The 56,629-nt window shown below is 63.9% G+C and carries 53 protein-coding genes, 3 tRNA genes and 1 riboswitch (2 of these 57 cut by a window edge); of the genes, 34 read left to right on the forward strand and 22 right to left on the reverse strand.

All coding sequences use genetic code 11. From position 1 onward, the window contains the following. The 5 genes from lon to LOY33_RS16850 all read right to left on the reverse strand — a co-directional run. Positions 1-2,128: the 5' portion of an endopeptidase La gene (lon, locus tag LOY33_RS16830; protein WP_043864491.1), read on the reverse strand. Its footprint begins 269 nt before the window's first position; 2,128 of the gene's 2,397 nt are visible here — the first part of the coding sequence; its start codon is at positions 2,126-2,128; its stop codon lies beyond the left edge, outside the window. A 152-nt stretch (positions 2,129-2,280) separates the two neighbouring features. Next, on the reverse strand, positions 2,281-3,564 hold the full coding sequence (clpX, locus tag LOY33_RS16835) for an ATP-dependent Clp protease ATP-binding subunit ClpX (protein WP_043864492.1): 1,284 nt from the start codon (positions 3,562-3,564) through the stop codon (positions 2,281-2,283). A 105-nt stretch (positions 3,565-3,669) separates the two neighbouring features. Next, complete coding sequence (gene clpP, locus LOY33_RS16840; RefSeq protein ID WP_043864493.1) at positions 3,670-4,305, reverse strand: ATP-dependent Clp endopeptidase proteolytic subunit ClpP; 636 nt, start codon at positions 4,303-4,305, stop codon at positions 3,670-3,672. 91 nt (positions 4,306-4,396) lie between these two features. Continuing rightward, entirely contained in the window at positions 4,397-5,707 is a 1,311-nt protein-coding gene (gene tig / locus LOY33_RS16845; protein ID WP_043864494.1) for a trigger factor, read from the reverse strand. Between the two features lie 263 nt (positions 5,708-5,970). Next, on the reverse strand, positions 5,971-6,276 hold the full coding sequence (locus tag LOY33_RS16850) for a DUF6388 family protein (protein WP_043864495.1): 306 nt from the start codon (positions 6,274-6,276) through the stop codon (positions 5,971-5,973). Between the two features lie 226 nt (positions 6,277-6,502). On the opposite strand from LOY33_RS16850, the gene LOY33_RS16855 reads away from it, so the two are divergent. From LOY33_RS16855 to LOY33_RS16865, 3 genes are all read left to right on the forward strand, one after another. Further along, a complete protein-coding gene (locus tag LOY33_RS16855; RefSeq protein WP_058541306.1) occupies positions 6,503-8,332 on the forward strand; it encodes an SLC13 family permease in 1,830 nt (609 codons plus the stop codon). Positions 8,333-8,475: 143 nt separating this feature from the next. Further along, positions 8,476-8,994, forward strand: a complete 519-nt coding sequence (locus LOY33_RS16860; RefSeq protein ID WP_043864497.1) for a sigma-70 family RNA polymerase sigma factor — start codon at positions 8,476-8,478, stop codon at positions 8,992-8,994. Continuing rightward, positions 8,991-9,938: a FecR domain-containing protein gene (locus tag LOY33_RS16865; protein WP_258659427.1), complete on the forward strand. Its 948-nt coding sequence runs from the start codon at positions 8,991-8,993 to the stop codon at positions 9,936-9,938. Before LOY33_RS16860 ends, LOY33_RS16865 begins: the two co-directional genes overlap by 4 nt. Positions 9,939-9,951: 13 nt before the next feature. On the opposite strand, the gene LOY33_RS16870 is transcribed toward LOY33_RS16865, so the two are convergent. From LOY33_RS16870 to LOY33_RS16895, 6 genes are read right to left on the reverse strand one after another with little or no spacing between them, the layout of a single operon-like run. Further along, on the reverse strand, positions 9,952-10,716 hold the full coding sequence (locus tag LOY33_RS16870) for an ATP-binding cassette domain-containing protein (RefSeq protein WP_258659428.1): 765 nt from the start codon (positions 10,714-10,716) through the stop codon (positions 9,952-9,954). Further along, on the reverse strand, positions 10,717-11,727 hold the full coding sequence (locus LOY33_RS16875) for an iron ABC transporter permease (protein WP_054915286.1): 1,011 nt from the start codon (positions 11,725-11,727) through the stop codon (positions 10,717-10,719). It lies immediately after the preceding gene. Continuing rightward, positions 11,724-12,506 (reverse strand): hemin ABC transporter substrate-binding protein, encoded by a 783-nt coding sequence (locus LOY33_RS16880; protein WP_052504327.1) that lies wholly within the window; start codon positions 12,504-12,506, stop codon positions 11,724-11,726. The genes LOY33_RS16875 and LOY33_RS16880 overlap by 4 nt, the downstream gene beginning before the upstream one ends. A 50-nt stretch (positions 12,507-12,556) precedes the next feature. After that, positions 12,557-13,501 (reverse strand): ChuX/HutX family heme-like substrate-binding protein, encoded by a 945-nt coding sequence (locus LOY33_RS16885; protein ID WP_213605994.1) that lies wholly within the window; start codon positions 13,499-13,501, stop codon positions 12,557-12,559. 28 nt (positions 13,502-13,529) lie between these two features. Beyond that, a complete protein-coding gene (locus LOY33_RS16890) occupies positions 13,530-14,462 on the reverse strand; it encodes a ChaN family lipoprotein (RefSeq protein ID WP_258659429.1) in 933 nt (310 codons plus the stop codon). A 17-nt stretch (positions 14,463-14,479) separates the two neighbouring features. Beyond that, the gene (locus LOY33_RS16895) at positions 14,480-16,888 is read right to left on the reverse strand and encodes a TonB-dependent receptor (protein WP_258659430.1); all 2,409 of its coding nucleotides are present in this window, start codon (positions 16,886-16,888) and stop codon (positions 14,480-14,482) included. Positions 16,889-17,157: 269 nt separating this feature from the next. On the opposite strand from LOY33_RS16895, the gene LOY33_RS16900 reads away from it, so the two are divergent. Beyond that, on the forward strand, positions 17,158-17,343 hold the full coding sequence (locus tag LOY33_RS16900) for a hypothetical protein (RefSeq protein ID WP_054915290.1): 186 nt from the start codon (positions 17,158-17,160) through the stop codon (positions 17,341-17,343). Positions 17,344-17,443: 100 nt separating this feature from the next. After that, a complete protein-coding gene (locus LOY33_RS16905) occupies positions 17,444-17,836 on the forward strand; it encodes a RidA family protein (RefSeq protein WP_258659431.1) in 393 nt (130 codons plus the stop codon). 99 nt (positions 17,837-17,935) lie between these two features. Here LOY33_RS16905 and LOY33_RS16910 read toward each other — a convergent pair. The 3 genes from LOY33_RS16910 to LOY33_RS16920 all read right to left on the reverse strand — a co-directional run bounded on the left by LOY33_RS16910 (position 17,936) and on the right by LOY33_RS16920 (position 18,267). Further along, positions 17,936-18,020 (reverse strand) — tRNA-Leu (locus LOY33_RS16910). Positions 18,021-18,073: 53 nt separating this feature from the next. Beyond that, positions 18,074-18,149, reverse strand: a tRNA-His gene (locus tag LOY33_RS16915). Between the two features lie 41 nt (positions 18,150-18,190). Further along, a tRNA-Arg gene (locus LOY33_RS16920) sits at positions 18,191-18,267 on the reverse strand. A gap of 285 nt (positions 18,268-18,552) precedes the next feature. On the opposite strand from LOY33_RS16920, the gene folD reads away from it, so the two are divergent. From folD to LOY33_RS16975, 11 genes are all read left to right on the forward strand, one after another. Beyond that, a complete protein-coding gene (folD, locus tag LOY33_RS16925) occupies positions 18,553-19,407 on the forward strand; it encodes a bifunctional methylenetetrahydrofolate dehydrogenase/methenyltetrahydrofolate cyclohydrolase FolD (protein WP_054915292.1) in 855 nt (284 codons plus the stop codon). A gap of 137 nt (positions 19,408-19,544) precedes the next feature. After that, positions 19,545-19,748: riboswitch (cobalamin riboswitch) on the forward strand. Between the two features lie 120 nt (positions 19,749-19,868). Beyond that, complete coding sequence (locus LOY33_RS16930; RefSeq protein WP_258659432.1) at positions 19,869-21,803, forward strand: TonB-dependent siderophore receptor; 1,935 nt, start codon at positions 19,869-19,871, stop codon at positions 21,801-21,803. A 98-nt stretch (positions 21,804-21,901) separates the two neighbouring features. Continuing rightward, on the forward strand, positions 21,902-22,243 hold the full coding sequence (locus tag LOY33_RS16935) for a ferredoxin (RefSeq protein ID WP_043864507.1): 342 nt from the start codon (positions 21,902-21,904) through the stop codon (positions 22,241-22,243). Further along, the gene (locus LOY33_RS16940; RefSeq protein ID WP_258659433.1) at positions 22,240-23,166 is read left to right on the forward strand and encodes an ABC transporter substrate-binding protein; all 927 of its coding nucleotides are present in this window, start codon (positions 22,240-22,242) and stop codon (positions 23,164-23,166) included. Before LOY33_RS16935 ends, LOY33_RS16940 begins: the two co-directional genes overlap by 4 nt. Positions 23,167-23,299: 133 nt before the next feature. Beyond that, complete coding sequence (gene ctlX, locus LOY33_RS16945) at positions 23,300-24,217, forward strand: citrulline utilization hydrolase CtlX (protein WP_043864655.1); 918 nt, start codon at positions 23,300-23,302, stop codon at positions 24,215-24,217. A 23-nt stretch (positions 24,218-24,240) separates the two neighbouring features. Beyond that, positions 24,241-25,287 carry an ornithine cyclodeaminase gene (locus tag LOY33_RS16950; protein ID WP_213605998.1) on the forward strand — a complete coding sequence of 349 codons (1,047 nt, stop codon included), beginning with the start codon at positions 24,241-24,243 and terminating at the stop codon, positions 25,285-25,287. A 274-nt stretch (positions 25,288-25,561) separates the two neighbouring features. Beyond that, on the forward strand, positions 25,562-26,341 hold the full coding sequence (locus LOY33_RS16955; RefSeq protein WP_054915295.1) for an ABC transporter substrate-binding protein: 780 nt from the start codon (positions 25,562-25,564) through the stop codon (positions 26,339-26,341). A 74-nt stretch (positions 26,342-26,415) separates the two neighbouring features. Next, on the forward strand, positions 26,416-27,141 hold the full coding sequence (locus tag LOY33_RS16960) for an ABC transporter permease (protein ID WP_043864511.1): 726 nt from the start codon (positions 26,416-26,418) through the stop codon (positions 27,139-27,141). After that, positions 27,138-27,851: an ABC transporter permease gene (locus tag LOY33_RS16965; protein ID WP_043864512.1), complete on the forward strand. Its 714-nt coding sequence runs from the start codon at positions 27,138-27,140 to the stop codon at positions 27,849-27,851. Before LOY33_RS16960 ends, LOY33_RS16965 begins: the two co-directional genes overlap by 4 nt. A 3-nt stretch (positions 27,852-27,854) precedes the next feature. After that, a complete protein-coding gene (locus tag LOY33_RS16970; protein WP_229589384.1) occupies positions 27,855-28,697 on the forward strand; it encodes an ABC transporter ATP-binding protein in 843 nt (280 codons plus the stop codon). A gap of 12 nt (positions 28,698-28,709) precedes the next feature. Then, positions 28,710-29,204, forward strand: a complete 495-nt coding sequence (locus LOY33_RS16975; protein ID WP_043864513.1) for an Lrp/AsnC family transcriptional regulator — start codon at positions 28,710-28,712, stop codon at positions 29,202-29,204. Positions 29,205-29,253: 49 nt separating this feature from the next. On the opposite strand, the gene LOY33_RS16980 is transcribed toward LOY33_RS16975, so the two are convergent. Together LOY33_RS16980 and LOY33_RS16985 are read right to left on the reverse strand one after the other, a co-directional pair. Next, complete coding sequence (locus LOY33_RS16980; protein ID WP_043864514.1) at positions 29,254-30,951, reverse strand: bifunctional diguanylate cyclase/phosphodiesterase; 1,698 nt, start codon at positions 30,949-30,951, stop codon at positions 29,254-29,256. Between the two features lie 21 nt (positions 30,952-30,972). Beyond that, positions 30,973-32,538, reverse strand: a complete 1,566-nt coding sequence (locus LOY33_RS16985) for a PAS domain-containing methyl-accepting chemotaxis protein (RefSeq protein ID WP_043864515.1) — start codon at positions 32,536-32,538, stop codon at positions 30,973-30,975. Between the two features lie 186 nt (positions 32,539-32,724). On the opposite strand from LOY33_RS16985, the gene LOY33_RS16990 reads away from it, so the two are divergent. The 5 genes from LOY33_RS16990 (at position 32,725) to LOY33_RS17010 (ending at position 36,558) form a co-directional block, all read left to right on the forward strand. Next, the gene (locus tag LOY33_RS16990) at positions 32,725-33,039 is read left to right on the forward strand and encodes a helix-turn-helix domain-containing protein (RefSeq protein ID WP_043864657.1); all 315 of its coding nucleotides are present in this window, start codon (positions 32,725-32,727) and stop codon (positions 33,037-33,039) included. A 251-nt stretch (positions 33,040-33,290) separates the two neighbouring features. Continuing rightward, entirely contained in the window at positions 33,291-34,604 is a 1,314-nt protein-coding gene (locus tag LOY33_RS16995) for a C4-dicarboxylate transporter DctA (protein WP_043864516.1), read from the forward strand. Positions 34,605-34,640: 36 nt separating this feature from the next. Next, positions 34,641-35,345, forward strand: a complete 705-nt coding sequence (locus tag LOY33_RS17000) for a FadR/GntR family transcriptional regulator (RefSeq protein WP_054915296.1) — start codon at positions 34,641-34,643, stop codon at positions 35,343-35,345. Positions 35,346-35,359: 14 nt separating this feature from the next. Next, entirely contained in the window at positions 35,360-36,046 is a 687-nt protein-coding gene (locus LOY33_RS17005) for a GntR family transcriptional regulator (protein ID WP_043864518.1), read from the forward strand. Positions 36,047-36,192: 146 nt separating this feature from the next. After that, a complete protein-coding gene (locus LOY33_RS17010) occupies positions 36,193-36,558 on the forward strand; it encodes a hypothetical protein (RefSeq protein WP_063612014.1) in 366 nt (121 codons plus the stop codon). A gap of 18 nt (positions 36,559-36,576) precedes the next feature. On the opposite strand, the gene LOY33_RS17015 is transcribed toward LOY33_RS17010, so the two are convergent. The 4 genes from LOY33_RS17015 to LOY33_RS17030 all read right to left on the reverse strand — a co-directional run bounded on the left by LOY33_RS17015 (position 36,577) and on the right by LOY33_RS17030 (position 41,136). Next, entirely contained in the window at positions 36,577-39,003 is a 2,427-nt protein-coding gene (locus tag LOY33_RS17015) for a TonB-dependent siderophore receptor (RefSeq protein WP_210015003.1), read from the reverse strand. A 98-nt stretch (positions 39,004-39,101) separates the two neighbouring features. Next, positions 39,102-40,076 carry a FecR domain-containing protein gene (locus LOY33_RS17020; protein WP_078479615.1) on the reverse strand — a complete coding sequence of 325 codons (975 nt, stop codon included), beginning with the start codon at positions 40,074-40,076 and terminating at the stop codon, positions 39,102-39,104. 4 nt (positions 40,077-40,080) lie between these two features. Beyond that, a complete protein-coding gene (locus LOY33_RS17025) occupies positions 40,081-40,611 on the reverse strand; it encodes a sigma-70 family RNA polymerase sigma factor (protein ID WP_043864521.1) in 531 nt (176 codons plus the stop codon). 84 nt (positions 40,612-40,695) lie between these two features. Beyond that, complete coding sequence (locus LOY33_RS17030; RefSeq protein WP_043864659.1) at positions 40,696-41,136, reverse strand: PACE efflux transporter; 441 nt, start codon at positions 41,134-41,136, stop codon at positions 40,696-40,698. A 99-nt stretch (positions 41,137-41,235) separates the two neighbouring features. On the opposite strand from LOY33_RS17030, the gene LOY33_RS17035 reads away from it, so the two are divergent. The 11 genes from LOY33_RS17035 to LOY33_RS17085 all read left to right on the forward strand — a co-directional run bounded on the left by LOY33_RS17035 (position 41,236) and on the right by LOY33_RS17085 (position 53,101). Continuing rightward, on the forward strand, positions 41,236-42,126 hold the full coding sequence (locus LOY33_RS17035) for a LysR family transcriptional regulator (RefSeq protein WP_258659434.1): 891 nt from the start codon (positions 41,236-41,238) through the stop codon (positions 42,124-42,126). A 144-nt stretch (positions 42,127-42,270) separates the two neighbouring features. Beyond that, positions 42,271-44,151 (forward strand): methyl-accepting chemotaxis protein, encoded by a 1,881-nt coding sequence (locus tag LOY33_RS17040; RefSeq protein ID WP_058541318.1) that lies wholly within the window; start codon positions 42,271-42,273, stop codon positions 44,149-44,151. Positions 44,152-44,306: 155 nt separating this feature from the next. Then, entirely contained in the window at positions 44,307-45,092 is a 786-nt protein-coding gene (locus LOY33_RS17045; protein ID WP_043864524.1) for a sulfite exporter TauE/SafE family protein, read from the forward strand. Positions 45,093-45,570: 478 nt separating this feature from the next. Continuing rightward, on the forward strand, positions 45,571-45,897 hold the full coding sequence (locus LOY33_RS17050; RefSeq protein ID WP_258659435.1) for a DUF485 domain-containing protein: 327 nt from the start codon (positions 45,571-45,573) through the stop codon (positions 45,895-45,897). Then, entirely contained in the window at positions 45,894-47,552 is a 1,659-nt protein-coding gene (locus LOY33_RS17055; protein WP_058541320.1) for a cation acetate symporter, read from the forward strand. The genes LOY33_RS17050 and LOY33_RS17055 overlap by 4 nt, the downstream gene beginning before the upstream one ends. A gap of 84 nt (positions 47,553-47,636) precedes the next feature. Beyond that, positions 47,637-48,905 (forward strand): OprD family porin, encoded by a 1,269-nt coding sequence (locus tag LOY33_RS17060; RefSeq protein ID WP_043864527.1) that lies wholly within the window; start codon positions 47,637-47,639, stop codon positions 48,903-48,905. A 134-nt stretch (positions 48,906-49,039) separates the two neighbouring features. Continuing rightward, on the forward strand, positions 49,040-49,342 hold the full coding sequence (locus tag LOY33_RS17065; RefSeq protein WP_054915303.1) for a type II toxin-antitoxin system HigB family toxin: 303 nt from the start codon (positions 49,040-49,042) through the stop codon (positions 49,340-49,342). A 4-nt stretch (positions 49,343-49,346) separates the two neighbouring features. Further along, positions 49,347-49,736, forward strand: coding sequence for a type II toxin-antitoxin system HigA family antitoxin (locus LOY33_RS17070; RefSeq protein WP_043864529.1), 390 nt, complete (start codon positions 49,347-49,349; stop codon positions 49,734-49,736). A 37-nt stretch (positions 49,737-49,773) separates the two neighbouring features. Next, a complete protein-coding gene (locus LOY33_RS17075) occupies positions 49,774-50,478 on the forward strand; it encodes a hypothetical protein (RefSeq protein WP_043864530.1) in 705 nt (234 codons plus the stop codon). A 38-nt stretch (positions 50,479-50,516) separates the two neighbouring features. Beyond that, on the forward strand, positions 50,517-52,394 hold the full coding sequence (locus tag LOY33_RS17080; protein WP_104572751.1) for a DUF294 nucleotidyltransferase-like domain-containing protein: 1,878 nt from the start codon (positions 50,517-50,519) through the stop codon (positions 52,392-52,394). Next, positions 52,391-53,101 carry a 3'-5' exonuclease gene (locus LOY33_RS17085; RefSeq protein WP_043864532.1) on the forward strand — a complete coding sequence of 237 codons (711 nt, stop codon included), beginning with the start codon at positions 52,391-52,393 and terminating at the stop codon, positions 53,099-53,101. Before LOY33_RS17080 ends, LOY33_RS17085 begins: the two co-directional genes overlap by 4 nt. Before the next feature lie 139 nt (positions 53,102-53,240). Here the strand turns inward: LOY33_RS17085 and LOY33_RS17090 are convergent, their stop codons facing one another. After that, on the reverse strand, positions 53,241-54,911 hold the full coding sequence (locus LOY33_RS17090; protein ID WP_054915306.1) for a BCCT family transporter: 1,671 nt from the start codon (positions 54,909-54,911) through the stop codon (positions 53,241-53,243). Between the two features lie 203 nt (positions 54,912-55,114). Here LOY33_RS17090 and LOY33_RS17095 point away from each other — a divergent pair, with 203 nt between their 5' ends. Further along, positions 55,115-55,462 (forward strand): hypothetical protein, encoded by a 348-nt coding sequence (locus LOY33_RS17095; RefSeq protein ID WP_058541323.1) that lies wholly within the window; start codon positions 55,115-55,117, stop codon positions 55,460-55,462. Positions 55,463-55,468: 6 nt separating this feature from the next. Here the strand turns inward: LOY33_RS17095 and LOY33_RS17100 are convergent, their stop codons facing one another. Continuing rightward, positions 55,469-56,434, reverse strand: a complete 966-nt coding sequence (locus tag LOY33_RS17100; protein WP_054915308.1) for a GlxA family transcriptional regulator — start codon at positions 56,432-56,434, stop codon at positions 55,469-55,471. A gap of 127 nt (positions 56,435-56,561) precedes the next feature. Here LOY33_RS17100 and LOY33_RS17105 point away from each other — a divergent pair, with 127 nt between their 5' ends. Then, positions 56,562-56,629: the beginning of an HD domain-containing protein gene (locus tag LOY33_RS17105; RefSeq protein WP_258659436.1), read on the forward strand. Its footprint extends 574 nt past the window's final position; the window shows 68 of its 642 coding nt (coding positions 1-68); it begins with the start codon at positions 56,562-56,564; its stop codon lies beyond the right edge, outside the window.

Genomic DNA, 56,629 nt, shown 5'->3' on the forward strand with positions numbered 1-56,629 from the left:
CCAGCACCTGACCACGCAGGGTGATTTCCCCGGTCATGGCCACATCGGCGCGCACCGGAATCCCGGTCAGGGCCGACACCAGTGCAGTGCACATGCCGATGCCAGCGCTTGGGCCGTCCTTGGGGGTAGCCCCTTCCGGCATGTGAATGTGGGTGTCGCGCTTCTCGTGGAAGTCGGCAGGGATCCCCAGGCTGCGTGCACGGCTGCGCACCACGGTCTGCGCGGCAGTGATCGACTCGACCATCACATCGCCCAGCGAACCGGTCTTGATCAGTTGACCCTTGCCCGGAATCACCGCGGCCTCGATGGTCAGCAGCTCGCCGCCCACCTGGGTCCACGCCAGGCCGGTTACCTGCCCTACCTGGTCCTGCTGCTCGGCCAGGCCGTAGCGGAACTTGCGAACGCCCAGGTAATGCTCCAGGTTGTCACCATCGACCTTGACGGCCACCTGCTTGAGCCCGGCATGTTCCTTGACGACCTTGCGGCAGATCTTGGCGATCTGGCGCTCCAGGCCCCGCACACCGGCTTCGCGGGTGTAGTAGCGGATGATGTCGCGGATGGCGGCAGTGTCGATCTCCAGCTCGCCCTTCTTCAGGCCGTTGGCCTTGATCTGCTTGGGCGAGAGGTACTTGACCGCAATGTTGATCTTCTCGTCTTCGGTGTACCCCGGCAGACGAATCACTTCCATCCGGTCGAGCAGCGCCGGCGGGATATTCATCGAGTTGGAGGTGCACAGGAACATCACGTCCGACAGGTCGTAATCGACCTCCAGATAGTGATCGTTGAAGTTGTGGTTCTGCTCGGGGTCGAGCACTTCGAGCAGTGCCGAGGCCGGGTCGCCACGCATGTCGCTGCCCATCTTGTCGATTTCATCGAGCAGGAACAGCGGGTTGCGCACACCCACCTTGGTCATCTTCTGGATCAGGCGACCTGGCATCGAACCGATGTAGGTACGGCGGTGACCGCGGATTTCTGCCTCGTCACGCACGCCACCCAGGGCCATGCGCACGAACTTGCGATTGGTGGCGCTGGCAATGGATTCGGCCAGGGAGGTCTTGCCCACCCCCGGCGGGCCGACCAGGCACAGTACCGGGCCGCGGATCTTCTTCACGCGCTTTTGCACGGCGAGGTATTCGAGGATGCGTTCCTTGACCTCGTCCAGGCCATAGTGGTCGGCATCCAGGATCTCTTCGGCCTTGGCCAGGTCAAGGCGCACCTTGCTCTGCGCCTTCCACGGCACCTGCACCAGCCAGTCGAGGTACGAGCGCACCACGGTGGCTTCAGCCGACATCGGCGACATCTGCTTGAGCTTGTTCAGCTCGGCCTGGGCCTTGGCGTAGGCATCCTTGGGCAGGCCGGCAGCGTCGAGGCGTTTTTTCAGCTCTTCGACTTCGTTGTGGCCTTCGTCGCTGTCGCCGAGCTCTTTCTGAATGGCCTTCATCTGCTCATTCAGGTAGTACTCGCGCTGGCTGCGCTCCATCTGCTTCTTGACCCGACCACGGATGCGCTTCTCGACCTGCAACAGGTCGATTTCGGCATCCAGCAAGGCCAGGACGTGCTCGACCCGGGCGCCCAGGTCGATGATTTCGAGAATTTCCTGCTTCTGCTCGATCTTCAGGGCCATGTGGGCGGCCATGGTGTCGACCAGGCGCCCCGGCTCGTCGATGCTGTTGAGCGACGAGAGGACTTCAGCCGGGACCTTCTTGCCCAGCTGCACATACTGTTCGAATTGCGACAGCAGGCTGCGCACGAAGACTTCGGACTCGCGATCGGCGGCCTCGACTTCGTCGATCAGCGCCACATCGGCGCGAATATGCCCGTCGACTTCGACAAAGCGCTCAACCGCACCGCGCTGCTCGCCCTCGACCAGCACCTTGACGGTGCCATCGGGCAGTTTGAGCAGTTGCAGTACGGTTGCAATGGTGCCGACACGGTACAGGGCATCTTCACCTGGATCGTCATCAGCTGGATTCTTCTGGGCCAGCAGGAGGATCTGCTTCTCGCCCGTCATCGCGGCCTCGAGGGCCTCGATGGACTTTTCACGCCCCACGAACAGCGGGATGACCATGTGCGGGTAAACGACGACATCGCGCAATGGCAAAAGAGGCAAGTCGAGGGTTGTCTTCATGATTTCGCCTCTACAGCGGCCTTATGGCCGTAATCCGATGGAAATTTGAGCATGGAGTTAATGTGGGGGCAGGCCCGCAAAAAAACAAGCTCTGCGACAGGAAAAGCAAAGGGGCCCGTAGGCCCCTTGCTGGTTTGCTGCCGTCACCCGACTCAGGCGTCGGGTGCAGCCTTGGCTTGCGGCTCGCTGTTCTCGTAGATCAACAGCGGCTTGGACGAGCCATCGATGACGCTCTCGTCGATCACCACCTTGCTGACATCCTTCTGCGAAGGAATCTCGTACATGGTGTCGAGCAGGATGCCTTCGAGAATCGAACGCAGGCCACGGGCACCGGTCTTGCGCTCCAGTGCCTTGCGGGCCACCGACTTGAGCGCATCGCTGCGGAACTCCAGGTCGACGCCTTCCATCTCGAACAGCTTGCCGTATTGCTTGGTCAAGGCGTTCTTCGGCTCGGTGAGGATCTGCATCAGTGCAGCCTCGTCGAGCTCGTCGAGGGTTGCCAGTACCGGCAGGCGACCGACGAACTCGGGAATCAGGCCAAACTTGACCAGATCGTCCGGCTCGACTTCACGCAGCGACTCGCCAACCTTCTTGCCTTCTTCCTTGCTGCGAACTTCCGCACCAAAGCCGATGCCACCGCGGGTGGAACGGTTCTGGATGACCTTTTCGAGGCCCGAGAACGCACCGCCGCAAATGAACAGGATGTTGCGCGTATCGACCTGCAGGAACTCCTGCTGCGGGTGCTTGCGGCCACCTTGCGGCGGTACCGAGGCAACCGTGCCCTCGATCAGCTTGAGCAATGCCTGCTGCACGCCTTCGCCCGAAACGTCACGGGTGATGGACGGGTTGTCCGACTTGCGCGAGATCTTGTCGATTTCGTCGATGTAGACAATGCCCATCTGGGCCTTTTCCACGTCGTAGTCGCACTTCTGCAGCAGTTTCTGAATGATGTTCTCGACATCTTCACCGACATAACCCGCTTCGGTCAGCGTGGTGGCATCGGCAATGGTGAACGGCACATTCAACAGACGCGCGAGGGTTTCGGCGAGCAGGGTCTTACCCGAGCCCGTCGGTCCGATCAGCAGGATGTTGCTCTTGCCGAGCTCGACATCGTCGTTCTTCTTGTCACGTTGGTTCAGGCGCTTGTAGTGGTTGTACACCGCTACGGCCAAGACTTTTTTCGCGCGCTCCTGACCAATGACGTACTGGTCCAGGATGCCGCTGATTTCTTTCGGCGAAGGCAATTTATGCGCGCTGCTCTCGGCCTGGGCTTCCTGCACCTCCTCACGGATGATGTCGTTGCACAGGTCGACGCACTCGTCGCAGATAAAGACCGAGGGGCCGGCAATCAACTTGCGTACTTCATGCTGGCTTTTGCCGCAGAAGGAGCAATAGAGCAATTTGCCGTTGTCCTCGCCGTTACGGGTGTCAGTCATTCGATCGATCCAATCCGGTAGGCTTGCAACACAAGATGAAGGCAATTGCGGGCTTTTTCAAGTCCACAGGTGGCGGGAAGGCCCGGCCACCCGCTTGGCTGCCTATCAAACAGGCCGCTTGTGGAGCACCGAGTCGATCAGGCCGTATTCGGCAGCACGCTCGGCGCTCATGAAGTTGTCGCGGTTGGTGTCACGCTCGATGGTTTCGAGGTCCTGCCCGGTGTGATGGGCCAGCAGCTCGTTCAGACGCGAACGGATCTGCAGGATTTCCTTGGCGTGGATCTCGATATCCGAGGCCTGACCCTGGAAGCCACCCAGCGGCTGGTGAATCATCACCCGCGAGTTCGGCAGGCAGAAACGCTTGCCATGGGCACCGGCAGCCAGCAGGAACGCGCCCATGGAGCACGCCTGACCGATGCAGGTGGTGGAAACGTCGGGCTTGATGAACTGCATGGTGTCGTAGATCGACATGCCTGCTGTCACCGAACCACCCGGCGAGTTGATGTAGAGATGGATGTCCTTGTCCGGGTTTTCCGCTTCAAGGAACAGCAATTGCGCTGCGATCAGGTTGGCCATGTAGTCCTCTACCGGGCCGACCAGAAAGATCACCCGCTCCTTCAACAGGCGCGAGTAGATGTCATAGGCGCGTTCGCCACGAGCGGATTGCTCGATAACCATCGGGACCAGGCCGCCTGCGGCCTGGATGTCAGAGCTCTGCTGATAATAAGAATTGCGGGACATGTCCTGCACTCACTCCCAAATAGTCATGTCTTGAATACGCACAAGCCAGCGCGAAGGCTGGCTTGTGGTGTTTTCCTACAAGAGAAGGAAATCAGTCAGCGGCAGGTGCCTGCACCGGCTTGACAGCTTCTTCGTAAGAGACCGATTTGTCGGTCACAGTCGCTTTCTGCAGAACAGTATCCACAACTTGTTCTTCCAGCACAACCGAACGGACTTCGTTCAGCTGCTGGTCGTTCTTGTAGTACCAGGCCACGACTTGCTCAGGCTCCTGGTAGGCCGAGGCCATTTCCTGGATCATTTCGCGAACGCGGTCTTCGTCTGGCTTGAGGTCGAACTGCTTGACCACTTCGGCGACGATCAGGCCCAGCACGACGCGGCGCTTGGCTTGCTCTTCGAACAGCTCGGCCGGCAGTTGCTCAGGCTTGATGTTGCCACCGAACTGCTGAACGGCCTGCACGCGCAGACGGTTCACTTCGTTTTCCAGCAGGGCCTTTGGCACTTCGATCGGGTTGGCAGCCAGCAGGCCGTCCATTACCTGGTTCTTGACCTTGGTCTTGATGGCCTGGCGCAGTTCACGCTCCATGTTCTTGCGAACTTCGGTGCGGAAGCCTTCGATGCCGGTTTCCTTGATGCCGAACTGGGCGAAGAACTCTTCGGTCAGCTCAGGCAGTTTTGGCTCGGAAACGCTGTTGACGGTAACGGTGAACTCGGCGGCTTTGCCAGCCAGGTCCAGGTTCTGATAGTCCTCGGGGAAGGTCAGGTTCAGAACGCGCTCTTCACCGGCCTTGGCGCCGACCAGACCTTCTTCGAAGCCTGGGATCATGCGGCCGGAACCCAGCACCAGCTGGGTGCCCTGGGCCGAACCACCGGCGAACACTTCACCGTCGACCTTGCCGACGAAATCGATGTTCAGCTGGTCTTCGTTCTGGGCAGCACGGTCGGTCGCTTCAAAGCGAACGTTCTGCTTGCGCAGCACTTCCAGCATGTTGTCCAGGTCGGCGTCAGCCACTTCGGCGCTCAGGCGCTCGACGTTGATCGACTCGAAACCGGCAACGGTGAACTCAGGGAACACTTCGAAGACGGCAACGTATTCCAGGTCCTTGCCCGCTTCGAGCGACTTCGGCTCGATCGACGGCGAACCGGCCGGGTTCAGCTTCTGCTCGACCACGGCTTCGTAGAAGGAGGACTGGATCACATCGCCTACTGCTTCCTGGCGAGCGTCAGCACCGAAACGGCGCTTGATTTCGCTCATTGGAACTTTGCCTGGACGGAAGCCAGCGATCTTGGCCTTTTGGGCGGTCTGCTGCAGACGCTTGTTGACCTGGCTCTCGATACGCTCAGCCGGCACGGTGACGCTCATGCGGCGCTCGAGAGCGGAAGTATTTTCAACAGAAACTTGCATGGATATTCCTCGTTGCACAGACGTTAGCCGGCGATACCGACTCCAGAATCAAGGGCAAGCATTCTAGTGACTCAAACACCAGAAGTCACCCCGTTCAAATCAAGGAGAACAGGCCGCGGCACATTTGAATTTCGCACAACTGCCCCGAAGCCTCTTGCCTGGGCGCCGGAACCCGCCGTTGAAGGCGTTGCGGCCTGACCGGCGGGCATCCCGATGCCCAGTGGAGGCTATGGAACAGAAACTTTTCAACACACTACCGCGCCTCAGGGCGCAGCATCTTCAATTTCGTTGAACTCGCAGTATTCCTGCCAGCTCAGGCCCAATGCCTCGGCCACTTCGCGGTGCACTTCAAGACGCATCTCGCGCAGTTGTTCGGGCGACTCGGCAATCAACTCCAGGGTCAACTCCCAGGATTGAAGGCCACGCTCCTGCGCCTGGTCATCGAACGCCCACTGGATCTGCTGCTGTTGCTCGTGGGCATTGAGCCCGGCTATCTCTTCGAGCAACTGCGGGTTTGCCTGGGCAAACCGCTCTAGCGCGACCGCCTGGCGTGATTCTTTTGCAATCATGGTGCATTCCTTCCTGCGGCCGATAACCCGGCCACTGCTTCAACCGCCTGAAATCTATCAGCTTTGGCTTATTTGTCACTAGCCAGGGTGACATCGGCGACAGGTGAACAGCAGAATGCCGCGCACCTTAACATCTGGCCCTGTGCCACCCAAGCGCTGCAGCAAATCAACAAACGGCCGCCCGGTTTCTGCCAGACTCACCGGCGTCTTCTTTTCGGATACCTGCATGAATCACGAATTGTTCTGGGTCCTTGGCCTGCTGTTCAGCGCCGTCGCGCTGTTTGTCATCAATCGCCCGCGCATGGACGTGGTGGCGCTGCTGGTGATCGTCGCCCTGCCCCTGCTCGGCATCCTGAGCGTGCAGGAAGCCCTGGCCGGCTTCAGCGACCCCAACGTGGTGCTGATTGCCGCGCTGTTCGTGATCGGCGAAGGGCTGGTGCGCACCGGTATTGCCTACCGCATCGGCGAGTGGATGGCCGAACGCGCCGGCAACAGCGAAACTCGCCTGATCGTGCTGCTGATGGTGTCGGTGGCAGGCCTGGGCTCGGTGATGAGTTCGACCGGCGTGGTGGCGATCTTCATCCCGGTAGTGCTGAGCATCGCCGCACGCATGAAGGTGTCGCCCAGCCGCCTGATGATGCCACTGGCCTTCGCCGGGCTGATCAGCGGCATGCTCAGCCTGGTGGCCACGCCCCCCAACGTGGTGGTGCACAGCGAGCTGGTACGCCACGGGGAAACCGGTTTCAGCTTTTTCAGCTTCACCCCTTTCGGCCTGGTGATCCTGGTGCTGGGGGTGGGCTACATGCTGCTGACGCGCAACTGGCTGGGCAGCGCGACGCGCAAGGATGGCAGCACCGAAACCCGCCGCACCCTGCTCGACCTGATCATCGACTACAAGCTGGCCGGGCGTGAACGACGCCTGCGGGTCAGGCCCCATTCGCCGCTGATCGGCCACAGCCTGAGCGAGCTGAAGCTGCGCACCGAGCACGGTGCCAACGTGGTCGGCATCGAGCGCCAGCACAAGTTCAGCACCCGCGTGATCAGCCCCGACTCCAGTACCCTGGTGCACGAAGGCGACGTGCTGCTGCTTGACCTGTTCTCGCCCAAGGACGACCTGCGCAGCCTGTGCCAGACCATGCGCCTGGAGCCTCTGCACTTCAAGGCCGCCTACTTCATCGACCAGTCGCGCGAAGTGGGCATGGCCGAAGTGGCGCTGCCACCGGGCTCGCAGTTGATCGGCAAGAACCTGCTGGAGCTGACGTTCCGCAGCCGCTGGGGGCTGAACGTGGTGGGCCTGCGTCGCGACCAGGCGGCCATCGACGAGCAACTGGTGGAAGAAAAGCTCAAGCTGGGCGACACCCTGCTGGTGATCGGCACCTGGAAGGCGATTCGCCAGCTGCAGACGCAACCGCGGGACTTTCTGGTGCTGAGCCTGCCGGCGGAAGTGGACAACGTGGCCCCGGCCCTGAATCAGGCGCCTTATGCGCTGATCAGCCTGGCGGTGATGGTGGGCCTGATGATCAGCGGCCTGGTGCCCAACGTGATCGCCGCGCTGATCGGCTGCCTGCTGATGGGCGCCAGCCGCTGCATCGACATGGAGAGCGCCTACCGGGCGATCCACTGGCAGAGCCTGATACTGATCGTGGGCATGCTGCCCTTTGCCCTGGCGTTGCAGAAAACCGGAGGCATCGCCCTGGCGGTGGACGGCCTGGTGGGCGTGCTGGGCGGTGCCGGGCCCTACGTGATCCTCGCCACGCTGTTTGCGATCACGGCGTTGATCGGGCTGTTCATTTCCAACACCGCAACAGCGGTACTGATGGCGCCGGTTGCGATCACCACCGCACAGCAACTGGGCGCATCGCCCTACCCGTTCGCCATGATCGTGGCGCTGGCCGCATCCGCCGCGTTCATGACGCCGGTGTCGTCGCCGGTGAACACCCTGGTGCTGGGGCCGGGGCAGTATCGCTTCGCCGACTTTGTGAAGGTGGGGGTACCGTTCACGATCCTGGTGATGATTGTGAGCGTGCTGATGGTGCCGTGGATTTTTGCTCTGTAGACAGCGGTGCTGCCTTCGCCGGCCATGCCGGCTCCTGCAGGAGCCGGTTTGGCGTCCACAACCCACTAACAATAACAATTATCATTTGAGAAATAATCTCGTTATACTCCGCAGCCTCATCAGCCCTGCACCGATCGCACTCGATGGAATCCAGCCCACACGCCCCTGCCAGCGCCCATGCGTACCTGCAGACGCTGTACACCGATCACCATCGCTGGCTACGCCAATGGCTGCGCAACCGTATGGGTTGCCCGGAGTCGGCGGCTGACCTGGCCCAGGACACGTTCCTGAGTATCCTGGCCTCCAAGGACCTGTTCAGCATCCGCGAGCCGCGCTCGTTCCTGTCCACCGTGGCGCGGCGCCTGATGGCGAACGTACACCGGCGCCGACTGGTGGAGCAGGCCTATCTCGAAGCCCTGGCCAACCTGCCCGAAGCCGTGGAGCCCTCGCCCGAGGTGCGCACCCTGGCCCTTGAAGCCCTGACCCTGCTGGACAGGCTGCTCGACGAACTGCCGGCCAAGGTCCGCGAAGCGTTTCTGCTGTCGCACCTGCAGGGTCTGAAAATCGCCGAGATCGCCGAGCGCCTGCAAGTCAGCACTCGCTCGGTGAAGCTGTACCTGGTGCGCGCCAACCAGCACTGTTTTTTTGCGCAACTGCCATGAGCACACCGCAACCGGCCTTCAAGCCCCGCACCACCCGTGAGGCTGCCCACTGGCTGACCCTGTGGATGGACGGCGACCTGCCGCCCGAGCAGGCCCAGGCCTTTGCACGCTGGCGCGCCGCCGACCCGGACAACGAACGCGCCTGGCTGCACATAGAAAGCCTGCGCGGTCGCCTGGCCGGGCTGGAGCCCACCGCCGGCTACCGCAGCCTCAGTCACGGCGGCAGCAGTCGTCGGCGGGTGGTCAAGGCATTGCTGCTGCTTACCCTGGCTGGCGGCACCGGCGGCCTGGCCTACCGCGAGCCCTGGCGCAGCGGTGCGGGCCTGGCCTACCACAATGGCGCCAGCGCCCCTCGACACATCACCCTGGCCGATGGCAGCCAACTGACCCTGGATGCCGACAGCACGGTGGAGGTGGACTTCACCCCCACCCAGCGCACCCTGCACCTGCGCAGTGGGCGGCTGCTGATCAGTACCGGGCATGATGACGCGCAGCGCCCCTTCAGCGTGAAGACCGCCCAGGGCAGCGTCCTCGCGCTGGGCACCCGGTTCGTGGTGCAGGTGCAGCCCGAGCGCACCGATGTGCAACTGTTCGAAGGCGCGCTGAAACTCAGCCCGCTGCACACCACGCCACAGCGGCTCAGTGCCGGTGAGCGCACACGCTTTACTGCCATGCGCATCGACGACAGCACCCGGGTGGGCCGCGAGCCTTCATGGGGCGTAGGTGCACTGGAGGCCGACGACATGCGCCTGGGGCACTTCATTGCCGAACTGTCGCGCTATCGCCCCGGCCTGTTGCGCTGCACCAGTGAAGTGGCCGACCTGCGCATCTCGGGGGTCTACCCGCTGGCCGACAGCGATGCGGTACTCGACGCGCTGACCCAGTCGCTGCCGGTCAGCATCAACCGGCGCTCACGCTACTGGGTCACGGTCAGCGCCCGCTGAGGGAACTGGCCACTCAGCACGCCAGCTCGATGCCCACCGCGTGGCCGGGCCCCGCCGTTACACTGACCTGAGCCCCGAACACCGTCTCGATGGTATGTGCATTCAGTACCTGCGCGGGGGTCCCGCTGGCGCACAACCGGCCCTTTTCCATCAGCCACAGCCGGTCGCAGTAGCGCGCCGCCAGGTTGAGGTCATGCAGCACGCACACCACCGCGATATGTGGCAGGCGGGCCAGCCGGCGCAACAGGCGCATCAGATTCTGCTGCTGGCCGATATCCAGCGCGCTGGTGGGCTCGTCGAGCAGCAGCAGGCGCGGCGCCTGGCCCTCGGTGGGGCCCGCAGGGCTGATGGCCAACTGGTTCAGCGCGCGGGCGATGGTCACCCGCTGCAACTTGCCGCCCGACAGCGACAGCACACCGCGGTCGAGCAGATGAGTGATGTCCATGGCCTCGACGATGCCGGCGCACGGCAACCCCGCATGCCCCTGGCCCAGCTGGATGAATTCGCCGACCTGCCAGTCGAACGCACTGTCCATGTGCTGGGTGACCAGGGCGCGGTTGCGCGCCAGCTGGCGCGGCGAATAGGCGCTCAACGGCTGATCGAGCAGCCGCACTTCGCCGCAGTCGGGCGTGATATAGCCGGAGATCAGCGACAACAATGTGCTTTTGCCTGCGCCGTTGGGGCCGATCAGCCCCAGTAGCTGGCCGCCCTGTATGGCCTCGGTGACCGGGCTGAGGGCAAATGGCCGATGCAGGCCGACAGCGAGAAGATCGAGCATTCAGAACTCCCGGACCTTGCGGCCCAGCAACAACCAGAGAAAGTACGGCCCGCCGATCACGCTGGTGACCAGGCCGACCGGAATCTCGGCAGGGCTGACCAGGCTGCGCGCCAGGGTGTCGGCAAGCAGCAGCAGAATCGCCCCGCACAGCATCGAGGCCGGAATCAGCAGACGGTGGCCCGGCCCGAAGTACAGGCGCAGGCAGTGCGGCACCAGCAGGCCGATGAAGCCGATGATGCCGGTGAGTGCGACGCACAGGCCCACGCCCAGCGAGGAGGCCAGCACAATGCGATTTTTCAGGCGCTCGGCATTGAGCCCCGCCGCATGGGCAGACACCTCACCCAACTGGAACAGGTCCAGGTCGGCGGCGCTGCGCACCAGCACCAGCAAGGTCAACGGCAACACCACCAGCGCTACGCTCAGGGTCGACCACTCGGCACTGCCCAGGCTGCCCATGCCCCACAGGCTCAATTGGCGCAACTGTTCTTCGCTGGCCATGAAGGTCAGCATGCCGCCCACCGCGCCGGTCAGGGTATTGATCACCAGGCCGGCCAACAGCAGGGTGATGGTCGATTCACGACCTTTGTAGCCGCGCCCGATGCGGAAGATCACCAGCGTTACCAGCAACGCCCCGACAAACCCGGCCAGAAACTGCCCATACAGCTCCAGGCCGGCAAAACGCCCATTGAACAGCACGATCCAGATCGACACCGCCAACCCCGCACCGCTGGCCTGGCCCAGCAGCGTGGGGTCGGCCAGCGGGTTGCGAAACAGCCCCTGCATGGCGGTGCCGCCTGCTGCCAGGGTCGAGCCCACCAGCACCGCCAGCAGCAGCCGCGGCAGGCGTACCTCGCTCCACACTTGCCATTCCAGCGGCGCGGGCAGATGGCCCAGCAGGATGCGCGGCGACAGGCCGATGCTGCCCACCAGCGAACACAGCGCCAGCAAGGCGCACAGGCCGGCCAGCATCAGCAACAGCGTGGGCAATGAGCGGGTGTGCGAGCGCGTCATGGGAACAGCGCCCCGGCATCACGGCGCAGTTGCAGCATGGCCGCCACGGTGCGTGGGCCCAGGTTGAGCAGCGCCTGATCGTCCACCTGCACCAGGCGCCGGTGCTGACCGGCCGGGGTCAGCGCCAGGCCGCCGAGCTTCCACAGGTTGTCCTCGCCGCCCAGGGCCTGCAACCCGGCGCGGCTGATGATCACGAAATCCGGTGCAAGCGACACCATCGCTTCGGCCGCCACCTGCTTGTAGGCACTGAACGGCGCGCAGTTCTCGATGCCCGCCTGCTCCAGTGCGGCATGGGCTTCGGTGCCGCGCCCCATGATCAGCGGGATCATGCCCGCTCGATTGAAGATGAACAGCGCCCTGGGGCCCTTGAGCGGCGCCAGTGCAGCCAGCTCGGCGGCCAGACGTTGCTGCTCTGCAACCAGCGGCGGGCTCAGGGTTTCACGGTCGAAGGCCTTGGCCACCTGTTCTATCTTGCGTGGGATATCGGCGATGCGCTTGCCCCTGGGCACTTCGATGACCTCAACGCCCACGGTATCCAGCTGGCGCAGCACCACGGCCGGACGCGCCGCATCGCTGAGCACCACCCGCCGCGGATGCAGGCTCAGGATGCCTTCGGACGACAACTGGCGCAGATAGCCCACCGACGGCAGGCGAGCCACTTCGGGTGGGTAGTGACTGGAATCGTCACGCCCCACCAACCGCGAAGTGGCCTGCAACTGCGCGGCAATCTCGGCCAGGTCGTTGCCGATGACCAATGTGTCGGCCTGATCGGCATGCACGGGCGCTGTACCTATTAAAAGAAGCAGGCACACACTCAGCAGCCGAGCGCTCATTGCCCCGCCTCCAACCGATCGAGCAACTCGCGCCAGGCTGGCTGTTCGGGCTGCCCGGCAGGGCGACGCCCGAATAGTTGCACGATCAGGCGCTGCTCGGCATCGAAGATCTCCAGGCTGTTGACCCCGCCTACCGCGTTGGGTTTGTACACGCGCCAGGCTTCGGCTTCGACAGTGTCACGTATGCCGAAACGGGTTGGTGCGGCGTCACCGTCACCCGGCATGTCGAACACCAGGCTGTCGCCCTGCCGCGTGGCGCCGTCGAGCTTGCCGGTGTAGATCTGCGTGGAGCCGGGGCTATAGATGAAGACCATCAGTTCCAGCCCGCTGTCGGCCAGTTGCCCGAGCAGCGCCGCAGTGCCCGCGCTGCCGATACGCCGGGCAAACTGCGGGGCCACGCCCTGGTTGCCCTGATAGCGGGTCAGGCCATGACGCTTGAGCAGCGCGAAGTGGTCATGCACATCCCCCATCGCTGCCCAGTCGTCGACCAGCCCGGCGACCTGTACATCTTGTTTGACCAGCGCCTCGCGCGGTGTGAAGTGCGGGTGCTCCAGGCTGCCCTGGGCATACAGCTCGGCCCACGCCTGCAGGTTCGAGCCGGGTAGCGACGCCAGGCGCAACAGCGGCGCGGCATGCCGGTCGAACACCCTCAGCTCGAAATCACCAGCGGCCTGGCCACGGGTGAGGCACAGCCAGTGCCAGGCGCGCAGGTTCAGGCGCAGGTCCAGGCCATCTTCGCCAAGCACCAGACCGACCTGGGCAACATCGTCCGACCGTGGGAAGCGCCCCACCTGGTCGAGGAATGCATGACTGGCCTGGGTCATGACCCTCAGCGGGCCAAGGTGATACAGCCGGGCCGCCACTTCGGCGGCAGGCAGGGCGAGGCTGAGGCAGTCATGCCCAAGGCGTTGGCGGAGGTCGCTGGCAGTAATAGCAGGCATGTGGGGATTCCTTGTGAGCAGAAAAGGTTCAGTGAAGGGCTGGCTGCAAGGGTGCGTCGCAGCTGGCAGCCGCCGGGGCAAGCGCAACGCCGTCGCCGTCCTGGCTGGGCAACAGCCACACGAAGTCGGCATCCTGCACGGCTGGGGCCTGGCCCTCCTCCCCCAGCACCAGCACCTTCAAACCGGGATCGCGCGCGCCATGCCTGAGGTACTGGGGCGCGCCCTGGGACTTGAGGGTGTGCAGCACACCGGCGAACAACAGGCGCGGGGCCGGCGCGGCGTCGAGCACCTGGGCCATGCGCCGGTCGCGACCGTGCTGAATGGCGAGCATGGCGTTCAGTCGCGGCAGGTCGATCTCGCCACAGTGCATCTGCACGATGCGCTGACGCTGCACCTCGGCGATTGCCGCTTGCGGAAACAGGCTGGCCGCATCCGCGGGCGCGTCGGCTGCCACCTGCTTGCGTTCGCGGGAAGACAGGTTGCCGGCCAGCACCGGTGCCGGGGCCTGCATCAGTGCCTGCATCAACGGGCCGTATTGCTCCCAGCTCCAGCGCTCATCCCACTGCATGATCTTGCGCAGACGCGCCAGCCGCACGCGGTTGCCTGCGCCCAGCCACGCCTGCACATCGCCAACCGGGCGCTGCTGATCGCTATCGAGCATCTCGAGCACCACGGCGCCTTGCTGGCGCCGCTCGGCCAGGCCGGTGGCCAGCCACTGCTCGATCAGGTGATGAGCCACGTTGTCGTGGGTCTCCCCCACCATCACCGTGGGGGCTTGCGCCAGTACGTCGAGCAATTGCCCGGCATCGATCTGCTGGCCGCTGCGCACATCAACGATCGCGCCCCAGCCGGGGATGTTGGCTTCGACACGGGCATAGGCGGTCTGGGCCGGCGGCGCATTGACCGTGGCGCAGCCGACGAGCAGGGCAAGGCACGCCCCAAGCAGGCAGTTCGTGTACATGAGAGGGTCCTGTGGGGTCAGTATTCGAACGTGACGCCGAACGAGGTGGTACGCCCACGCCCGGTACCGCGGTCCAGTGAGGCGGACATGATCGAGTCCACCGAGGCGTTGTAGCTGTAGGTCTTGTTCTCCACGTTCTCGACGTTGAAGAACAGGCTGACGTTCTGCTGCACCTGCCAGCTGCCGTAAAGGTCCCAGATCACGCCGGTAGACTGTGTCTTCCTGGTTTCGTACCAGTCCCAGCTTTCTTCGGCAGGGCCGGAGTACTCGCCGCGGGCGCCGAGCACCACGCGCTCGTCGAACCAGCGCGTGCCCAGATCGAGGGTCCAGTAGCGGTCGGGCTGGCTGTTGATGTCTTCGAGTTCGATGCCCGAGGTGGTCGGCGCCTTGGTGGTGGCGCGGGTCCAGGAGAGGTTGGCGTAGACGAAGCCTGCGTCGTAGCGGCCCTCGATCTCGTAGCCGCTCATGCGCACCTGCTCGGGCCAGTTGACCCAGTTGGCCTTGGCCGAATATTCGCCGTCGTCATCGACGATGTCGAACGACTGCGGGGTGATATAGCCGTCGATCTTGCTGATGAAGCGGTTGACCTTGAGCTGGGCGTAGTCGTTGCTGCTGAACAGCCCGGCGCGACTGAGATTGAAGCCGAACTCGTAGTTGGTGGAGCGCTCCTGGCGCAGGTAGGGGTTGGCCCCCACGCCGTCGGCATCGCTGGCATCGGCGGTCATCGGTACCTTCTCGAAGAACATCTCCTGCACCCGCGGTGCACGCGAGGTGCGCGACCAGCTGGTATAGAGCTGCATCCAGTCATAGGGCTTTACGGCAAAGCCGATACGCGGGTTGAAGCTGTGCTCGCGGCGGGTGATGTCCACATCGCCCCCGCCGATACCCGCGCACTCGCGCAAAATCGAGCACTTGGGCACGTGGCCGCTGACCTTGTAGCCGTCGTAGTGCATGCCCAGGGTCATGGCATAGATGTCGTAGTCCAGCTCCAGGGTACTGAACAGGCTTTCGGTCTGCTGCTTGCCTTCGGGGTTGGCCCCGCGTTTTTCCGGCGTGTCGGCAACGAAGTCGTCGGTGTAGTAGCGCATGCCGTTGCTCCAGCTCGCTTCCACCGGGCCGAGGTTGAAACGGCTGAGGTTGGTGAAGTCGAAACCGTGGGCATCGTCGTGGGTCTTGCGGCCGATGAAGGTGGATTCCTCCACCGGCGGGTAATCGAGCTGGGTCTTGTTCTGGTAGGCGTTTACCGTCAGGTTCACCCATTCGTTGTAGGGCGTGTAGGCGTACTTGGCGCGGTAGGTTTCGTTGCGCAGTTCCCATGGGTAGTTGTGGTAGAACTCGTTGCGGTACTGCACGCCGCTGAGGTCCAGGCGGTGCAGGTCGTTGGGCTGCAGGCGCACCTTGAGCAGGCCCGAGCGCGGGCTCTGCTTGGTGGTGTCGTAGTGGTTTTCCTGGCCGGAGCTGGTCTTGTATTCGCCGGTTTGCGAACTGCTGGCGGCGGCGACGATGCCGTACACGCCTTCGCTATTCTCGGGATGGGTTCGTGCGCCGGCGGCGAGCATGCGCGTGTTGCCGTAACCGTTGTTGCCGGTGCGGTAGGTGCTGCGCACACCCACGCGGTGATCGGGCTTGACGATGTCGTCGATATCGAAGGTGCGGAAGTTGGCGGTGCCCCCCAGGGTATTGGCACCTTCGGCGCCGTCCACCGCGCCGCGCTGCACATCGACACCGGCCAGCAGGTTGGGGTCGACGAAGGCCATCGGCCCGCCTGAACCGTGACCGGCGTTGTTGCGGAAGGTCTGGGTCACGCCGTCGATCATGGTGTTGACCCGCCCCAGGCCCGACAGCCCGCGGATGTTCACCGAAACCCCGGGCTGGCTGCGCGAATGCAGGGTGTAGGTACCGGGCATGGAACGCACCAGGCTGTTGAGGTCCTGGCGTTCGGCGTGCACTTCGCGGCTGCTGCGGATCACGCCCGGGCGCTCGCCCAGTGCGTTGACCAGCGTGGGGCCCACCTCCAGCGCGCTGCGGCTCTGTTCCTCGGCGCGCAGCACGAAGCTCTTGTCCTTGAGCTGCACGATGCGCAGCCCGGTACCCATCAGCAGCAGGTCGAAGGCTTCCTTGCGGTTGTACTCGCCATCCAGGCCCTGGGTCTGGCGCTTGTCGGTCAGCTCCGGGGCAAAGGTCAGCATCACGCCGGTGGCGCCCGCCAACTGGTTGAGTGCGGGCGCCAGCGGGCCTGCCGCAATCTGGTAATGCTTGCGTACAGCTGCGTGCTGAGCGGTGGGCGCCTCCATGGGCGCCGCCATTGCAACGCTGGCACCACTGACGGCAAGCGCCAGCACAGTAAGCGCGCCCTGCGCCGCCTTGAAAACACGGTGCCTGTCGGGCTGCTGGCCTGGATTTACGGTCGGCGCGATGCGTTTCACGTGAAGCTCCCTGGAACGTTGCAATGGTCTTGCAATAGAGGTCACGTGAGGCAGTCAAAAAGGGAAATGAAAATCAGTATTATTTTTAAAATCATTCATCAGTATGCGCGCGGATAAATGTTGGAACAGTTCTGCCCAAGGTGTTCACGCGCCTACGGCGCAAAAGGACGCTATGCTTGCAGGGCCTTCCGTTGACGAACGGTGCCACAGCACCCGCACACGGAACGGCCGACTCGAGTGGCAGGGAGGCCGTGATAAAGGAACCGCACATGGAAAAATACCGATTGGCCGCTGCGCAGCTCGACGAGAGCCTCAGCAGAATTCGCGAACAACGCGATCACCTCCTCGCACTGGGGGAGGCGGAGCAAGCCGCTCCACTCACCAGAATCCTCAACATCGTTCGACTGGAGCTTGAGCTGTCACCGGTAGGTGGGCCCAAGGCGACCAGGCATTGACGCGAGGGCACTGAAACGCGAAAGCCACCTTGATAGGTGGCTTTTCTGTTCTATAGAGTGGCGCGTCGCTTGATAGCCCTACTCCCCTGGACCCTGCCCTATGACTGATCGCCAGATTATCGTACCCGCCGAGATGAAATTGCTTTGCGAGCGTGCTGGTTATGCCCCCGCGGTAAAGGTGGGCAGCACCCTGTACTGCGCCGGGCAGGTGGGTCGAACGCCGGAGCTGGAGGTGATTGAAGACCCGGAGCAGCAGTTTCTGGCGGCCTGGGAAAACCTTCGCCTCGTGCTCGCGGCGGGCGGTTGCGGGTTTGACGACGTGGTCGAAATGACGACCTATCACATCGACATGCAACGCCATATGCCGCTGTTCAGGAGCGTGAAGGACAAGGTCTTTCCAAGGGGCACCTGTGCATGGACCTGCATAGGCGTCAGCGAACTCGCCCGACCAGGGTTGCTGGTGGAGATCAAGTGCATTGCGGTGCAGCGGTAGGTGCGGGTAAGGAGTAGAAGCCCAGAAACGAAAAAAGCCGCTCAAGGCGGCTTGTTCCGGGCTTCAACGCACTTCAGCGAAGGGCGGTGAAAGCATCTATGGTGCGGACGAAGAGACTCGAACTCTTACAGCTTGCGCCGCTGGAACCTAAATCCAGTGTGTCTACCAATTTCACCACGTCCGCGTGAAGCTTTTAAAGCAAAGGCGCCGGATTTTCATCGGGCGCCTTTTAGAATATGGGGTGGACGATGGGGATCGAACCCACGACAACAGGAGTCACAATCCTGTGCTCTACCAACTGAGCTACGCCCACCATATTGCTTTACTGCTTTTACTTGTGCCAGCTGCCTGTATTGGCGCACCCGGCAGGACTCGAACCTGCGACCATCCGCTTAGAAGGCGGATGCTCTATCCAGCTGAGCTACGGGCGCATATTTAATCTGCTTTCTGTTAGGATTACAAATTAACTTTTAGTCATACCGAACAAGCTATCAAAACCACTTATTCTGCCTGACCTTGCTAACCAGTGCTAGGCTCTGCCCGACAAGTGCGATGAATGTTATAGACGAGCGGCAAAGTCGTCAACACCTTTTTGAAAAAAATTCATTTTATTTAAGGGGTTAGGGGAATTGCCAGACCAAGCGCCTTTGCCCTGCGCCCCGGTCATGCGAGAATGCGCGCTCTTTTTATTCCCTCTCGATGGTTAATCACGCGTCATGACTGCACAACTTATCGACGGCAAGGCGATCGCCGCCAGCCTGCGCCAGCAGATCGCCCAACGTGTCGCGCAACGTCGCGAGCAAGGCCTGCGCACCCCCGGCCTGGCAGTGATCCTGGTAGGCAGCGACCCCGCCTCCCAAGTCTATGTTTCGCACAAGCGTAAAGACTGTGAAGAGGTCGGCTTCAACTCCCAGGCCTATGACCTGCCCAGCGACACCACCCAGCAGGCGCTGACCGACCTGATCGACCGCCTAAATGAAGACGCCGACATCGACGGCATCCTGCTGCAACTGCCACTGCCGGCGCACCTGGATGCCTCGCTGCTGCTCGAGCGCATTCGCCCCGACAAGGACGTGGACGGTTTCCACCCTTATAACGTAGGCCGCCTGGCCCAGCGCATCCCGCTGCTGCGCCCGTGCACCCCCAAAGGCATCATGACCCTGCTGCACAGCACCGGTCAGGACCTGTACGGCATGAATGCGGTGGTAGTGGGCGCCTCGAACATCGTCGGCCGCCCCATGGCCATGGAGCTGCTGCTGGCCGGCTGCACCGTGACCGTGACCCACCGCTTCACCAAGGACCTGGCCGGCCACGTCGGTCGCGCCGACCTGGTGGTGGTGGCTGCCGGCAAGCCGGGGCTGGTCAAGGGTGAATGGATCAAGGAAGGCGCCATCGTCATCGACGTGGGCATCAACCGCCAGGAAGACGGCAAGCTGGTGGGCGACGTGGTCTACGAGACCGCCCTGCCCCGCGCCGGCTGGATCACTCCGGTGCCAGGCGGCGTCGGGCCGATGACCCGGGCGTGCCTGCTGGAGAACACCTTGTATGCGGCCGAAGAGCTGCACGGTTGACCCCGCTGGATTTAAGTTCCAGCGGCGCTAGCCACTAAAGGAACGGCACCTGAGAAGGTGCCGTTTTTTTTGGCCTGGAACAAACGCACGCTCGTCAGCAAAGGCCGTCAGGTTGACGAACGGTCATGACAATGGTCAGATGCGGCCCAGTTTCAGGTGCCTGCTGCCGCCGTGCAGCAGGTGAAACGGGAAGCCGGTGCGTCTTGCATGACTAGTCCGGCGCTGCCCCCGCAACGGTAAGCGAGTGAAGCATCCAACAGGCCACTGTGCGCAACGCATGGGAAGGCGGATGACTTCGAGCCTCGCAAGCCCGGAGACCGGCCTGCAAACCCACGACTGTTGAAAGGATGCGTTCAGTCATTTTGGCAAACCTGCGGTGGGCGGGCACGAGCCGGTATTCTGGCGCGCGTTCGCCGGAACCCTCCTGTGCGCTTCCCGAAAAATCCTTTTTCGAGAAGTAGATGAAGACACGTCGTTTTACCCTGATCGGTTGCCTGATCGGCAGCCCGGCCCTGGCGGCCAGCGAACCCCTGACCCTCGACCAGCAGATCGTTTCCGCACCCTCGGTGGAGTCCACCACGGTGGCCGAGATGGCGCGCTATGGCAGCAAGGTGGAGGTCGTGGACCGCGAGCAGATCGAGCGCGCCGGCCCCAGCGCCGACATCACCCGCGTGCTGCAGATGTTCGTGCCCGGCCTGTACGTGGCGCCCAAGCAGGGGCCGTTCGACTATGGCACCTATTCGCTGCTGGGCGGGCGCAACGACGACACGCTGATCATGCTCGACGGGGTGCGCCTGAACAACCGTCTCTACGGCGGCATCTATATAGACACCCTGCCCGCCGCCGCCATCGAGCGCATCGAGGTACTCAACGGCGGCCAGAGCCTGCTGTTCGGCACCCAGGCCGTGGCCGGGGTCATCAACATCGTCACCCGTTCGGCCCATAGCCGCGACCCCTCGGGCCAGGTCAACCTGGGCGTCGACAGCTTCATGGGGCGCAACGGCGATGCCCGTATCGAGCGCATCTTCAGCAACGGCCTGGGCGACCTGGGGCTGTTGGCCTACGTCAGCCACAACGTGTCCGAGGGCTACCAGCCCTACCACAGCAGCCAGATCACCTCGACGGTCAGCGACAAGAAGCGCAGCTACGAGGTCAACACCTTCGGCGCCAAGGCCGCACAAAGCCTGGGCGATGACAGCCGCCTGGAGCTGTTCTACCAGTACAGCGCCGCCAACCTGGACTTCCTGCGCCCGGACGCCAACCGCCGTACCACCAACGACCGCGTGCAGCAGATCGCCACGGCCACCTTCGAGCAGCGCCTGAACCCCGGCTTCAGCTACTTCGTCAAAGGCCACATGAACGATTGGGATACGCGCTACACCCGCATCTACAACAACACCGACGGCAGCACCCGCACCCTCAACCACGATGACTACTGGGGCTTCAGCGACTGGGGCATGCAGGCCGAAGGCAAGGCCGTGCTCCCCGGCGAGCACACCCTGGTGTTCGGTACCGACAACCAGTGGTTCAAGGGCAAGGACGACGTGCTCAAGATCGACAACAACCAGGCCGAGGCCCATGCGCTGTATGTGCAGCTGCGCCCTGTCATCGACGCCCTGCCTGACTGGCACCCCAGCATCGGCGTGCGCCGCGAGCACCTGAGCGGCGGTGACAGTGCCACGGTGGGCATGCTCACCTCGCTCTACGACCTGACCGACCAGCTCAAGCTGCGCGGCCAGTTCGGCACCGCCTACAAGCTGCCCAACGCCGAGCAACTGTACGTCAACGAGCCGGGCGACGAGATGGGCAACCCCAACCTCAAGCCAGAGAAGAGCCGCAATGCCGAACTGGGCCTGGACTACACCGGCCTGATCCAGGGCCAGCCTTACAGCCTGAGCGGTACGCTGTTCACCCGGCGCATCGAGGACCTGATCACCATCGTGGATGCACAATGGGTCAACGGCGATGGCGAGATCCAGGTGCGCGGCGTCGAGGTCAACGGGCAGTTCCAGCTCAGTGACCGCTGGCAGCTGGCGGCAGACATGACGCGCAACCTGAGCGAGTCGCGCAACGGCGCCACCCTCAACAACATTCCCGGGTTCTTTGCACGCAGCCGGCTGGGGTACGAGTCGGGTGACCGAATGTGGGGCGCAGGCGCGGCGGTGCGCTACATCGGCACGGTAAAAAGCCCGCGGGATGTGGACTACGGGCATTACACCGTGGTGGACGCCGATGCCTACCGTTACCTGGACGGCGCCCGCCAGCATCGCCTGAGCCTGCTGCTGGAGAACCTGCTGGACCGCGACTACACCACCAGCATGGACAGCGGCGCGCGCAAGGTGCAGAACCTGGGAAGGCCGTTCACCAGCGAAGTGCGTTACACCTACAGCTTCTAGAAGCAGCGCGGGTCAAGCCCGCTCCCACAGGCTCATCCGTCACCTGTGGGAGCGGGCTTGACCCGCGAAAGCCGCACCACGGACTCAAGGACAAGCCCATGCCCATCCCCAGCAAACCCGAGTGGTCGCACATTCCCGCCCACGCCCGCCACGTGATGCTGTGCACCGGCCCGCGCTGCACCCAGCGCGGCGCGCAGCAGGTGTGGAAAGTGGTGCGCAACGAACTGCTCGCCGCCCAGCGCATGGAAACCGCCGACGGCGTGCTGCTGACCCGTACCCACTGCCAGTTCCCGTGCAACCTGGGCCCGGTCGCCACCGTCTACCCAGAGCGCTGCTGGTACCGCATCGCCAGCGCCGACGATGCCCGACGCCTGGTGCGCGAGCACCTGGTCGCAGGTACCCCGGTCAGCGCACTGCTGCTCAATGGTGATACCCCATGACGCGCCTGCTCTGCCTGCTGTTGTGCCTGCTCGGCACCACGGCCCACGCCCAGACCTACCGTAACTGCGGCCAGGACTGGACCCTGCCGCACGCCACGCCGCAGCGCATCCTGGCGCTCAACCAGCATGCCGCCGACCTGCTGCTGGCCCTGCAGGTCGGCCCGTCGCTGGTTGCGGTGAGCTACATCGATGACGACCCCGAGGCGCTGGCCTCCCGGCGCTACCGCGGCGTGCCCCTGCTGTCGCGGCTGTATCCCTCGCCGGAGGTGTTCTATGCCCAGCGCTACGACCTGGTGGTCGGCGGTTTCGCCAGCGCCTTTCGCGATGGCGTGGGCGCCCGTACCCACCTGACCCGCAATGGCATCGGCAGCTATCTGCTGGAGAACGCCTGCGACCCGCGCCCGGCCTCCGGTTTCGCGGCCATCGAAGACGACCTGCGCAGCCTGGGCAAGCTGCTGCAGCGCGAACCCCAGGCCGCTCGGCTGATCGCGCAGCAACGAGCAGACCTGGACCGCGCCCGCCAGCTCGCTGCGCAGCATTCCCCGCTTTCGGTGTTCTACCTGGACAGCGAGCACCAGGGCCTCGACAGCGAGGGCAGCCGCGGCTTCATCACCCAACTGATCCAGGTTGCCGGTGGGCGCAACCTGTTCGCCGACGTCGACCTGCACCGCGTGACCGTCGACCCCGAAACCCTGCTGCAACGCGACCCGGACGTGATCATCCTGGCCGACGCCGTCTGGTCGCCGGCCCGGCGCAAGCGCGAGTACCTGCACAACCACCCGGCCCTCTCGAAGTTGCGTGCTGTGCGCGAGGGCCGGCTGATCGACCTGCCCTTCACGCACCTGGTGGCAGGCGAACACAGCGCCCGTGCTGCCGTCGCGCTGGCCAACCAGTTGCGTGACATGGCCGAGCACCTGCCCTGAACCGGCACAGCCGATTACGCTGCAATACCCCGCTTTTCAGCTTTCCCCGCTGAGCGCCCCGCGCGCTTCAGCCGGGATTGCAGCGCCACTGCATCGACAATAGACGCACTGCCAACCCCGGATGCGTGCCTCGATGCAAACCACCAATACAGTCTTGATGATCCGCCCCGCGCGGTTCGCCTTCAACCCGGACACCGCACTCAACAACCGCTTCCAGCAGCCTGCACTGGACCCCGACCAGGCACAGCATAAAGCGCTGGAAGAGTTCGACGGCTATGTGGACACCCTGCGCCAGCATGGCGTCGAGGTGCTGGTGGTGCAGGACACGCCGGCCCCGCACACGCCTGACTCGATCTTCCCCAACAACTGGTGGAGCAGCCACGCCGACGGCAGCCTGGTGCTCTACCCGATGGAGGGCCACAACCGCCGCCTGGAACGCGACAAGGGCGTGCTGCAGGTGCTCGCCGACCGTTTCAGCATTCACAACACCATCGACCTGAGCCCGCTGGAGCAACAGAGCATGTTCCTGGAAGGCACCGGCAGCATGGTGCTCGACCGCGAACACCGCATCAGCTACGCCTGCCACTCCGGGCGCACCCACACCGAAGCACTGCGCCAGTTCGCCGACAGGCTCGACTACCGCCTGTGCCTGTTTCACGCCGTCGACCGGCACCGGGCGCCCATCTACCACTGCAACGTGATGATGAGCGTGGGCCGCGGGCTGTCGGTGGTGTGCCTCAAGGCACTGCCCGATGCCGACGAGCGCCGTACCCTGGAACACAGCCTGCGTGCCACCGGCAAGGACATCCTGGCCCTGGACTTCGACCAGCTCGAAGGCTTCGCCGGCAACATGCTCGAAGTGCACGACAAGCAAGGCCAGCCGCTGCTGGTGATGTCGCGCAGTGCCTGGCGCTCGCTGCACCCCGAGCAGCGCCGCCAGGTCGAGCGGCACACCCACCCGGTGGTGGTGAACATCGACAACATCGAACGCATCGGCGGCGGCAGCGCGCGCTGCATGCTCGCCGAAGTGCACCTGCCGGTGCGCAATTGACCGACCACAAGAAGGAGCTCCCCATGACCCGTTACATCGACGTCAACGACCTCAGCCAACTGGTCGCCCGCAAGGGCCTCACCACCTGCCTGGAAGAAATGGCCGAGTACATCCGCCAGGACTACCTGCGCTGGCACGACTTCGAAAAGTGCGCGCGCCTGGCCAACCACTCGCCAGACGGGGTGATCGAGCTGATGCCGGCCTCCGATGCCAACCTCTACGCCTTCAAGTACGTCAACGGCCACCCGAAGAACACCCAGCGCGGCATGCTCACCGTGATGGCGTTCGGTGCGCTGGGCGATGTCGACACCGGCGCGCCATTGCTGCTCAGCGAAATGACCCTGACCACCGCGATCCGCACCGCCGCCACCTCGGCCCTGGCCGCACGCTACCTGGCGCGTCCCGACAGCCGCAGCATGGCGCTGATCGGCAACGGTTCGCAGAGCGAGTTCCAGGCCATCGCCTTCCACGCGCTGGTGGGCATCGAGGAAATCCGCCTGTACGACCTGGACCCACAAGCCACGGCCAAACTGGCCGCGAACCTTCGCGCCTTCCCGGCGATCAAGGTGGTACTGGCCAGCTCCGTGGCCGATGCGGTACGCGGCGCCGACATCGTCACCACGGTCACCGCCGACAAGGCCTACGCCACCATCCTGACCGCCGACATGATCGAGCCGGGCATGCACCTGAACGCGGTGGGTGGCGACTGCCCGGGCAAGACCGAGCTGCACCGCGACATCGTCGACGCCGCACGGGTGATCGTCGAGTACGAACCGCAGAGCCGCATCGAGGGCGAGATCCAGCAGATGCCAGCCGACTCGCCGATCACCGAGTTCTGGCAAGTGGTCAACGGCCAGGTGCTCGGCCGCGAGAACGACACCCAGGTCACCCTGTTCGACTCGGTGGGCTTTGCCATCGAAGACTACTCGGCCCTGCGCTATGTGCTGGATGTGGCCAAGGCCCTGTATATCGGCCATGAAATCGACCTGGTGCCGGCCCTGGAAAACCCCAAGGACCTGTTTGCACGGCTGCTGCCCAAGGTTCAGGCGGTGCACAAGAAACGCGCCTAGACCGGGCCTGCACGTCAATCCAGGCGGCCGTGCACCTTGCACGGCCGTACACAGCAAGCTGCCCCGAAGCCAAAACAGGAGGTCATGCAGCCGATTCGGCTGACACCGAATCGCCAACAGCAGAATCCGGCAGCCAGCGCCGGCCCAAACGACACAAAAAAAATGCTGCCTTCACGCATTCTGACGCCAGACCGAAGAGTCACACACAGACCAAGGCTCAGGCCAACGAAGCGTTCACTGCCCTACATCAACTACAAGACACAGGGATACCTTTATGACCTCGCTGCGAAAGCTGCTCAGCGTGCTGCTCCTGCCCATGTGCGCGAGCACAGTCCAGGCCCAGGAATGGAAAGAAATCCGTTTCGGCGTGTTCCCCGAATACCCGCCCTTCGAATCCGTCGCCGCCGATGGCAGCCTGCAAGGTCTCGACATCGAGCTGGGCAATGCCATCTGTGAAAAGCTGCAGGTAAAGTGCACCTGGGTGCACAACGAATTCGACGGCATGATCCCGGCCCTGCGTGCACGCAAGTTCGACGCAATCATGTCGTCCATGGCGGTGACGCCGGCCCGTCAGAAGCAGATCGAGTTTTCCGATCGCCTGTTCCTCAGCCCCACCTCGGTGATCGTGCGCAAGGGCGCCGACTTCGGCGACACCCCCGAATCGCTCGAGGGCAAGACCGTTGGCGTGTTGCAAGGCTCGCTGCAAGAGGCCTACGCCCGCGCCAAGCTGGCGCCGCTGGGTGCCCGGGTCAAAGCCTACCAGGCCCAGAACCAGAACTATGCCGACCTCATGAACGGGCGCCTGGACGCCACCCTCACCGACAAGCTCGAAGCACAGCTGAACTTCCTCAACACCCCCGAAGGCGCGAACTTCAAGAGCGGCCCGGCAATCAAGGACCCCACCCTGCCCCTGGACATCGCCATGGGCCTGCGCAAGAACGACGCCGAGCTCAAGGCGCTGATCGACAAGGGCATCGCCGCGGTGCTGGCCGATGGCACCTTCGCCAGGATCCAGCAGAAGTACGTCGGCGACCTCGATATCTACAACGAGTAATCGCCTGCAGAGCCCGGGCCTGCACGGCCCGGTGCGCTGTCGCACCCGCCTTTGGTCCTACCGAGAGTTTTCCCGTGAACGACTTCCTCACCTCCACCGGCTTGCAGGCGCTGAGCCTGCAGGGCTTCGGCCCGCTGTTGCTGCAAGGAACCTGGATGACCCTGCAACTGGCCTTTCTGTCACTGGGCCTGAGCCTGCTGCTGGGCCTGATCGGCGCCAGCGCCAAGCTGTCCTCGCTGCGCCTGCTGCGCATTCCCGCCACCCTCTACACCACGCTGATTCGCAGCGTGCCCGACCTGGTGCTGATCCTGCTGATCTTCTACACCCTGCAGCTGTGGCTCAACGACCTGACCGAGCTGCTTGGCTGGGATTACGTCGAGATCAACCCATTCATGGCCGGCGTGATCACCCTGGGCTTCATCTATGGCGCCTACTTCACCGAGAACTTTCGCGCAGCGATCCTCAGCGTGCCCCATGGCCAGCTGGAAGCGGCTACCGCCTACGGGCTGAGCCGCGTGCAGCGCTTCCAGCTGGTGCTGTTCCCGCAACTGATGCGCTTCGCCCTGCCGGGGCTGGGCAACAACTGGCTGGTGCTGCTCAAGTCCACCGCGCTGGTGTCGATCATCGGCCTCTCCGACCTGGTAAAGGCTGCGCAGAACGCCGGCAAGACCACCAATGAGCCGTTGTACTTTCTGCTGTTCGCGGGGCTGGTCTACCTGCTTATCACCACCCTTTCCAATCGCCTGTTCAAGGTGCTGGAACGGCGCTACAACACCGGCATCAAGGGGTTGGCATCATGATCGAACTGCTTCAGGAATACGGCCGGGCCTACCTGTACAGCGATGGCGCGGGCATGTCGGGGCTGGCCATGACGCTGTGGCTGTTCATCGTGACCATGGTGCTGGGCCTGGTGCTGTCGTTGCCACTGGCGCTGGCGCGGGTGTCGCGCAAGCGCTGGCTGCGCTGGCCTGTAGAGCTGTACACCTTCGTGTTTCGCGGCACCCCGCTGTATATCCAGTTGTTGATCTGCTACACCGGGCTGTACGGGCTGGAGGTGGTGCGTGACAACGCGCTGCTCGACCAGTTCTTGCGCAATGCGCTCAACTGCACGCTGCTGGCCTTTGTGCTCAACACCTGCGCCTACACCGTGGAGATCTTCGCCGGGGCCATTCGCAACATTCCCCATGGCGAGATCGAGGCCGCCCAGGCCTACGGCCTGCATGGCTGGCGCCTGAACCTGTTCGTGGTGCTGCCGGCAGCCCTGCGCCGTGCGCTGCCGGTGTACAGCAACGAGCTGATCCTGATGCTGCATGCCACCTCGCTGGCGTTCACCGCCACCGTCGCCGACGTCCTCAAAGTGGCCCGCGACGCCAACGCCGCGACCTTTCTGACGTTCCAGGCCTTCGGCATCGCGGCCATTCTGTACATGTTGCTGTCCTTCGCGCTGGTCGGGCTGTTTCGCCTGGCCGAACGCCGCTGGATGCGTTTCCTTGTTCCTGCCCGAGGCTGACCCATGACCCTTTGCGCACACCCCCTGCCGGCCCATGGCCAGGCCCTGTACGAAACCCCCACCGCCCCGCGCGTCAGCAGCGCCGCCATCAAACTGAGCGTGGATGCCCTGCACAAGAGCTATGGCGATCACCAGGTACTCAAGGGCGTCTCGCTGCAGGCGCGCAAGGGCGACGTGATCAGCCTGATCGGTGCCAGCGGCTCGGGCAAGAGCACCATGCTGCGGTGCATCAACTTTCTCGAACAGCCGGACTCGGGCGTGATCACCCTCGACGACCAGAGCATCGAGATGCACCAGGGCCGCGCCGGCACCCGCGCGCCGAACCCGGCCCAGCTGCAGAACCTGCGCACGCGCCTGGCCATGGTGTTCCAGCACTTCAACCTGTGGAGCCACATGACCGTGCTGGAGAACATCTGCCTGGCGCCGCGCCGCGTGCTTGGGGTGAGCCCGCGCGAGGCCGAGGCCCGCGCCCGCGCCTACCTGGACAAGGTCGGCTTGCCAGGGCGCGCGGCCGATCAGTACCCGGCATTCCTGTCTGGCGGGCAACAGCAGCGCGTGGCCATTGCGCGGGCGCTGGCGATGGAACCGGAGATAATCCTGTTCGACGAACCGACCTCGGCACTGGACCCGGAACTGGTTGGCGAAGTGCTCAAGGTGATACAGACGCTGGCCGAGGAAGGCCGTACCATGCTGATGGTCACCCACGAGATGGGCTTTGCCCGCCAGGTGTCTAGCCAGGTACTGTTCCTGCACCAAGGCCGGGTCGAGGAACAGGGCGGCCCGCAGATGCTCGACCAGCCGCAGAGCGAACGCCTGCAGCAATTTCTTTCCAACCGTTTGAAGTGAACCGACGCCACCATGGACACCAAGGCCAACCGCTTGCATGACACGCCGCCTCTGGATCGGATCGACGAGGCGATCATCGACGTACTGCGCCACAACGGGCGCATCACCTACGAGAAGCTGTCTTCGCTGGTGCACCTGACGCCCAGGCCTTGCCTGGAGCGGGTGCGCAAACTGGAGCGACGCGGGGTGATACGTGGTTATGGCGCGATCATCGATGTGCAGCGGGTGTCGCCAGGGTTGTCGCTGCTGGTGCTGGTGGCGTTGTCCAACCAGAGCGGGCGCTCGGCCCAGCGGGCCTTCGAGGCCTGCATGAAGGCCTGCCCGCAGGTATTCGAGTGCCAGCTCATCAGCGGGCATTTCGACTACAGCCTGCGCATGCGCTGCCGGGACATGGAGCATTACCGGGTGCTGAGCGAAACCTGGATGAACAACGACGAGTTGCACATCGACAAGCTGGTGGCGCACCCGGAACTGGCGGTGGTGAAGAACACGGCGCCGCAGTTGTAGCGCCGGCCCTGCAGGAGCCGGCCTTGCCGGCCAAGGGCCCGATGCGGTATCAAGCCTGGCGCAACACCACCCACTCATGCGGCTGCACATACTCGCGCACCCATCCCACCACCTCCGCCGCCGGCATCGGCCGGGCGATGCCGTAGCCCTGCGCCACATCGCAGCCAAGCCCCATCAGCACCTCGCCATGCTCCACCGTCTCTACCCCCTCGGCGATCACCTGGCGCCCGAAGGCCCGTGCCAGGCCGATCACCGCGCGGGTCAGGGCCAGGTCATCCTGGTCATGCAGGATGTCGCGCACGAACGACTTGTCGATCTTGATCGCCTGGGTGGGCAGGCGCTTGAGATAGCTCAGCGACGAATAGCCGGTGCCAAAGTCATCCAGTGAAAACTGCACCCCCAACTGCTGACACGCCTCCAGGCATTCGCTGACCCGCTTGATGTTCTCGATTGCCACCGACTCGACGATCTCAAGGTCGAGCATGCGCGGCGCAACCCCGTCATGACGCGCAAGCAACAGGCGCAGGCGCTCGACGAAGTCAGACCGTTGAAAGTGGCGCGCCGCGATGTTCACGCTCACCGACCAGCGATACCCGGCGTCCTGCCAATGCTGCATCTGCGCCATCGCGCGGTCGATCACCCACTCGCCGATGTCCACGATCAGGTCGGTCTGCTCGATCAACGGCAGGAACTCCGCTGGCGGCACCAGCCCCTTGACCGGGTGCTGCCAGCGCAGCAAGGCCTCGAAGCCCAGCACCTCGCCACTGCGCATGTTCACCTTGGGCTGGTAGAACAGGCGCAGCTCGCCATTCTTCATGGCGCGGCGGACCCGCTCAACCGTCTGGTGCGTGGCCTTCACTTCCTGGTCCAGCGATACGTCGAACAGGTGGAAGCGGTTGCGTCCGCTCTGCTTGGCCACGTACATCGCCTGGTCGGCATGGCGCAGCAGGGTGTCGGCATCATCGTTGTCGGCCGGGTACAGGGTCACGCCGATACTGGCACTGACACTGATCTGCTGGCCGCGAATCGAATACGGCGCCGCCACCGCCGACAGCACCCGCCCCAGCACCGTGCGCAACTGCGCCTGGCCCTCGACATGGCGCAGAATCAGCACGAACTCGTCACCAGACAACCGCGCAACCGCATCGCCGCCACGCAGTATGCCCTTGAGCCGCGCCGCCACCTCGACCAGCAGCAGGTCGCCGCAGGCATGCCCATAGCCGTCGTTGACCGCCTTGAAGCCGTCCAGATCGAGCATGCACACCGCCAGCGGGAACTGCTCGGTGCGCGAGAATTCCAGGGCCTGGTTCAGCAGGTCCGAAAGGAATGCGCGGTTGGGCAGCCCGGTGAGCACGTCATGCCCCACGCGCCATTGCAGGGTGTGCACCAGCTGGCGTTTCTCGCTGACGTCGAAGCGGATCGACACATACTTGCGGACCTTGCCGGTGGCCGGGTCCAGCAGTGGCACCATGGTGCTGTCGACCCAGTACAACGAGCCGTTCTTGGCGCGGTTGCAGATCTCGCCCTTCCAGACCTTGCCGGCTACCAGCGATGCCCACATGCTCTCGAAGAAGTCACTGCCGTGCAGGCCGGAATTGAGGATGCGGTGGTTGGCCCCCAGCAGCTCTTCACGGCTGTAGCCGGAGATGCTGCAGAACTGCTGGTTGACGTAGGTGATGCGTCCGGCGAGGTCGGTTTCGGAAAAGATCGCGGCCGCGTCGACGGCCGCGCGGTAGTTGTCATCCATGCTCGTTCACTCGCCTGGCGGCTATCGGTTGAAGCGTTCAACCAAGGCACGCAGGCCGCTGGAAATATGCTCAAGCTCGCCACCACGGGTGGCGGCGGCATTGGCGTTGTCGGCAGTCTTCTGCACCGTGCCGGCTACCCGATTGATCTGCTGCGACACGTCCTCCGCCACGTAGGACTGCTCCTGCGAGGCGGCCGCCATCTGCTGGGTCATATCGGTGATGCGTGCCACCGCCTCGCGAATGCCTTGTAGTGCGCGCTGCGCCTCGACCACCTGCGCCACGCCCTGCTCGGCCTCCTGGATGCCCAGGTTGGCGATGCTCACCGCGTCATCGGCGCCGCTGCGCAGGGTCTCGATGATGCCCTGGATCTGCTGGGTCGACTGGCGGGTCTTGCCTGCCAGGGCGCGCACCTCATCGGCCACCACGGCAAATCCGCGGCCCTGCTCGCCAGCACGCGCCGCTTCGATGGCAGCGTTGAGCGCCAGCAGGTTGGTCTGGTCGGCAATCGCCTGGATCACGCTGGCAGCCAGCATGATGTCCTGGGTCTGCCCGGCCAGGTGGCCGACCGCCTGGTTGATCTGGGTGACGGTGCTGGCCAGCAGCTGGATCGCCTCGCGCGAGGTACCGGCCACCTGGCTGCCCTGTTCGGCCAGCTGGTTGGCGGTGCCGGCCTCGCTGGCGGTCTGCTGTACATGCACCGCCACTTCGGCGATGGATGCCGCCATCTCGGTCATCGCCGCCGCGGTCATGTCGGTTTCGGCTCGCTGGTCGAGCAGCGCCAGCTCGGTGGCATTGGACAGCCGGCTGGAATCGCTGGCGGCCACGGCCATCTGGTTGGCCAGGTCGCTCAGGCGCGTCAGCGCGGTTTTCAGGCGCGCCTCTTCACTGATCAACACCATCTGCAGTTGCGCGGTCGGCCCCAGCGCTTCGCTGTAGGCCAGCGCACTGATCGGGTCGGAGAACGTGTTGGGGGTGCTGCGCACGATCTGGCGCACTTCATGGCGCAGGCGATTGTGCCCCCACAGGCCCACCGCCACGAACAGCGCCAGCGTGATGCCCTGCCCGCCCCAGCCCGGCAACAGCCGGTTGGCGCCCATGGCCAAAGCGGCTGCCAGCAACGGCAGCGCAAGCACGCGGCCCTGCAGGGCCAGGCGACGCCCGAAGGGCACGGGGGGCTTGCCTTCACGCAGACGGGCATACAGCGCTTCGGCGCGCTGCACCTGATCGCGAGTGGGCTTGACCCGTACCGATTCGTAGCCGACCAGGCGGCCGTCCTCGAGCACCGGTGTGACGTAGGCGCTGACCCAGTAGAAGTTGCCGTTCTTGCAGCGGTTCTTGACGATGCCCATCCAGCTCTGGCCGGCCTTGAGGTACTGCCACATCAGGGCAAATACGGCAGGCGGCATGTCCGGGTGGCGCACCAGGTTGTGCGTGCTGCCGATCAGTTCCGCCTGGCTGAAGCCACTCATGGCGGCGAATTCGGCATTGCAATAGGTGATGTTACTGTCGGTATCGGTGGCGGAAATCAGCCGCTGATGGTCCGGAAAGGTCTGTTCGACAGCCGTGACCGGCAGATTGAGACGCACGTTAAAACTCCCTGAAGCGCACGCTAAAGCCTTGTCCAGCGGCCCCGAAACCTGCAGCGTAAATGTCGGTCCAAGTGAACGATTCTACGAAATACATCACATTTTGCAAGGAAAGGTGATGAAACGTGGCGTTGTGCAATGCCAATATTTATCGTTAAGTTCTTGATTCTAAATGGGAATCGAGCGATGGAATTATCTAGTTTGGGTCCAGCCATCAGACGCTATCGCAAGGTAGCCGGGCTTACTCAGGCTGAACTTGGCGAAAAAACCGGTTTTGACCCCAAAACCATAAGCCGCTTTGAAACCGGCACCTACACCCCCAGTGTCGAAGCGCTGTTCACCTTTGCCGACGTGCTGGGCGTCAAGCTCAATGCCTTTTTCGCCGACCTGGAAGATGCGGACGAGCAACGTGCCTACTTGTTCGGTGTTATTCACAAAGCTCCACCCAAGGACCTGGGAAAGCTGATTGCAGCGGTAGACCTGGCCCTTTCCAAGCCTTGATCACTGCCCTCGCAAAAGCGTGACAGGCGCCTGCCACTGTTGCTTGAAGCGCTTTTGTCGTCGATAAGTACTGCAACTGGTCAGACCGGTAAAACCGATCTGATGCCCTGGATTCGCGAAATACTTGCAAACCCGCGAAAACCCCGCCTACACTGCGCCTGAACTGGACATACCGGTAAGACCACAATAATTAAGTCTGTCGCTCGGCGCTTGTTGCCAGAAGCACGGACACCGACCAGAGATCCCTCCCCATGCTCAAATGGTGCTCGCGTTCGATCTTCCTCCAAGTGGTGCTCGGCCTGATGCTCGGCATCGCCTGCGGCCTGAGCTTTCCTGAAGTTTCCCTGCAACTCAAACCCCTCGGTGACGGCTTCATCAAGCTGATCAAGATGCTCATCGGGCTGATTGTGTTCTGCGTGGTGGTCAGCGGCATTTCCGGTGCCGGCGACCTCAAGAAGGTTGGCCGTATCGGCCTCAAGTCGGTGATCTACTTCGAAGTGCTGACCACCATTGCGCTGGTGCTGGGGCTGGTACTGGCATTCACCTCAGGCATCGGTACCGGTGCCAACATCCACCTCGACCAGTTGTCGACCGCCGATGCCGGCGCGCTGGCCGAGCGTGGCCAGCATATCCAGGGTACGGCAGCGTTCCTCATGGGCCTGATACCCAATTCGGTGCTCGGCGCCTTCGCCGACAACAACATCCTCCAGGTGCTGCTGTTCTCGGTGCTGTTCGGCAGCGCCCTGAACCTGGTGGGCGAGGCCGCGTCGGGCATCACCCGGCTGATAAACGAACTGAGCCATGTGATCTTCCGCATCATGGGCATGATCGTGCGCCTGGCGCCGATCGGCGTGTTCGGCGCCATCGCCTTCACCACCAGCCAGTACGGCCTGGACTCGCTGCAACACCTGGGCGGCCTGGTGGCTCTGTTCTACGTGACCTGTGCAGGCTTCGTGCTGGTGATCCTGGGGACAGTGATGCGCGTCTCGGGCCTGAAGCTGTTCCCGTTCCTCAAGTACATGCGCGAAGAACTGGGCATCGTGCTGGGTACTGCTTCGTCCGATGCGGTCCTGCCGCAGATCATGCGCAAGCTCGAACACCTGGGCATCGGCAGCTCCACCGTCGGCCTGGTGATCCCCACGGGCTACTCCTTCAACCTGGACGGTTTCTCCATCTACCTCACCCTGGCCATCGTGTTCATCGCCAACGCCACCGGCACACCGCTGGCCATGACCGACCTGCTGACCATCCTGCTGGTGTCGCTGATCACCTCCAAGGGCGCCCACGGCATTCCGGGGTCGGCGCTGGTGATTCTGGCCGCCACCCTCACGGCAGTACCGGCCATCCCGGTAGTGGGCCTGGTGCTGGTGCTGGCGGTGGACTGGTTCATGGGCATCGGCCGCGCGCTGACCAACCTGATCGGCAACTGCGTGGCCACCGTGGCCATCGCCCGCTGGGAAAAGGACATTGATCTGGAACGCGCCAACAACGTACTCAACGGCAAGCAGGGCTTCAGCTTCCAGACGCGCAAGCTGCCCACCCCTGCCCATCAACAGGAATTCTAGGCAACGACGTATGCATGTGTTTTCAGGGAGCAAACAGTGATTACCTCATCGACGGTAGTGAATGCGGTAGTGGAGAAACTGCGCCAGGCACTGGCCCGTGGCCAGTGGCGCTCGGGCGAGATGCTCCCGGGTCAGCGAGAACTGGCCGAGCAACTGGGCATCAGCCGGCCAAGCCTGCGCGAGGCGGTCACGGTGCTGGAGACCCTCGGCCTGGTGCGTTCCATGCCAGGCAAGGGAGTGCTGGTGCTCGACCCCGGTACCCAGGAGCTGGTACAGGCCCCCGCGGCCGTGGCCGGAGCCAGCCTGGAGGACGTGCTGCAGCTGCGTTACACGCTGGAGCCGTTCATTGTCGGGCTGGTGGCGCAGTCGGTCAGCAGCAAGGAAATCGGCCAGTTGCGCCTGACCCTGATGGACATGCGCGAGGCCCTGGAGGCCAGCGACAGCGAAGCCGGGGTGCGCGCCTACCTGGCATTTCACGAAGAGCTGTTCGCACTGACCGCCAACCCGATTTTCCAGAGTGTGGTACAGCAGACCAGCAATGCCCTCAAGCAGAGCGCCCAGGTGCTGCACAACTCGCCCGAGCACCTGGCCGCGCGTCTGGAAGAGAACGAGGCGGTGGTGCGCGCCATCCGCAACAAGGACAGCGCCCAGGCCAGTGCGCAGATGCGCCGGCACATTCTGCAGGAAGGCCTGCGCATGGGCATCGAATTGACCATTCCGGATGAACACCCGGGCAACTGACCAGGAGAGCGACCATGAACGCCTGCCCTGCTACCCCGTCCGCGATCGCCCTGCCCGCGCTGCTGGCGGCCGGCGAGCAGCGCCTGAGCGCTGACGAGATCTACCCGCGCCTGTTCGATGCGATCCTCGAACAGCGCCTGGCGCCAGGTACCGCGCTGACCGAGCAGGCGCTGGGCCAGGCCTTCGGCGTGAGCCGCACGGTGATCCGCCGCGTGCTGGGGCGCCTGTCCGACCAGCAGGTGGTGGTGCAACGCCCGGCGCACACCGCCCGGCTGGCCGCACCCGACCCGCAGCAGGCGCGCCAGGTGCTCAGTGCCCGGCGCCTGGCTGAAACCACGTTGATCGGGCTGGCGGCGCGGCGCACCAGTGCCCCACGCATCCGCCAGTTGCGCGAGCTGATTGCCCGCGAGCGCAAGCACCACGAGCAGGGCCATCGGTGCACGGCGATTCGTCTGGGGGGCGAGTTTCACCTGAAGCTGGCGGAGATGGCCGACAATGCCCCGTTGACGCGGTTTCTCAACGGGCTGGTGCCCATGACGTCGCTGATCATTGCCCAGTACGAGACCCAGCCTTGCGAACACTGCGCCTGGCAGGAACATGCAGCCCTGGTGGACGCACTGGAGGACGGCGACAGCGAGGCGGCGCTGCAGTTGATGCACCAGCACCTGGACCGCATCGAGGCCAAGCTGAGCCTGGATTGAGAATGGCGGTGCGCCTTTCGCCGGCAAGGCCGGCTCCTGCAGGAGGTGTTGTGCAGGAGCCGACCTTGCCGGCGAAGGGTCTTGCTGCGCTTGACCTGCCAACGACAAACCGCGCAGCATCGGGCATCCCCACAAGAGCCCGCCCCGTGACCCCAGAACAACGCCACAACGTCCGCGCCCTGCTCTCCGAGTCGTTCGTCGACAGCTGGGTGGACTACGCCTGGATCGCCCGCGAACTCGAACCCTTCGACCTGGCCGAGCTCAAGCGCATCTTCTACGAGGAAGTCGCGCCGGTCTGCTACTACAACATCGTGGCGCCGGTACCACCGGTATGGACCGGTTTCGAGCCGGTATCGCTCAACGAAGAAATCGAAGAGCTGCTGGAGGCGCGCCGACGCAACCCGTTGCGCCGGCATTGGGACCGCCTGTGGGCCGCCACCTGGATCCGCCTGTGGAGCCAGGAATGCTGGGACGCGATCCACCAGGCCTGCCTCGCCCAACGGCAGGCCTGATACCTCGGCACGCTGGCCTCAGAAGTCCCAGCGAGTGGTCACCATCACGTTGCGCGGGTCGCCATAAGAGGCCGAGTTGTAGAAGCCGATATTGGTGAAGTAGGCCTTGTCGAACACGTTGTTGACGTTCAGCGTGGCCGACAGCTGCTCGTTGATCTGGTAACGCGCCATCAGGTCCACCAGCCAGTAAGGGTCCTGGGCAAACTCCTCGTCGCGCTTCTTGACGTTGTTCGACAACACCTGCCAGCCCTTGCCCTGCCAACGCGCACCACCGCCGATGGTCAAGCGGTCGAGCGCCCCCTTGAGCTTGTAGCTGGTGTAGAAACTGACCTGGTCCTCAGGCTCCCAGGTCGACACCTTCTTGCCCTGGTCATCGCGGATCACCTTGTGGGTGTACCCCCCTTGCAGTTGCCAGCCCTCAGCCAGTTCGCCGGAGATCTCTGCCTCATAACCCTTGGTCTTGGCCTTGATGCCTTCGTAGGCATACTCGACCGCCGGGTTGGTCGGGTTGCCGTTGTAGGCCCGGTCCTCTTCGCCCCGGCTGCTCTGGTGAATCTCGAAATACGCCAGGCTCGCATTCAGGCGCCCGTCCAGGAACTCACCCTTCAGGCCCACCTCGTAGTTCTGCCCTTCATCCGGGTCGAGCAGGCGGTTGTTGCGGTCGCGGTACCAGGCATCCTGCGGCATGAAGATATCGGTGTAGCTGGCATACAGCGACAGGTAGTCATTGAGGTCGTACACCGCCCCCAGGTAGGGCAGCAGGCGATCGTCCTCGCGGCCGTTGGCGGTCACGCCATTGATGCGGTAGTTGGCCAGGCGTGCACCGAGCAGCAGCGTCAGATCGTCGGTGGGGTGCAGGCGGGTGGTCACGTAGGTGCCGGTCTGGCGCACGCGGTCATCCACGGTCTGGGTCTGCTCCCCCCAGTCCGGTTCGGGGGTGTTGCCGTTCCAGCTGCCGTAGTCGACGGAGTTGCCATTGGGGTATCTGGCGCTCCACCAGCCCTTGCCTTCCCAGTGAGACTGGGCAAACGAGGTACCGATCACCAGTTCGTGCTCACGCCCCAGCAGCTCGAACGGCCCGCTGGCGTAGAGGTCGGCCGAATTGCTCACCGTCTCGCCCGTGTATTTGGCCGAATAGAGGCTGGCGGTGCCGTCGGCGCGCGGGTAGTAACCCTGGATCGAGCCCAGCGGCGCGTCATAGCCGTTGATCTTGTGGTCCAGCTGCGCCTTGGCAACCCAGCCGTTGGCCAGGTGATGCTCCAGGCTGGCAAACACGGTGCGGGTGTACTGGTTCCAGTGGCTCCACTTGGCGCCGTTGTTGAAGTGGCGTGGCAGGTCGTTGCGGTTGCCCTGGGCATCGAACAGCGGAATGCTGCCCGACCAGCTCGAGCCTTCCGGCTTGTTGTCCTGGTAGTCACCGCCCACGGTGAGCAGGGTGTCCGGGCTCAGGTCGAATTCGAGGATGCCGTAGTAGACGTTGGTCTTGCGCTGGTAGTGGTCCATGAACGAGTGCTTGTCCTGGTAGGCCGCCACCGCACGGCCGCGCACGTTGCCGCTGTCGGTCAGCGGGCCGCCCACGTCGAGTTCGCTGCGGTAGTTGTCCCAGCTGCCGGCGCCCAGAGTGAAATGCCCCTTGAAATCGGCAGTCGGCTTCTTGCGCACCAGGTTGATCGTGGCCCCCAGCGACCCCGCGCCGGTGAGCAGGCCGGTAGCACCCTTGAGCACTTCCACGCGGTCATAGATGGCCATGTCGCTCAAGGTGTTGCCGGCCGAATAGCCGACGTTGCGCGCCGTCGAGGGGATGCCGTCGTACTGGAAGTTGTTTATCGAGAAGCCGCGGGCATAGTAGCTGGTGCGGTCGCTGTCGAAGGCCGACACGGTGATGCCCGGGGTATGGCGCATCACATCGTCGATGTTGTTGAGCCCGAAATCGTCCATGTGCTGACGGGTGACCACGGTGATGGTCTGGGGCGTTTCGCGCGGTGTCAGCACCAGCCGTGTGGCGGTGGCGATGGTGCCTGGCGTGTAGGAGCCGCTGTCTTCGGTGATGGTACCCAACTGGTTGCTGGTGACTTCGGTCACGCCCAGGTTCAGCGCCCCGGCAGTTTGCGGCAGCGGGGCCAGGCTGTAGCGCCCGTCGTCTTCACGCACGGCCATCAGGCCATTGCCCTCGAGCAACGCCTGCAGGCCCTGATCGACACTGTAACGCCCGTGCAGGCCGGCGCTGGTCTTGCCCGCGGTCAGGCTCGGTGCGAACGACAGCACCACGCCGGCCTGGGCGGCGAAGCGGTTCAGAACCTGGCCCAGGTCGCCCTGGTCGAGGTTGTATTCGGTCGGTGTGGTGCTGTCGGCGTGCGCCATGCCCGGCATCGCCAGCGGCCACAGCAGGGTGGAGCACAACAGCGTGGTACGCAGCCTTGCCGCGACCGGTGATCGGGTATTCATCGGTTCTTTTCTCTTCTGGTTGGCAGTCAGGCCATCACGCCTGCATGCCTAGAAGTCGAACGAAGGAGCGAATACCTATCATTTACGAAAAATATTTTTCAGGTGGTGAGGGGTTCGATGCTTACCCAGTATTTTGTGCGCCGCTCGACCCGCACCGGCAGGGTCTTGCCGATGGCGCGCAGAATCTGCTCGGTGTCGTCGAGCTTGAAGGTACCGCTGATACGCAGGCTGGAAACCTCGTTGGCACATTTGAGCCAACCGGGGCGATAACGCCGCAGCTCGGCGATGAATACCCCCAGCATCTGGTCGTTGGCAATCAGCAGCCCCCTGCGCCAGGCATCGCGGTCGGGCTCCAGCGGCGAGCCAAGCACGAACTTGGGGTGTGAAAACCGCACCTGATCCCCGGCATCGACCACGGCCCCCCCCATGCCATCGCGCGGCATCACGCCCACCTGGCCCTGGTACACCGCCAGTTGCGTGCTGCTGGCGTCGCTGTCGCGGCGCACCAGAAAACGCGTGCCCAGCGCCTCGACGGTGCCGTTGACGGTCTGCACCCGCAACGGGCGCCCGGCCTTGTCGGCGGCGCTGGTGATCATCACCTCGCCCTGGCGCAGTACCAGCAGGCGCTGCTGGTTGTCGTAGCGCACATCCAGGGCAGTGTCGGTGTTGAGTTCGAGCCGGGTGCCATCGGCCAGGGTCAATGCCTGACGCTTGCCGACGCGGGTATGGTAGTCCGCCGTCCACGGTCCGCTGCTCAGCTCTCGGTAGCCGGCCCAGCCCAGGCCGCTGGTGCCGGCCAGCACCAGTATGCCCTTGAGCACGCCGCGCCGCGGGATCGCGGCAGGCTGCCCGGCGATGTCCAGGGTACGCCCGGCCAGCCCGCCAGATAGCTGGCCAAGCCGCTGCTGAACCTGGACGACCTGTTGCCAGGCCCAGCGATGCTGGTCGTGGGCGTCCAGCCAGGTCTGCCACGCTTGCCGGTCGGTATCATCCACGGCATCAGCATTGAGGCGGGCGCGCCAAAGCGCAGCCTGTTCCAGCGCGGCGCGCTGGAGAGGGTCGAGAGTAGCCATGGGGTCACGAGTCGGCTTGCAGGCTGTACAGCGTACAGTGGTGAAAGGCCTTGGCGATATAGCGGGTGACCGTCACCTCGGAAACCCCCAGCTCCTCGCCAATCAGCCTGTAGGTCATGCCATCGAGCTGCGACAGCAGAAAGGCCCGGCGTATGCGCGGGCCGAGCCCCGCCAGCATGGCATCCAGCTCGCACAGGGTCTGCAGCAGGATCAGCCGCTCCTGCTCGGATATCTCCACCGCTTCGGGCTGCTCGGCCAGTGCCTGCAACCAGGCCCGCTCGAGGCGGGCACGGCGAAAGTAGTCGATCATCAAACGCCGCGCGATGGTGGCCAGGTAGCCGCGTGGTTCGCGTACCGCGCCGAGCCGGTCGCTGGCGTCCGGGGCGCTGAGCACCCGCACGAACACGTCCTGCATAAGGTCGGCCGCCAGGTGCCGACAGGCCACCCGCGGACGCAGCCAGCCCTGCAACCAGCGGTGGTGGTCCTGATAGATACGGCTGACCTGTTCGCGCAACGCGGGATCGGGAGTGGACATGGGCGACCGGGGGTACGAATGAGAATTCCTATCATTCTATGCCTAGCCGACGCTCAGAAGCAAAGCATCGCGGGCCTGCACGACCTACACGGCGGGCGATACCTGTGCCGATGCCGAACTTGGCAGCCCGAACACCCGATCGAACAGCCAGTTGTAGAGGAACGTGTAGCACGGGATCAGGATGATGAACGCCAGGTCCACCACGAAGGCCTCCCAAAGCGAAATCCCCAGCCACCAGGCAATCAGCGGGATCAGGTACACCACCAGGGTCAGCTGGAACCCGATCGCGTGCGCCACGCGCCGGGCCACGCTGCGCCCCCGTGTGGCCTGGCGGCTCTCCCAGTACTCGAACAGGGTGTTGTAGATGAAATTCCACACCATCGCGATGGTGGTGATCATCACGGCCAGCGGCCCGGTGTTGCTGGGCGCGGTGCCGGACAGCAGCGCCAGCCCGAGTGTCGACAGGCACAGCCCGATACCTTCATAGGCCGTTACATACACCAGCTTGCGTTTCAGACCTTGCACCTTTTCACCCCTCGGCAAATCAAATTCGGCCGGCAGGATGCGTCAATTTTCTTGACAGAAAAAGTCAGCAGCTATCAGATCTACTGAAAGGAGAGGCTGATGAATTTTTCCAGCGACACTATCGAACTGTTTCTTGCAGTGCTCGACCGCGGCTCGTTCTCGGCTGCCGCCCGGGCATTGGGGCGGGTACCCTCGGCAGTCAGCATGGCCATCGCCAACCTGGAGGCGGAGCTAGGCTTTGCCCTGTTCGAGCGTACCCACCGTGAAACCCGCCCCACCCCGCTGGCCCTGGCGCTGGAGCCCCATGCCCGGCTGATCGCCGACCAGCTGACGCAGCTTCAGGTGCACGCCATCGAGCTTTCCCAGGGCCTGGAAAGCACCCTGGCCATCGGCGTGGTGCCCGACATCGATCACCAGCCGCTGCTCCAGGCCATCGGCCAGATCAGCCAGCGCCACCCGCTGCTGCAGGTGGAGGTGCTCAGCGCCCCGCAGGAAGATGCGCTGCACCTGCTGCACGAGAGTCGCGTGCAGCTGTGCCTGGCGTTTGCCGGGCTGACGGTCGACCCGCGCCAGCGCTTCGAACAGATCGGCATGGAGTCGCTGACCGCCACCCTCTCACCCCATCACCCCGCGCTGGGCGAGCAGGTGCGCTACCTCGAAGACCTGGTCAACGTGCGACAGATCGTGGTGGCCAGCCGCGATTTGCCGATGCTCGACCCCCGCGTGCTGATCGGTGCCTCGCACTGGCGCACCGACAGCCTGAGCATGGCCATCGAGATGGTCGAGGCCGGGCTTGGCTGGGGCGACTTCCCGCTGTCGCGCATTGCCCCGCTGCTCAAGGCCGGGCGACTGGTGCAACTGGATTTTCGCAACACCCGCAATGAACTGCGCCTGCCGGTGCATGCCTTCTGGCTCAAGCAGCAGCCACTGCAACGCGCTGCCCAGGAGCTGGTGAGGTTGCTGAGACAGACCGCAGCCCTGGCCGACTGACCCCGCGTCAAAATGGTACGTAAATATTTCGTGGTTTCAGCCGATACCTGAAAGGTCAGTCGCGTGCAATTCACGATGGCGGTGCTCACAAGGCTCCGACCCGTGACGCCGTCACTTCCCCTATCTGGCTAAAGGTCTCGAAACATGAACCTGAAATTTCGCCACAAGATCCTGCTCAGCGCCGGCGCAGTCGTCGTGCTGGCCTTTGCACTGTTCACCCTCTACAACGATTACCTGCAACGCAACACCATCCGCCAGAACATCGAATCGTCGGTCAACCAGGCCGGCGCGCTGACAGCCAGCAGTGTGCAGAACTGGATGAGCGGGCGCATCCTGGTGCTGGAAAACCTGGCCCAGAACATCGCCCACCAGGGCGCCAATGCCGACTTCCCCGGGCTGGTCGACCAGCCCGCCTTCACATCGAACTTCCAGTTCACCTATGTGGGCCAGACCAACGGCGTGTTCACCCAGCGCCCGGACGCGAAAATGCCCGACGGCTACGACCCGCGCCAGCGTCCCTGGTACACCGCTGCTGTCGCCGCCGGCAAACCCATGCTCACCCCACCCTACCTGGCGGCTGTCGGCGGGCTGGTGGTGACCATTGCGATGCCGGTCAAGAGCAACGGCGAACTGGTCGGCGTGGTGGGCGGCGACCTGAGCCTGGCCACCCTGGTGGACATCATCAATGCCGTGGACTTCGGCGGTATCGGCCACGCCTTCCTGGTCGACCGCGACGGGCAGATGATCGTCAGCCCGGACAGCGACCAGGCCATGAAGAACCTCAAGGACATCTACCCCGGCAGCAACCTGCAGGTCGCCGCCGGCCTGCACGACGTGACCCTCAACGGCGAACAGCGGATCATCTCGTTCGCCCCGGTCAGCGGCCTGCCGTCGGCCGACTGGTACATCGGCCTGTCCATCGACAAGGCAAAGGCCTACGCCCCGCTGAGCCAGTTCCGCACCTCGGCCATCATCGCCATGCTGATCGCCGTGGCCGCCATCGCCGGCCTGCTGAGCCTGCTGATTCCGGTGCTGATGCGCCCCCTCACCACCATGGGCCGCGCCATGCAGGACATCGCCCAGGGCGAAGGCGACCTGACCCGGCGCCTGACCGTGGAAAACAAGGATGAATTCGGCGAACTGGCCGGTGCCTTCAACCAGTTCGTGGAGCGCATCCATGCATCCATTTCCGAAGTGGCCTCGGCCACCCGCCAGGTGCACGACCTGTCGGAACGCGTGATGAGCGCCTCCAACGCCTCGATCATCGGCTCCGAGGAACAGAGCCTGCGCACCAACAGCGTGGCCGCTGCAATCAACGAACTGGGCGCCGCCACCCAGGAGATCGCGCGCAACGCCGCCGATGCCTCGCAACATGCCAGCGGTGCCAGCGACCAGGCCAACGATGGTCGCCAGGTGATGCAGGAGACCATCAGCGCGATGACGGCGCTGTCGCAGAAGATCAGCGAGTCGTGCGAGCAGATCGAAACCCTCAACGCCAGCACCGATGACATCGGCCAGATCCTCGACGTGATCAAGGGCATCTCGCAGCAGACCAACCTGCTGGCACTCAACGCCGCCATCGAGGCAGCACGGGCCGGTGAAGCCGGTCGCGGCTTTGCCGTGGTGGCCGACGAAGTGCGCAACCTGGCGCACCGTACCCAGGAATCGGCCGAAGAGATCCACAAGATGATCACCACCCTGCAGGTGGGGTCGCGCGAGGCAGTGCACAACATGAACGCCAGCCAGGTGTCCAGCGAGCAGAGCGTGCAGGTCGCCAACCAGGCCGGCGAACGCCTGACCAGCGTGACCCTGCGCATTGGCGAGATCGACGGCATGAACCAGTCGGTAGCAGCCGCCACCGAGGAACAGACCGCCGTGGTCGAGAGCCTGAACCTGGACATCACCCAGATCAACGTGCTCAACCAGCAGGGTGTGGCCAACCTCAACGACACCCTCAAGCACTGCGATGACCTGGCGCGTCAGGCCGGGCGCCTCAAGCAACTGGTAGACAGCTTCAAGATCTGACCCCCGCCCTCGCCCATCGGCCGCCCAGGCGGTCGATGGCACCCTCGCCTGCTGCGTTACGGTTATAAACTAATAACGAACAAGTCTATTTGGCTATAAAAAAACCTTTATGCTGGCGCCATCCGATCACGGGCTCGCTGGGTGTTTAGGTATTTATGGATGTAGGTTCTTTTGGTTTCACCATCGCAGGCCTGGTTGTTGGGTTCATTGTCGGCATGACCGGCGTTGGCGGTGGTTCGTTGATGACCCCGATCCTGCTCTGGTTCGGCATCAACCCGGCCACTGCAGTGGGCACCGACCTGTTGTATGCGGCCATCACCAAGGCCAGTGGCGTCTGGGTGCACAGCAAGCAAAAGAACATCGACTGGAAGATCACCGGGCTGCTGGCCATGGGCAGCGTGCCAGCGGCGGCCTTGACCCTGTGGTTTCTGAGCACCCTGCATACCGACACCCAGACGCTCAACGGCGTGATCAAGCAGGGCCTGGCGGTGGTGCTGATCCTCACGGCGCTGGCCATCCTTTTCAAGTCGCGGTTGCAGGCGTTTGCCAGCAAGCACGCCGGTGACCGCTACCACCTCAGCGAACGCAGCCTCAACGCCCTGACCGTGGTCACTGGCGTGGTGCTGGGCGTGATGGTGTCACTGACCTCGATTGGCGCGGGCGCCCTGGGCACTGTCGCGCTGTTTCTGCTGTACCCGTACCTGGTCACCCGGCGCCTGGTGGGCACCGAGATCGCCCACGCGGTACCTCTGACCCTGGTCGCCGGCCTGGGCCATGCCAGCATGGGCAACATGGACTGGTCGTTGCTGGGCTACCTGCTGCTGGGCTCGTTGCCGGGGATCTACCTGGGCAGCCACCTGACCGGGCGCATTTCCGACAACGTACTGCGCCCTTGCCTGGCGGGGATGCTGTTGCTGATCGGGTACAAGCTCGCGTTCTGAGCGCATCTTTCCGACAGCGCGTCGACGCCATTCGCCGGCAAGGCCGGCTCCTACCGTGATCATGTAGGAGCCGGCCTTGCCGGCGAAGCTTTTTATGACGCAACGTATAGTAGTATTACCATACGTCGCAGGTAGTACTTCCATAACAACCCGACATTGTTATATAAGATGCCCGGAGCCATCTGCGCTGCCGCCACCGACAAGGGGGCAGCTGACATCAAGAGCTAACAATCAGCCAACGGGTGCCACACATGTCGAATTCTCACCAGGGCCTAGCCCCTGCCTGTACGAGCCTGCTCAACCTCGGCTCACCCCCGCGCACGTTACCCCGCCCCGCGACCTGATCGCGGCGCGCCGGCGCCTGCCCCACCGCATTTACCGTCTGGCTGCGAGCCCTGCCCGCCGCCCTGACGCCCCACACCCGCAACAAAGTCGATGGCCCGCCCCAGGCAATAAAAACAACAAAGGAGCCCCACCCATGACGCACGCCCCAACCGATCACGCGCAGAGTTGCGACCGCATCCGCGCCAACCCCAAATTCCAGCAACTGGTGCGCACCCGATCGCGCCTGGCCTGGTCACTCAGCGCCGCAGTGCTGGGTGCCTACTACCTGTTCATGCTGGTGGTGGCGTTCTACCCGCAGGTGCTGCACACACCGCTGGGGGACGGTCGCCAACTGACCCTCGGCATTCCCGTGGCCTCGGCACTGATCGTGCTGTCGTGGCTGCTGACCGGCTGGTACGTGCGCAGCGCCAATACCCGCTTCGACAGCCTCAGCGCACAGATACTGGAGGAGTCGAAATGAACCGCACCGCACTGCTAGTGCTGAGCAGCCTGCTGCTGACCCCGGCGGCTTTCGCGGCGCCGCTGGTGGCCGACAAACAACCGGTCAACCTGCACGCCATCGCGATGTTCTTCGTGTTCGTGCTGGGCACCCTGGCGATCACCTGGTGGGCCGCGCGCCAGACCCGCTCCACCTCCGACTTCTACACCGCCGGCGGCGGCATCAGCGGTTTCCAGAACGGCCTGGCGATTGCCGGCGACTACATGTCGGCGGCCACCCTGCTGGGCCTGTCGAGCCTGGTGTTCGCCAAGGGCTACGACGGCTTCATCTACACCGTGGCGTTCTTCGTCGGCTGGCCGATCATCACCTTCCTGATGGCCGAGCGCCTGCGCAACCTGGGGCGCTACACCTTTGCCGACATCGTGTCGTACCGCCTGGACCAGACCCGCATCCGCACCTTCGCCGCCTTCGGCTCGCTGACCGTGGTGTGCTGCTACCTGGTGGTGCAGATGGTGGGTGCCGGGCAACTGATCAAGCTGCTGTTCGGCCTGGACTACAGCACCGCAGTGATGGTGGTGGGCGCCCTGATGCTGGTGTACGTGATCTTCGGCGGCATGATCGCCACCACCTGGGTGCAGATCATCAAGGCCGTGCTGTTGCTGGCCGGTGGCACCACCCTGGCGCTGCTGGCCATGGCCGAGTTCGGCTTCAGCCTGGAAACCCTGGCCAGTCGCGCAGTGAACGTACACAGCACAGGCTGGAGCATCATGGGCCCCGGCTCGATGCTGGCCGACCCGATCAACGCCGCGTCGCTGTCGCTGGGGCTGGTGTTCGGCATCGCCGGGCTGCCGCATATCCTGATGCGCTTTTTCACCGTGCCCAACGCCAAGGAAGCACGCAAGTCGGTGTTCTACGCCACCGGCTTCATCGGTTTCTTCTTTCTGGTGGTGATGGTGCTGGGCTACGCGGCCATCGTCATCGTCGGCACCGACCCGCAGTTCTACGTGGACGGCGACCTCAAGGGCGCGCTGATCGGTGGCGGCAACATGGTCGCCATGCACCTTGCAAAGGCAGTGGGCGGCAACCTGTTCCTGGGCTTCCTGTCGGCGGTGGCCTTCGCCACCATTCTTGCGGTGGTGTCGGGCCTGGCACTGGCCGGTGCGTCGGCCATCTCCCATGACCTCTACGCCACCGTGTGGAAAAAGGGCACCGCCAGCGAAAAGGACGAGATGCGCGTGACCCGTATCGCCACCGTCGGCCTGGGCATCATCGCGATTCTGCTGGGCATCCTGTTCGAGAAGCAGAACGTGGCCTTCCTGGTGGGCCTGACCTTCGGTATCGCCGCCTCCACCAACTTCCCGGTGCTGATCATGGCCATGTACTGGAAAGGCCTGACCACCCGCGGCGCGCTGGCCGGCGGCTTTGCCGGGCTGATCACCGCGCTGGGGCTGGTGATCCTGTCGCCGGCGGTGTGGGTGTCGGTGCTGGGCAACGCCCAGGCGATCTACCCCTATGACCATCCGGCACTGTTTTCCATGCCGCTGGCGTTCCTGGTCACGGTGATTGTGTCCAGGCTCGACCGCAGCGCCCGCGCAGCCCGCGAACGTGCCGCCTTCGACGACCAGTTCGTGCGCGCACAGACTGGCCTGGGCGCCGCCACCGCCGTCAGCCACTGAACCACTGCAACCCCTGTCACGGGCCGCTACGGCGGCTCGTGCGGGCATCGCTGCACCTCATAAAAACAAAAAAGAGGATTTACCATGCACCGCACTTTCCCACCGTTCAGCCTTGGCCTGCTGGCCACGGCAACACTCGCCGGCGTTTGCAGCACGGCCAACGCGGCCTTTGTCGATGACAGCAAGGCCAGCGTGGAACTGCGCAACTTCTACTTCAACCGCGACTTTCGCCAGCACGAGGCCCCGCAGTCCAAGGCCGAGGAATGGGCCCAGGGCTTTGTGCTGCGCTACGAGTCCGGCTTTACCGAGGGCACCCTGGGCGTTGGGGTGGACGCCATCGGCCTGCTCGGGCTCAAGCTCGATTCCAGCCCCGAACGCAGTGGTAGCGGCCTGCTGCAGCGTGACCGCGAGGCACCGCGCCGTGCCCAGGGCGAGTACAGCGAGCTGGGCCTGACCGCCAAGGTGCGCGCCAGTCACAGCGTGTTGAAGGTCGGCACCCTGATACCCAGGCTGCCGGTGCTGATGCCCAACGACTCGCGCCTGTTGCCGCAGACCTTTTCCGGCGGGCAGTTGAACGTGCAGGAGCTGGAGAACCTGAACCTCGACATCGGCCGGCTGCGCCAGGTCAACCAGCGCGACTCCACCGACTACGAGGACATGGGCGTGACCACGGGCGCGGCAAAAAACATCGTGGCCCGGCGCAGCGACAGCGATCGCTTCGACTTCGCCAGCCTGAGCTACAAGTGGACCGACAGCCTGAGCACCAGCTACAGCTACGGTGCGCTCGACAACCTCTACCGCCAGCACTTCGTGGGCCTGAACCACACCTGGGCGTTGGGCGAGGGGCAGTCGCTCAAAAGCGATATCCGGTTCGCCCGCTCCAGCGATGACGGCGCCAGCAACGTCGACAACAAGGCGCTGGGGGCGATGTTCACCTACGGCATACAGGGCCACGCCTTCGGTGTGGGCTACCAGCGCATGCGCGGCGACACCGGCTTTGCCTACCTCAACGGCGCCGATGCCTACCTGGTGAACTTCGTGCAGATCGGCGACTTCGCCAACAAGGACGAAACCTCGTGGCAGGCCCGCTACGACTTCAACTTCGCCAGCGTGGGCCTGCCGGGGCTGACCTTCATGACCCGCTACCTGCGCGGCGACGGCATCGACCTGGGTGCGGGGCGGCCCGATGGCAAGGAGTGGGAGCGCGACACCGATATCGGCTACGTGGTGCAAAGCGGCCCACTGAAAAACGTCGGCGTGAAGTGGCGCAACGCCACGGTACGCTCCACGCATTTCGGCAACGACCTGGACGAGAACCGGCTGATCCTGTCGTACACCGTTGCACTCTGGTAATTGAACATTGGCCATTCGCCGATAACACTCAGGCGTTGCTCGTGGTCCAGAGGGCAACGTCTGACGTCATCAAGCGACGAACAACTGGAAGTCGCGCTTGAAAAAGTCCCACCTTGGGACCAGAATGGGGCCTTATGAGAATCATTGCCATCAGTCACCTGAAAGCATTTTCCGAGAAGCATCCTGCATCCAAGCAACCCTTGCTCTCATGGATTGACGAAGCCAGGCAGGCAAGATGGTCCACGCCTGCGGATATCAAGGCGCAGTTCGGCAATGCCAGCATCCTCAAAAGTCGCAGAGTGGTGTTCAATATCAAAGGCAATGACTATCGGATCGTGGCTGCCGTGGCCTATCGCTTCGAAGCCATCTACATCAAGTTTGTCGGTACTCACGAACAATACGATGGCATTGACGCCGACACCGTTGAGATGGAGTGATCCTGTGAACATTCACCCAATTCATACCGAGCAGGACTACAAGGCCGCGTTGAACGCAGTGTCCGAGCTGTTCGACAACGAGCCGGAACCCGGCACGCCCGAAGGTGATTACTTCGATGTCATGGTCACGCTGATAGAGGCGTATGAGACCAAGCAGTTTCCGCTCGACCTGCCCGACCCCATCGAGGCTATTCGCTTCAGAATGGAGCAGTCCGGCCTGAGCGCCGCCGACCTGGTACCAGCAATCGGCCGGAAGAACCGGGTCTACGAAGTACTCAATGGAACGAGAGCGCTGACGCTGCCGATGATATGGCGGTTGCACGAAATGTTCGGAATTCCGGCGCAAAGCCTGATAAAACCTCGACAAGTACAGGGCGTCGACACTACACGTTGACTGCTTGCGCAGCGCTATCGAGCCAGGGAGGCCCGGCATGTTGCACGTTCTGTTCCACCGCTTTCCTCTTGCCCTTGCCCTGAGCGCCCTGCTCGTCGCCTGCGTGCCCTACCCGCGAGAGCGCCCGGCCTATGCCGACCTGTGCGAGTCGCGCCAGGTGTTCGAGGTGCCGACCGCGCACGGGGTCAAGACTTTCTACCTGTACACCTACCTCTACGACCATGCGCTGATGTGGAGAGATCGACCCTACACGCAGGGTTACTTCAGCGTGCCCCATGGCTCGCCACAGCGCGAGTTCTACGTGCAGGTGATCGGCTTCAACAAGAATCGCCAGCAGCCTCTCAAGCCAGGGTCGGGCGAAGCGCCCATCCCCATGCTGTACGACAGCCGCAAGGCCTACCTGACCTTCGAGAATGGCCAGCGCCTGGCGGCCCGCCCGGACCTTTACCTGGGCGCGCTGAACAACGACTTCCCGCTTTCGGGCAAGGACTACGTGCGCCCCTCGCCGTTCGACATCAACAGTGACGAGGTGCACCGGCGCATTCCCAAGCTCACCAACAACAGCCGCTATGGCTCGGTCTACGTCGCGTTCAACACCCCGGACTTCAACGCCGACGCCAAGTGGACGATCAACCTGGGCACGTTGGAAATCGACGGGCAGTCGGTTACTGTGGCGCCACTGCAACTGTGCCACCACCCGAAAAAATCCTGGATCGGCGTCGAGCCGTTGATGCGGCCCTGAGCCCCGGTCCACTTCACGCCCACATTCAGCGAGGTTGCATGCAGATCGAGCTTCTGGAGGTTCGCGATCACCTCCACCGTTTCGCCCCTTTCGACGCCCTGCCCGAAGAAACCCTCAACGGCATTGCGCCACGAATCCAGGTGAGCTATTTCAAGGCCGGTAGCACCATCCTGGAAGCAGGCGCCAGCATCCAGGACCTGCACTACGTGCGCAGCGGTGCGGTGGAGATCTACCGGCGCAACGGCGAGCTCTACAACCGCCTGGGCGAAGGCGACATCTTCGGCCAGGCCGGGTTGCTGCGCAGCAACAAGGTGCGCTTTCCGGCCAAGGCGCTGGAAGACAGCCTGATCTACTTCATTCCGGCAGACCTGTTTGCCGAACTGTGCGAGCAGCACGACAGCTTTGCCGAGTTCGTGGAGGCCGAAGGGCATTCGCGTCTCAAATCCGCTGTCGAAGGCCAGGGCCGCGCCAGCGAGCTGATCCAGCTCAAGGCACGCACCCTGCTCTCGCGCAGCCTGGTGTGGGTGAGCCAGGACACTTCGATTCTGGACGCGGCGCGCCTGATGGCCGCCGAAAGCGTGTCGTGCGTGGCAGTGGTCGAACCGGTACCGGATGCCCCCGACAAACTGCTGGGGCTGGTCACCGACCGAGACCTGCGCACCCGCGTGCTGGCCGCCGACCTCAGCAGCAGCCTGCCCATCAGCACGGTGATGTCGAGCGATCCGGTGGTGATCCAGGCCAACGACTCGGTGTTTGAAGCCATGCTGTGCATGCTGCGGCGCAACATTCACCACCTGCCGGTGGTGCACAAGGGCCGCACGCTGGGGCTGATCAACCTGTCGGACATCATCCGCCACGAGTCCCAGAGCAGCCTGCACCTGGTCAACAGCATCTCCAACCAGAACAGCGTGGCCGGCCTGCGCTCGCTGCTGCGCGACCTGCGCGGCACCTATGTGCGCATGGTGCGCGATGGCGCCACCGCGCACATGATCGGCAGCGCGATTTCCGGCATCGGGCGCGCCTTCACCCAGCGCCTGCTGGAACTGGCCGAACGCGACCTGGGCCCGCCGCCCGTGCCGTACTGCTTCATGGCGCTGGGCTCGATGGCGCGGGACGAACAGTTGCTGGTCACCGACCAGGACAACGCCCTGGTGCTGGACGACAGCTTCGACCCGGTGCAGCACGACGCCTACTTCCTCAAACTCGCCACCTTCGTCAGCGACGGCCTGGCCGCGTGCGGCTACAGCTACTGCAAGGGCGGGATCATGGCCACCAACGACCAGTGGCGCCAGCCGCTGCGGGTATGGAAGGGCTACTTCACCCAGTGGATCGACAAACCCAACGCGGCCACCCTGCTCAACAGCAGCATCTTCTTCGACCTCGACGGGGTGTATGGCCAGCTGGAACTGGTGGAAACCCTCAAGATCCTGTGCGCGCAGAAGTCCAGCGCCAGCCCCGCCTTTCTTACCGCCATGGCGCGCAATGCACTGAACCGTACGCCGCCGCTGGGGTTCTTCCGCACCTTCGTGATGGAAACCGACGGCCGCCAGAAACAGATCATCAACCTCAAGGGCCGCGGCACCGCACCGCTCACCGACCTGATTCGCGTGCATGCCCTGGCCTGCGCCAGCACCGCGCAGAACTCGGTCGAGCGCCTGGAAGCCATCAGCGCCACCAAGCTGATGCAGCCGGCGGCCATCGAGCACCTGCGTTATGCGCTGGAGTTCCTGTCGATGGTGCGCATTCGGCACCAAGTGGACGCCCTCGAAAACGGCCAGCAGCCGGACAACTACATCGAGCCCGAGCGCTTCTCCAGCAGCGAGCGACACAACCTCAAGGAAGCGTTCCAGGTGCTGAGCCATGCGCAGAAGTTCCTGCGCTTTCGCTACCCTGGCATCGTGCGGCACTCGCGATGAAGCCGCGTGGTATCGACCGTATCGACTGGGCAACGCGCTTTCAGGCATTGGCAGCCCAGGCGCGCAACCCGCTGCTGAAGAACTTCTACGCCGCCGGCGTGGTGCCGGCTGGCACTCCCCTGGAGCAGGTGCCGTTGCTGGCGCTGGATGTGGAAACCACCGGGCTGGATGCGCAGAAGGATGCCATTGTCAGCATTGGCCTGATGCCCTTCACCCTGCAGCGCATCCGCTGCGCCGAGGCGCGCTACTGGGTGGTGAAACCGCGCACCGAACTGAGCGACGAGTCGGTGACCTTCCACCACATCACCCACAGCGACATCCGCCATGCGCCCACCCTGCCCCATGTGCTCAACGCGTTGCTGGGAGCCATGGCCGGGCATGTGATGGTGGTGCATTACCGCAACCTGGAACGCGGGTTTCTCGACAATGCGGTGCGACGGCACCTGGGTGAGGGGTTGGAGTTTCCGGTGATCGACACCATGCAGCTGGAAGCACTGCTGCACCGTGGCAAACGCAGTTGGCGGGACCGCCTGCTGCGCCGGCCGCCAGCCTCGATACGCCTGGCCGACAGCCGCGCGCGCTATCACCTGCCGCCCTATCACGCGCACCATGCCCTGACCGATGCGTTGGCCACGGCCGAGCTGTTGCAGGCCCAGGTGGCACATCGGTTCGAAGCGGGAATGGAAATCGGGCGGCTGTGGGATTGAACGCCAGCAAACTGGCTTTGTGCAGAAGCCAGCCTTGCTGGCGATGCCCGGCTACGCCGGGCCAGGGGCGCCATGCACGCCATCGCCGGCAAGGCCGGCTGCTACGCCCCCACAATAAAGTTGCTGCGCCGGGCGGGCTTTAACCGCGCGGCTCCGACATCAGTCCCTTGACCAGCGACACACAGCCGAGCAGCAACACGATGGCGAACGGCAGGCCGGTCGACACCGCCATCGCCTGCAGCGCAATCAAGCCGCCACCGAGCAAAAGCGCAATCGCGATCACGCCCTGCATCACCGCCCAGAACACCCGCTGCGGCACCGGTGCATCCACCTTGCCACCGGCGGTGATGGTATCGATCACCAGCGAGCCGGAGTCGGACGAGGTGATGAAGAACACCGCCACCAGCACGATGCCGATGAACGAGGTGATCTCCTTGAGCGGCAGGCCGCTGAGCATCGCGAACAGCTTGAGCTCCAGCACCGCATCGGTCACGCCGGCAAAGTGCTGGTTCACGGTCTGATCGATGGCGGTGCCGCCGAAAGTGGTCATCCACAGTACCGATACCAGCGAGGGCACCAGCAACACGGCGATGAGAAACTCGCGCACCGTGCGGCCACGGCTGACACGGGCGATGAACATGCCCACGAACGGCGACCAGCTGATCCACCACGCCCAGTAGAAGGCAGTCCAGCCCTGGGTGAACTCGGCATCCTCGCGCCCTACCGGGTTGGACAACGCCGGCAGGTACTCGATGTACGCCGTAAGGTTTCTGAAGAAGCCGGTGAAGATCGCCAGGGTCGGCCCGACCACGATGATGAACACCAGCAGCAGCAACGCCAGGCCCATGTTCACCTGGGACAGCATCTTCACGCCCTTGTCCATGCCGGCCAGCACCGAGCCCAGTGCGATGATGCTGATGCCGATGATCAGCAGCACCTTGCTGACATTGGTCGAGGGGATCGCGAACAGGTATTCGAGCCCGGCTGCCGCCTGCTCGGCACCGATCCCGAGGGAAGTGGCCAGGCCGAACAGCGTGGCGAACACCGCCAGGATATCGATCACATGCCCCGGCCAGCCCCACACGCGCTCACCCAGCAACGGGTAGAACACCGAGCGGATCGACAGCGGCAAGCCCTTGTTGTAGGTGAACAGCGCCAGCGACAACGCAACGATCGCGTAGATCGCCCACGGGTGCAGGCCCCAGTGATAGATGGTGGCCGCCATCGCCATGTCGGCCGCCACCTTGGCATCACCGCCTGCACCGCCCAGCGGCGCCCAGTCGGTACGCACGCCGTTGGCGTCGAGGGTGACCCCGCCCATGGCGGCCGAGAAATGCGACATCGGTTCGGCCACGCCATAGAACATCAGGCCGATACCCATGCCGGCGGCGAACAGCATCGAGAACCAGCCCACATAGGAATGGTCCGGCACCGCTTCGCGCCCGCCCAGGCGCACCTTGCCCAACGGCGAGACGATCAGGCCCAGGCACAGCAGTACGAAGATGTTCGCGGTGCTCATGAAGAACCACGCCAGGTTGGCGGTCAACCAGCTGCGCATGGCGCTGAACACCGGCTCGACTTCGTTCTGCAAGGCCAGGGTGAGGATGACGAACAGGAAGATGGTGGCGGCAGAGATGAGGAACACCTTGCCGTGGATGTCCAGCGAGAAGGAAAACTCGCCCTTGAAATTGTCCTGGCCGACGACGTAGTCGGTATCGATCAGGTTTACTTCACCGCTGGGAGCTGGAATGCCGTCGACGGTCGGCGGCTGAGAATGCCCGGGTGTGTCGTTGGAGGGGGTTCTTCCCACGAAATAGCTCCTTGAATTGCTGGCACGCTTCGACGTGCAGTGATCTGATAGCCCCGCTGTTCCTATGGCAAAACGAGAAATGTGAAGGCCACAGGGTAGCAGGCCTGAGGTCGGACCGCCGCACCCGTCATCGGTTCAAGGCTTTTTGCCATTATTTGCATTCACCTTGCCGGCCCTTTATTGCACGACTCAAGCGAGCCCCCATGTCCCGATACGCCATCGCCGTCACCGCCGCCGACCACAAGCCAGGGATCGTCAAGCTGCTGCGCCAGTGGTCTGCCGACAGCATCGGCGAGCTGATGCGCAAGGTGGGCACGCAAACGCCGGTCGTGCTGTTCGATACCACGGACTTCGCCCTGGAGGTGCCCAGCGAGCAAGGCACGGTGACGCAGCAGCAAACGCTGCTGGCAATCATCGATGCGCTGGAGCAGGCCGGCGCCAGCCTGCGCATCACCCACCATGCAGGCACGCTGGTGGAGCCGCTGACGCGTGAGATGCTGGAGAACCTGTTCGAAAGCGAGCTGCTCTACCTGGGCCAGGAGCACGACTGAGCGTTGCTACGCCCCGCCGTGCCCGTAACGCTTGCGGTACTCGGCAGGTGTCACCCCCACGTGCTTGAAGAACGCGCGGCGCAAGGTGTCGGCGTTGGCGAAGCCGCATTTGGCGGCGACCTGCTTGGGCGCATCACCACCGGCCTCCAGCAGGGCGCGTGCAGCGGCCACCCGCGCCGACTCCACCCAGGCTGCGGGCGTGACGCCCACCTCGGCATGAAACAGCCGGGCAAAATGCCGGGGGCTGAGGCCGGCATGTTCGGCCAGTGCCTCGACTGTCAGCGCCAGCTGCGGGTTGGCGGCCACCCAGCGCTGCACTTGCTGCAACACCGAACGCCCGGCTGGCTGCGCCTCGCCCTTGCGGCTGAACTGCAACTGCCCGCCCGGGCGCTTGAAGAACATCACCAGTTGCGCCGCTACCCGCAGCGCGATTTCACGGCCCAGGTCTTCCTCCACCAGCATCAGCGCCAGGTCCAGCCCGGCAGTGACCCCGGCGGCTGTGCGCAGCTTGCCGTCGCGCACATACAGCGCATCCTCTTCCACGCTCAGGCTCGGGTAACGCTGTGCCAGGGCCTGTGCCGCGGCCCAGTGCGTGGTCACCCGCCGCCCATCCAGCAACCCGCTGGCCGCCAGCGCGAAGGCGCCGGTGCACACCGAGCCGAAGCGGCGCGACTGGCCCGCGCAATCGCGGATCCAGGCCAGCAGCGTGTTGTTCAGTTGCATCCGCGCCGCATCCGGCGCCCCGGCCACCAGCAAGGTGTCGAAGCACTGCCCGGGCTCACCTGCCACCAGGTCGGGCAACAGCCGCGCACCGGACGAGCTGTGAATGGGCCCTGGCTCGCACGCCACCACCTGCAACGTGTAGACCTGCCGACCCGCCTCGACATTGGCCTGGGCGAACACATCCAGCGGGCCCGACACATCGAGCAGTTGAACACCGGGCAGCGCGAGTACGGCAATGGTTCTGGTCATGGCTAAGGGGCGAACCTCAAGGCGTCGTGATTTCACGTGAAATGGCAGTATATGGCGTATCACGCCATTTGAGGACAGCAGTGTCGAGGCTGACAATGGAGGCGAACCGCAACCCGGAGCCTGCCCCATGACACTCGACATCCACGGCATCAAGATCCCCGACAGCCAGCTCGCCCGCGAAATCACCGAGGTGGT

The organism is Pseudomonas sp. B21-036 (assembly GCF_024748925.1).
GTDB classification, from domain to species: domain Bacteria; phylum Pseudomonadota; class Gammaproteobacteria; order Pseudomonadales; family Pseudomonadaceae; genus Aquipseudomonas; species Aquipseudomonas palmensis.

Coding starts and splice junctions, on each gene's coding strand:
- LOY33_RS16940 (WP_258659433.1), top strand. CDS start 22,240: ATGACGCGCCTGCTCTGCCTGCTGTTGTGCCTGCTCGGCACCACGGCC.
- LOY33_RS16995 (WP_043864516.1), top strand. CDS start 33,291: ATGCTCAAATGGTGCTCGCGTTCGATCTTCCTCCAAGTGGTGCTCGGC.
- clpP (WP_043864493.1), bottom strand. CDS start 4,305: ATGTCCCGCAATTCTTATTATCAGCAGAGCTCTGACATCCAGGCCGCA.
- LOY33_RS16870 (WP_258659428.1), bottom strand. CDS start 10,716: ATGCTCGATCTTCTCGCTGTCGGCCTGCATCGGCCATTTGCCCTCAGC.
- tig (WP_043864494.1), bottom strand. CDS start 5,707: ATGCAAGTTTCTGTTGAAAATACTTCCGCTCTCGAGCGCCGCATGAGC.
- LOY33_RS17085 (WP_043864532.1), top strand. CDS start 52,391: ATGAAGCCGCGTGGTATCGACCGTATCGACTGGGCAACGCGCTTTCAG.
- LOY33_RS16950 (WP_213605998.1), top strand. CDS start 24,241: ATGACCCGTTACATCGACGTCAACGACCTCAGCCAACTGGTCGCCCGC.
- LOY33_RS16955 (WP_054915295.1), top strand. CDS start 25,562: ATGACCTCGCTGCGAAAGCTGCTCAGCGTGCTGCTCCTGCCCATGTGC.
- LOY33_RS16900 (WP_054915290.1), top strand. CDS start 17,158: ATGGAAAAATACCGATTGGCCGCTGCGCAGCTCGACGAGAGCCTCAGC.
- LOY33_RS17045 (WP_043864524.1), top strand. CDS start 44,307: ATGGATGTAGGTTCTTTTGGTTTCACCATCGCAGGCCTGGTTGTTGGG.
- LOY33_RS16930 (WP_258659432.1), top strand. CDS start 19,869: ATGAAGACACGTCGTTTTACCCTGATCGGTTGCCTGATCGGCAGCCCG.
- LOY33_RS16885 (WP_213605994.1), bottom strand. CDS start 13,501: ATGCCTGCTATTACTGCCAGCGACCTCCGCCAACGCCTTGGGCATGAC.
- LOY33_RS17040 (WP_058541318.1), top strand. CDS start 42,271: ATGAACCTGAAATTTCGCCACAAGATCCTGCTCAGCGCCGGCGCAGTC.
- LOY33_RS17065 (WP_054915303.1), top strand. CDS start 49,040: ATGAGAATCATTGCCATCAGTCACCTGAAAGCATTTTCCGAGAAGCAT.
- LOY33_RS17055 (WP_058541320.1), top strand. CDS start 45,894: ATGAACCGCACCGCACTGCTAGTGCTGAGCAGCCTGCTGCTGACCCCG.
- LOY33_RS16980 (WP_043864514.1), bottom strand. CDS start 30,951: ATGGATGACAACTACCGCGCGGCCGTCGACGCGGCCGCGATCTTTTCC.
- LOY33_RS17035 (WP_258659434.1), top strand. CDS start 41,236: ATGAATTTTTCCAGCGACACTATCGAACTGTTTCTTGCAGTGCTCGAC.
- LOY33_RS16850 (WP_043864495.1), bottom strand. CDS start 6,276: ATGATTGCAAAAGAATCACGCCAGGCGGTCGCGCTAGAGCGGTTTGCC.
- LOY33_RS17060 (WP_043864527.1), top strand. CDS start 47,637: ATGCACCGCACTTTCCCACCGTTCAGCCTTGGCCTGCTGGCCACGGCA.
- LOY33_RS16875 (WP_054915286.1), bottom strand. CDS start 11,727: ATGACGCGCTCGCACACCCGCTCATTGCCCACGCTGTTGCTGATGCTG.
- LOY33_RS17075 (WP_043864530.1), top strand. CDS start 49,774: ATGTTGCACGTTCTGTTCCACCGCTTTCCTCTTGCCCTTGCCCTGAGC.
- LOY33_RS17100 (WP_054915308.1), bottom strand. CDS start 56,434: ATGACCAGAACCATTGCCGTACTCGCGCTGCCCGGTGTTCAACTGCTC.
- ctlX (WP_043864655.1), top strand. CDS start 23,300: ATGCAAACCACCAATACAGTCTTGATGATCCGCCCCGCGCGGTTCGCC.
- LOY33_RS16990 (WP_043864657.1), top strand. CDS start 32,725: ATGGAATTATCTAGTTTGGGTCCAGCCATCAGACGCTATCGCAAGGTA.
- LOY33_RS17080 (WP_104572751.1), top strand. CDS start 50,517: ATGCAGATCGAGCTTCTGGAGGTTCGCGATCACCTCCACCGTTTCGCC.
- LOY33_RS16865 (WP_258659427.1), top strand. CDS start 8,991: ATGAGCACACCGCAACCGGCCTTCAAGCCCCGCACCACCCGTGAGGCT.
- LOY33_RS16935 (WP_043864507.1), top strand. CDS start 21,902: ATGCCCATCCCCAGCAAACCCGAGTGGTCGCACATTCCCGCCCACGCC.
- LOY33_RS16970 (WP_229589384.1), top strand. CDS start 27,855: ATGACCCTTTGCGCACACCCCCTGCCGGCCCATGGCCAGGCCCTGTAC.
- LOY33_RS17050 (WP_258659435.1), top strand. CDS start 45,571: ATGACGCACGCCCCAACCGATCACGCGCAGAGTTGCGACCGCATCCGC.
- LOY33_RS16965 (WP_043864512.1), top strand. CDS start 27,138: ATGATCGAACTGCTTCAGGAATACGGCCGGGCCTACCTGTACAGCGAT.
- LOY33_RS17015 (WP_210015003.1), bottom strand. CDS start 39,003: ATGAATACCCGATCACCGGTCGCGGCAAGGCTGCGTACCACGCTGTTG.
- LOY33_RS17025 (WP_043864521.1), bottom strand. CDS start 40,611: ATGTCCACTCCCGATCCCGCGTTGCGCGAACAGGTCAGCCGTATCTAT.
- LOY33_RS17005 (WP_043864518.1), top strand. CDS start 35,360: ATGAACGCCTGCCCTGCTACCCCGTCCGCGATCGCCCTGCCCGCGCTG.
- LOY33_RS16860 (WP_043864497.1), top strand. CDS start 8,476: ATGGAATCCAGCCCACACGCCCCTGCCAGCGCCCATGCGTACCTGCAG.
- LOY33_RS17020 (WP_078479615.1), bottom strand. CDS start 40,076: ATGGCTACTCTCGACCCTCTCCAGCGCGCCGCGCTGGAACAGGCTGCG.
- LOY33_RS16890 (WP_258659429.1), bottom strand. CDS start 14,462: ATGTACACGAACTGCCTGCTTGGGGCGTGCCTTGCCCTGCTCGTCGGC.
- LOY33_RS16975 (WP_043864513.1), top strand. CDS start 28,710: ATGGACACCAAGGCCAACCGCTTGCATGACACGCCGCCTCTGGATCGG.
- clpX (WP_043864492.1), bottom strand. CDS start 3,564: ATGACTGACACCCGTAACGGCGAGGACAACGGCAAATTGCTCTATTGC.
- LOY33_RS16855 (WP_058541306.1), top strand. CDS start 6,503: ATGAATCACGAATTGTTCTGGGTCCTTGGCCTGCTGTTCAGCGCCGTC.
- LOY33_RS16905 (WP_258659431.1), top strand. CDS start 17,444: ATGACTGATCGCCAGATTATCGTACCCGCCGAGATGAAATTGCTTTGC.
- folD (WP_054915292.1), top strand. CDS start 18,553: ATGACTGCACAACTTATCGACGGCAAGGCGATCGCCGCCAGCCTGCGC.
- LOY33_RS17095 (WP_058541323.1), top strand. CDS start 55,115: ATGTCCCGATACGCCATCGCCGTCACCGCCGCCGACCACAAGCCAGGG.